The 50,752-nt window shown below is 45.0% G+C and carries 35 protein-coding genes, 1 tRNA gene, 2 pseudogenes and 1 riboswitch; of the genes and pseudogenes, 7 read left to right on the top strand and 31 right to left on the bottom strand.

The features are described 5' to 3' along the window. Positions 1 to 538 precede the first annotated feature (538 nt). The 14 genes and pseudogenes from ACERC5_RS05465 to ACERC5_RS05400 form a co-directional block, all read right to left on the bottom strand. Entirely contained in the window at positions 539 to 919 is a 381-nt protein-coding gene (locus tag ACERC5_RS05465; protein WP_373660348.1) for a pneumococcal-type histidine triad protein, read from the bottom strand. A 42-nt stretch (positions 920 to 961) separates the two neighbouring features. Beyond that, a pseudogene (locus tag ACERC5_RS05460) lies at positions 962 to 1,890 on the bottom strand (metal ABC transporter solute-binding protein, Zn/Mn family). A 328-nt stretch (positions 1,891 to 2,218) separates the two neighbouring features. After that, a complete protein-coding gene (locus ACERC5_RS05455) occupies positions 2,219 to 3,286 on the bottom strand; it encodes a PotD/PotF family extracellular solute-binding protein (RefSeq protein ID WP_373659578.1) in 1,068 nt (355 codons plus the stop codon). Further along, a complete protein-coding gene (locus ACERC5_RS05450) occupies positions 3,279 to 4,055 on the bottom strand; it encodes an ABC transporter permease (protein ID WP_373660347.1) in 777 nt (258 codons plus the stop codon). Before ACERC5_RS05450 ends, ACERC5_RS05455 begins: the two co-directional genes overlap by 8 nt. Beyond that, positions 4,052 to 4,846, bottom strand: coding sequence for an ABC transporter permease (locus tag ACERC5_RS05445; protein WP_373660346.1), 795 nt, complete (start codon positions 4,844 to 4,846; stop codon positions 4,052 to 4,054). Before ACERC5_RS05445 ends, ACERC5_RS05450 begins: the two co-directional genes overlap by 4 nt. Continuing rightward, complete coding sequence (locus tag ACERC5_RS05440; RefSeq protein WP_373660345.1) at positions 4,830 to 5,984, bottom strand: ABC transporter ATP-binding protein; 1,155 nt, start codon at positions 5,982 to 5,984, stop codon at positions 4,830 to 4,832. Before ACERC5_RS05440 ends, ACERC5_RS05445 begins: the two co-directional genes overlap by 17 nt. 54 nt (positions 5,985 to 6,038) lie before the next feature. Then, positions 6,039 to 6,938 (bottom strand): UDP-N-acetylmuramate dehydrogenase, encoded by a 900-nt coding sequence (murB, locus tag ACERC5_RS05435; protein WP_373659572.1) that lies wholly within the window; start codon positions 6,936 to 6,938, stop codon positions 6,039 to 6,041. Positions 6,939 to 7,010: 72 nt separating this feature from the next. Continuing rightward, positions 7,011 to 8,279: a folylpolyglutamate synthase/dihydrofolate synthase family protein gene (locus ACERC5_RS05430; protein WP_373660351.1), complete on the bottom strand. Its 1,269-nt coding sequence runs from the start codon at positions 8,277 to 8,279 to the stop codon at positions 7,011 to 7,013. A gap of 118 nt (positions 8,280 to 8,397) precedes the next feature. Next, a complete protein-coding gene (gene rpsU / locus ACERC5_RS05425) occupies positions 8,398 to 8,574 on the bottom strand; it encodes a 30S ribosomal protein S21 (RefSeq protein ID WP_018367869.1) in 177 nt (58 codons plus the stop codon). A gap of 401 nt (positions 8,575 to 8,975) precedes the next feature. After that, positions 8,976 to 11,312, bottom strand: coding sequence for an SHIRT domain-containing protein (locus tag ACERC5_RS05420; protein WP_373660350.1), 2,337 nt, complete (start codon positions 11,310 to 11,312; stop codon positions 8,976 to 8,978). A 21-nt stretch (positions 11,313 to 11,333) separates the two neighbouring features. Next, positions 11,334 to 11,405 (bottom strand): annotated as a pseudogene (locus ACERC5_RS05415) (YSIRK-type signal peptide-containing protein); the annotation flags it as partial. Between the two features lie 99 nt (positions 11,406 to 11,504). Beyond that, positions 11,505 to 18,692, bottom strand: a complete 7,188-nt coding sequence (locus ACERC5_RS05410; protein ID WP_373660344.1) for a putative Ig domain-containing protein — start codon at positions 18,690 to 18,692, stop codon at positions 11,505 to 11,507. Between the two features lie 161 nt (positions 18,693 to 18,853). Further along, entirely contained in the window at positions 18,854 to 19,279 is a 426-nt protein-coding gene (locus tag ACERC5_RS05405) for a hypothetical protein (RefSeq protein WP_373660343.1), read from the bottom strand. A 12-nt stretch (positions 19,280 to 19,291) separates the two neighbouring features. Continuing rightward, positions 19,292 to 20,038 carry a DivIVA domain-containing protein gene (locus tag ACERC5_RS05400; protein ID WP_373660342.1) on the bottom strand — a complete coding sequence of 249 codons (747 nt, stop codon included), beginning with the start codon at positions 20,036 to 20,038 and terminating at the stop codon, positions 19,292 to 19,294. A gap of 319 nt (positions 20,039 to 20,357) precedes the next feature. Here ACERC5_RS05400 and ACERC5_RS05395 point away from each other — a divergent pair, with 319 nt between their 5' ends. After that, on the top strand, positions 20,358 to 20,516 hold the full coding sequence (locus tag ACERC5_RS05395) for a hypothetical protein (RefSeq protein WP_373660341.1): 159 nt from the start codon (positions 20,358 to 20,360) through the stop codon (positions 20,514 to 20,516). A 466-nt stretch (positions 20,517 to 20,982) separates the two neighbouring features. On the opposite strand, the gene ACERC5_RS05390 is transcribed toward ACERC5_RS05395, so the two are convergent. Together ACERC5_RS05390 and ACERC5_RS05385 are read right to left on the bottom strand one after the other, a co-directional pair. Beyond that, positions 20,983 to 21,564, bottom strand: a complete 582-nt coding sequence (locus tag ACERC5_RS05390; protein ID WP_373660340.1) for a xanthine phosphoribosyltransferase — start codon at positions 21,562 to 21,564, stop codon at positions 20,983 to 20,985. A gap of 32 nt (positions 21,565 to 21,596) precedes the next feature. After that, positions 21,597 to 21,974 carry a RidA family protein gene (locus ACERC5_RS05385; RefSeq protein WP_373660339.1) on the bottom strand — a complete coding sequence of 126 codons (378 nt, stop codon included), beginning with the start codon at positions 21,972 to 21,974 and terminating at the stop codon, positions 21,597 to 21,599. Positions 21,975 to 22,085: 111 nt separating this feature from the next. On the opposite strand from ACERC5_RS05385, the gene ACERC5_RS05380 reads away from it, so the two are divergent. Continuing rightward, entirely contained in the window at positions 22,086 to 22,718 is a 633-nt protein-coding gene (locus ACERC5_RS05380; protein WP_373660338.1) for a copper homeostasis protein CutC, read from the top strand. Positions 22,719 to 22,755: 37 nt separating this feature from the next. On the opposite strand, the gene udk is transcribed toward ACERC5_RS05380, so the two are convergent. After that, complete coding sequence (udk, locus tag ACERC5_RS05375; RefSeq protein WP_373659077.1) at positions 22,756 to 23,379, bottom strand: uridine kinase; 624 nt, start codon at positions 23,377 to 23,379, stop codon at positions 22,756 to 22,758. 123 nt (positions 23,380 to 23,502) lie between these two features. Here udk and ACERC5_RS05370 point away from each other — a divergent pair, with 123 nt between their 5' ends. After that, complete coding sequence (locus ACERC5_RS05370) at positions 23,503 to 24,585, top strand: DEAD/DEAH box helicase (RefSeq protein ID WP_373660337.1); 1,083 nt, start codon at positions 23,503 to 23,505, stop codon at positions 24,583 to 24,585. 59 nt (positions 24,586 to 24,644) lie between these two features. Here ACERC5_RS05370 and ACERC5_RS05365 read toward each other — a convergent pair whose 3' ends face one another. From ACERC5_RS05365 to ACERC5_RS05355, 3 genes are all read right to left on the bottom strand, one after another. Then, on the bottom strand, positions 24,645 to 25,364 hold the full coding sequence (locus ACERC5_RS05365; RefSeq protein WP_373660336.1) for a hypothetical protein: 720 nt from the start codon (positions 25,362 to 25,364) through the stop codon (positions 24,645 to 24,647). A 153-nt stretch (positions 25,365 to 25,517) separates the two neighbouring features. Then, the gene (locus tag ACERC5_RS05360) at positions 25,518 to 26,174 is read right to left on the bottom strand and encodes a phosphatase PAP2 family protein (RefSeq protein ID WP_373659082.1); all 657 of its coding nucleotides are present in this window, start codon (positions 26,172 to 26,174) and stop codon (positions 25,518 to 25,520) included. Further along, entirely contained in the window at positions 26,161 to 26,733 is a 573-nt protein-coding gene (locus ACERC5_RS05355) for an ECF transporter S component (RefSeq protein ID WP_373659083.1), read from the bottom strand. The genes ACERC5_RS05360 and ACERC5_RS05355 overlap by 14 nt, the downstream gene beginning before the upstream one ends. A gap of 163 nt (positions 26,734 to 26,896) precedes the next feature. Next, positions 26,897 to 27,109, bottom strand: a riboswitch (FMN riboswitch). A gap of 108 nt (positions 27,110 to 27,217) precedes the next feature. On the opposite strand from ACERC5_RS05355, the gene murT reads away from it, so the two are divergent. Both murT and gatD read left to right on the top strand, forming a co-directional pair. Next, positions 27,218 to 28,561 carry a lipid II isoglutaminyl synthase subunit MurT gene (murT, locus tag ACERC5_RS05350; RefSeq protein WP_373659084.1) on the top strand — a complete coding sequence of 448 codons (1,344 nt, stop codon included), beginning with the start codon at positions 27,218 to 27,220 and terminating at the stop codon, positions 28,559 to 28,561. Next, positions 28,561 to 29,346, top strand: coding sequence for a lipid II isoglutaminyl synthase subunit GatD (gatD, locus tag ACERC5_RS05345; protein WP_373660335.1), 786 nt, complete (start codon positions 28,561 to 28,563; stop codon positions 29,344 to 29,346). The genes murT and gatD overlap by 1 nt, the downstream gene beginning before the upstream one ends. A 105-nt stretch (positions 29,347 to 29,451) precedes the next feature. Here the strand turns inward: gatD and ACERC5_RS05340 are convergent. The 4 genes from ACERC5_RS05340 to ACERC5_RS05325 form a co-directional block, all read right to left on the bottom strand. Then, a tRNA-Ala gene (locus tag ACERC5_RS05340) sits at positions 29,452 to 29,524 on the bottom strand. 107 nt (positions 29,525 to 29,631) lie between these two features. Beyond that, a complete protein-coding gene (locus ACERC5_RS05335) occupies positions 29,632 to 30,390 on the bottom strand; it encodes an ABC transporter ATP-binding protein (protein WP_373660334.1) in 759 nt (252 codons plus the stop codon). Continuing rightward, on the bottom strand, positions 30,387 to 31,253 hold the full coding sequence (locus ACERC5_RS05330) for an ABC transporter permease (protein ID WP_373659097.1): 867 nt from the start codon (positions 31,251 to 31,253) through the stop codon (positions 30,387 to 30,389). Before ACERC5_RS05330 ends, ACERC5_RS05335 begins: the two co-directional genes overlap by 4 nt. Positions 31,254 to 31,621: 368 nt before the next feature. Continuing rightward, the gene (locus tag ACERC5_RS05325) at positions 31,622 to 37,363 is read right to left on the bottom strand and encodes a KxYKxGKxW signal peptide domain-containing protein (RefSeq protein WP_373660333.1); all 5,742 of its coding nucleotides are present in this window, start codon (positions 37,361 to 37,363) and stop codon (positions 31,622 to 31,624) included. A gap of 391 nt (positions 37,364 to 37,754) precedes the next feature. On the opposite strand from ACERC5_RS05325, the gene ACERC5_RS05320 reads away from it, so the two are divergent. Together ACERC5_RS05320 and ACERC5_RS05315 are read left to right on the top strand one after the other, a co-directional pair. Next, positions 37,755 to 37,970, top strand: coding sequence for a helix-turn-helix domain-containing protein (locus tag ACERC5_RS05320; RefSeq protein WP_373660332.1), 216 nt, complete (start codon positions 37,755 to 37,757; stop codon positions 37,968 to 37,970). After that, a complete protein-coding gene (locus ACERC5_RS05315) occupies positions 37,930 to 38,673 on the top strand; it encodes a hypothetical protein (protein ID WP_373660331.1) in 744 nt (247 codons plus the stop codon). The genes ACERC5_RS05320 and ACERC5_RS05315 overlap by 41 nt, the downstream gene beginning before the upstream one ends. A gap of 215 nt (positions 38,674 to 38,888) precedes the next feature. Here the strand turns inward: ACERC5_RS05315 and ACERC5_RS05310 are convergent, their stop codons facing one another. From ACERC5_RS05310 to ACERC5_RS05280, 7 genes are all read right to left on the bottom strand, one after another. Next, positions 38,889 to 39,887 carry an MmcQ/YjbR family DNA-binding protein gene (locus ACERC5_RS05310; RefSeq protein ID WP_373660330.1) on the bottom strand — a complete coding sequence of 333 codons (999 nt, stop codon included), beginning with the start codon at positions 39,885 to 39,887 and terminating at the stop codon, positions 38,889 to 38,891. A gap of 45 nt (positions 39,888 to 39,932) precedes the next feature. After that, positions 39,933 to 40,925: an aspartate--ammonia ligase gene (gene asnA / locus ACERC5_RS05305; protein WP_373660329.1), complete on the bottom strand. Its 993-nt coding sequence runs from the start codon at positions 40,923 to 40,925 to the stop codon at positions 39,933 to 39,935. 241 nt (positions 40,926 to 41,166) lie between these two features. Then, a complete protein-coding gene (gene addA / locus ACERC5_RS05300; RefSeq protein ID WP_373660349.1) occupies positions 41,167 to 44,790 on the bottom strand; it encodes a helicase-exonuclease AddAB subunit AddA in 3,624 nt (1,207 codons plus the stop codon). Next, positions 44,780 to 48,037 carry an ATP-dependent nuclease subunit B gene (gene rexB / locus ACERC5_RS05295; protein WP_373660328.1) on the bottom strand — a complete coding sequence of 1,086 codons (3,258 nt, stop codon included), beginning with the start codon at positions 48,035 to 48,037 and terminating at the stop codon, positions 44,780 to 44,782. Before rexB ends, addA begins: the two co-directional genes overlap by 11 nt. 216 nt (positions 48,038 to 48,253) lie before the next feature. Continuing rightward, positions 48,254 to 48,862, bottom strand: a complete 609-nt coding sequence (gene sodA / locus ACERC5_RS05290; RefSeq protein WP_373659095.1) for a superoxide dismutase SodA — start codon at positions 48,860 to 48,862, stop codon at positions 48,254 to 48,256. A 96-nt stretch (positions 48,863 to 48,958) separates the two neighbouring features. Beyond that, positions 48,959 to 50,005 carry a DNA polymerase III subunit delta gene (gene holA / locus ACERC5_RS05285; RefSeq protein ID WP_373660327.1) on the bottom strand — a complete coding sequence of 349 codons (1,047 nt, stop codon included), beginning with the start codon at positions 50,003 to 50,005 and terminating at the stop codon, positions 48,959 to 48,961. Between the two features lie 98 nt (positions 50,006 to 50,103). Then, a partial coding sequence (locus tag ACERC5_RS05280; protein ID WP_373660326.1) for an LPXTG cell wall anchor domain-containing protein occupies positions 50,104 to 50,752 on the bottom strand: 649 nt, incomplete at its 5' end.

Here is a 50,752-nt window from a genome sequence, read left to right as displayed (position 1 = left end):
GTCCACTGGTGGAACCATCATCGCATTCACGGTAGTCTCGATTACCAAACACCTATGGTTAAGCGAGTTATCGCTTAACAAAAACACTTTATAAAAATTGTACAGAAAAGGGGTGCCTTTTCACCCTATATGACAAAAAGCCTTGCAATTAGGGCTTTTCATTATCCCTTTCGTTCAAAGATTTCTAAACTTTTACGAGCAATGCTACACACTCGACGTGGTCTGTCTTTGGTAACATACAATTTAACGATTCACGAATCAAAGGTGTCTAAACAAAACGCATCATCTTTAATAGCATTGAAACTATATCTACGGACAGCTAAAAAGCCTTGGAAACAGCTAGTTCCTAGGCTTTTTCTGTATTCTATTGTATCAATTTCCTTACTCCGATTTCTGTCGCAATTACCTTAATCATACTCTATCCTTCTTTTCAATTCATACAACTAACATAGCTATTTAGTTAACTAACATTATACCACACAAGTGAAAAAAGCGTGCCAGTTGGCACACCATAAATACTAATATTTATCTGCTTGGCTCATCGCACATGTGTTGGTGTTTCCTGAGTTAGGTAAAGGTAATACTGATCACCAACCTTGATGATATGCCCATCAGCTACGTCACTAACGATATCCTCTTGCTTTAAGACATAGGCAGGATCATTTAGTACTAAATCTTTACTAATCAGCGCTTCAAAGCCTACCTTACCATTGTAAAAGTGGTAGTGGTCACCGTGACTTGTGACATACCCCTCATCTGTCACCTGCACCACAATCTGCTCTGCGTGATTCCCTTCAGCTTCTGCCACGTCTTCTGGACTTAACTGACTGTCCTTCTCCTGGGAAATAGCTGAGCTGGTTGCTGTTGATTCAACATAGGAGACACGATGATTAGCTGACTCTTGAGAACAAGCTGCCAACACCAGCAAGCAAACCAGGTAAAAACTTAAACAAATTATATTTCATTCTTCCTCCGTCGCTAAAACATCTGCTAAAATCGTCAAATTAGCCTCTAAATTCTCTAAAAATGTCAAATCATTCTTAGGATCTGCTTCCAAGGTGTTCAACTCCTTAAATTGAACTGCTGTTGAAGTTGCCAGAGATTTCGCCAATTTGTCCGAAACTCTTTTTTCAACAAAAATCGTCTTAACCCCGTAGGTTGTGATGAATTCTTTAATCTCTGCCAACTGACGAGGACTAGGCTCTTGAGCAAACACGCCCGTGATACCAAGTTGTTTTAAACCAAAGCGTCTGGCAGTATAGGAGAACGCCGTATGCTGGGTAACAAAGTTTTTTTGTCGGCTACTCTCAAACCGTTGCTGGAATGTCTCGGCCAGAACATCAGCCTTATCTTTGAGAGCCTGAGCATTTTCTTCATAAACGAGACGATTGCTGGGATCAACCTGACTGAGTTGCTCTGCTATGACCAGGGCTTCCTGACCAACCAAGACAGGGTCTAACCAAGTATGTGGATCATAGAGGCTACTATCATCCAGCCCTTCCTTAACAACAAACTTTTCTAAACCCTCAACCCGCTCCAGTGGCAAGGTTTTGGATGCCTCTAACACACGAACCGAGGAACCTTTCAAATTGGAGTCCAATCGACCAGCCCAACTCTCTAAAATGTGGGAGTGGTAAATAAAAACATCGGTATCATAAATGGCTCGGACATCACTCACAGAAGGCTCAAAGTCGTGGATACCTGATGCTGAGTTAATCATGCGAACATCGTTAATGTCCCCAGATACTTCACTGACCAAGGCGTACATGGGTAAAAACTAGTGACAATCTTTAACCCTTTTTTCTCAATATTCTGATCTGACTGAGCACTACAACCAACTAAAGCAATTGAACTAACCAAATAAAAAAACCAGCGCACGAGGGATGCCATCATCTTCTCCTTAATCAGTAAACTACCAGTTAAGAATAGTGTACCAGCTCCCTCCTTAAATGTCAAACAGAAAAACAGCCCGGCAAGATGATGGTCAGCCATCACCATCATCTTGCCCGGTTGCTGTTTAGTAATCCTATTCTTTTTTGATTAGGGAAAGGGCTACAGGTTAAACTGGTGACGACAAGGCTAGCTAGCAATGTCATCACAAATCTCGTTCTAAACAGATCACCCTTAATAAACTTAATCAAGTGTTCGATTCGATCTTAACCTTAGGCTGTTAAAAAATTTCAGCAGCTAGATAAAATTGGTTTTGCTGCTGATAGTCCTATTTCCGATACATCTTAAATTGTAGGAACAAATCGTTATAAATGCCCAGCCATTTCTGACCAAGGTTGTCGTAAACTTCTAGCTTTTCAACGGTTTCCTGACTAGGGTAAAAGGCCTCGTCCTCAGTAATCTCAGCAGGTAAGAGCGCCTTTGCCTTGGTATTTGGCGTGGCGTAACCGATATACTCCGCATTCTGGGCGGCCACTTCTGGGCGCAACATGAAATTGATAAAGGCATAGGCTTCTGCTTCGTGTTTAACCGTTTTAGGGATAACAAGATTATCAAACCAGAGGTTTGAGCCCTCGCTTGGGACCACATAAACCAAGTCCTCATTGGCATCCAGCATCTCGCTGGCCTCTCCTGAAAAGGTCACGCCAATAGCCGCATCCCCCTGAATCATATACCTCTTGAGCTCGTCAGCCACGATGGCCTTGATGTTTGGCGTCAGCTGGTTGAGCCGCTCAGCAACCGCTGTCAGCTCAGCCATGTTCTTTGAATTAAGGCTATGGCCCATGCTGTTCAGCCCGAAGCCCATGACCTCACGCGCCCCGTCCACCAGCATAATGCTGTTTTCAAAGTCAGGATTCCAGAGATCCTCCCAGTGAGCGATTTCCTCATCAATCAGGCTAGTATTGTAAATAATCCCTACCGTTCCCCAAAAATAAGGAATGGAGTAGTCATTACTTTCATCGAAACTCTTGCCCAAAAACTCCTGACCGATGTGCTCTAGCCCCTCCAGTTTAGACTTATCCAGCTTGACCAAAAGGTCCTCGCGCCGCATCTTGTCAATCATGTAGTCACTCGGCACCGCGATGTCATAGGTTGTCCCACCCTGCTTGATTTTGGTGTACATGGCTTCATTACTGTCAAAGGTCTCATACTGCACCTGGATGCCCGTCTCTTCAGTAAACTGCTCCAACAACTCAGAGTCGATGTAGTCCCCCCAGTTATAGACCACCAGCTTATTGCCACCTGTATCATTGGTCTTTTTCATCACGAGACTTATGGAAAATAGCAGAGCGACGATGGCGATAACACCCCCTAAAAAGGCATATAATCTACGCATGCTTGTCCTCCTTCTCTTGAGAGATAAAGTAGTAGCCAATCACCAGCAAGATGCTAAAGAGAAAGACGATGGTTGACAGGGCATTGATTTCAAGTGAAATCCCCTTACGCGCCCGAGAGTAAATCTCCACAGCCAAGGTCGAAAACCCATTTCCTGTCAAAAAGAAGGTCACCGCAAAATCATCCAGCGAGTAAGTAAAGGCCATAAAGTAGCCGGCGATAATCCCTGGGGTCAAATAAGGCAACATGACTTCTTTCATCATCTGAAAACGGCTTGCCCCAAGGTCATAGGCAGCGTTAATCATGTCATCATTCATTTCTTTTAGACGCGGCAGAACCATGAGCACCACGATAGGAATCGAAAAGGCCACATGGCTCAGCAAGACAGAGACCATGCCCAGCTGAAACCCTAAAAAGGTAAAGAGCAAGAGAAAACTAGCACCAATCATGACATCAGGCGCAACCATGAGCACGTTATTAGCTGCCAGAAGGGCATTTTGCGACGACTGTCGCAGCTGATAGATGGTGATAGCCCCAAAGGTGCCAATCACCGTCGCTAGGAGGGCACTCAGAAAAGCCAGGAAAAAGGTCTCCACCAAAATCAACATGAGCCGACTGTCGCCAAACATGGTACCGTAGTGCTCCAAGGTAAAACCAGAAAAGGCATTCATATCCCCCCCAGCATTGAAAGAATAAACAATCAAGTAAACAATAGGAGCATAGAGAATGACAAAGACTAAACCCAGATAAAGATTTGCTAATTTTTTCATTTCCGTCTCTCCTTTGTCACCCACATGGTCAAAATCATAGCCACAATCAGAACGACTCCGATGGTTGAACCCATACCCTTGTTCTGCGTGGTCAAGAAGTGTTGTTCAATAGCCGTTCCCAGCGTAATCACTCGGTTACCACCAATCAGGCGGGTCAGCATGAACAAGCTTAGACTGGGGATAAAAACTGATTGAACCCCTGATCGGACGCCATTAAGCGATAAGGGAAAGATGATCTTGCTAAAGGTCTGCACCTCGTTAGCGCCAAGATCTCGACTGGCATTGACCAAGTTCTGGTCAAGGTCGTCTAGGGCGTTAAAAATCGGCAAAATCATAAAGGGCAACTCGATATAGCTAGCCACAAAAATGAAGGAAAAATCCGTAAACAAAATCTGCTGGGGACCAATCCCAATAAAGCTCAAAAAGCTGTTAATCCCTCCTTGCTGACCGAAAATCCCCATAAAGGCGTAAGCTTTTAACAAGAGATTAACCCAAGTCGGCAAGATAACCAGCATGAGCCAGAGTTGCTTGTGCTTGATCTTGGTCAAGAGATAAGCTAAAGGATAGGCGACGACTAGGGTAATCAGGGTGATGACACCAGCGTAGAAGACCGAATTAAAACTCATCCGCAGATAGGTGTTACTGCTGAAAAAGGTCTGATAGTTGGCAAGTCCAAAGTTCCCTTGCACATCAAAGAGCGACTGCCAAAAAATCAAGGCGACAGGCGCAACGACAAAGAGAACCAGCCAAAGGTAGTAAGGGACAGCCAGGAAACTAGAGGTTTTCTTCATAACGTTCCTCCTCAATAGCATTGATGAGACCGTCCTCAACCTCCTCAACCTCGACATACTCCTCGATACGAGCGTCAAACTCCTCTTCAGTCTCGTTGAGACGCATGATATGGATGTCTTCTGGCTCAAAGTCTAGCCCAATGACCTCTCCGACAATGGCCTTTCTGGTCGAATGAATCATCCATTCGTTACCGAGGTCATCGTAGGCGATAATTTCATAGTGAACCCCTCGAAAGAGCTGGGTATCAACCTTAACCTGCAACTTGCCCTCTTCTGGCAGGGTAATCTGCAAATCCTCTGGACGGATGACCACCTCAACAGGTTCATTAGGGCGCATCCCTCCGTCCACAGCTTCAAATTGCTTGCCGTTAAATTCCACCAAATAATCCTTAATCATGGTAGCAGGCAAGATATTGGATTCGCCGATGAAAGTTGCCACAAAGTTGTTAATGGGCTCGTCGTAGATGTCAACTGGCGTCCCTGATTGGACAATCTCGCCTTCGTTCATGATAAAAATCCAGTCACTCATGGCAAGCGCCTCTTCCTGATCATGGGTGACAAACACAAAGGTGATGCCTAAACGCTGCTGGAGCTCACGGAGCTCATACTGCATCTCCGTCCGCAATTTCAAATCAAGAGCTGATAGGGGCTCATCCAGAAGCACCACCCGCGGTTGATTGATAATGGCACGGGCGATGGCTACCCGCTGGCGCTGACCGCCAGACAATTTCTGAATAGGCCGCTTATCATAACCCTCCAGACGTACCATTTTCAAGGCTTCTACCACACGACGGTCTATCTCAGCCTTGTCCACCTTTTTCAGTTTGAGTGGGAAAGCCACATTCTCATAGACGTTCATGTGGGGGAAGAGGGCATAGTTTTGGAAAACGGTGTGGACATCCCGCTTGTTGATTGGGACATCGTTAATCCGTTTGCCATCCAGATAGACATCACCGCTAGTCGCATCAAGAAGTCCTGCAATGATGTTCAGTATGGTTGATTTTCCTGAACCAGAAGCCCCCAAAAGGGTATAGAACTTCCCTTCTTCTAGTTCAAAATTAATATTTTTCAGCACCTGCGTGCCACTATCCTCGAATGTCTTTGTGACATTCTTAAAGGCGATAATCGGTTGTGTCACTGCCTGTTTTCCTCACTTTGTCTTATTTCTATCGGACTAATCCACTCAAGAGGATTATCCCTTTTCTCCAATCACTCGTACTTCTGTCTCAAGCGCAATGCCTGTTCGTTCTTTCACGACAGCCTGCACATGGGCAATTAACTGTTCATAATCTTGGGCAGTGCCATCAGCCACATTAACCATAAATCCTGCATGTTTGGTTGAGACTTCAACACCACCGATACGGTGACCTTTGAGATTAGCTTCCATGATGAGCTGACCTGCAAAATGTCCGACTGGTCGCTTAAAGACAGACCCACAGGACGGAAACTCCAGTGGTTGCTTGAGCTCGCGTAAATGGGTTAATCGCGCCATCTCTTGACTAATCAATGTGTAATCACCTGGTTTTAGAGCGAACTTAGCAGAGATAACAATATCCCCTGTCTCCTGAATAATGGAATGGCGGTAACCGAAACGCATGTCCTTGGCTTCAATGGTTTTTATCTCGCCTGATGAGGTCATCACCTTGACAGATAGTAGGATATGAGCAATCTCACCACCGTAAGCACCAGCGTTCATAAATACTGCCCCACCGATGCTGCCAGGAATGCCACAGGCAAACTCGAAACCAGTCAAACTGTGAAACTGAGCAACTTTGGTCGTTTCAATCAAGTTGGCCCCTGCTTCTGCTTCAATAACATAGCCATTAACCGTCACTGTATTGAATTTATCAAACATGATGACAAAGCCACGAATACCCCCATCGCGAACGATGATATTGCTTGAATTTCCCAAAACCATCCAAGGAATGTTTTCCTGATTGGCAAAGCGAACGAGGCGTTCCAACTCAAATTTGTTTCTAGGAAATGCAAGGTAGTCAACCGGACCACCAACTTTTGTGTAGGTATAGGGTTTCAGTGGCTCGTCAAACCGAATATCGATACCTGCTAAGGTGTCTATGATGTGTTGTTTCATGTGTCGTTATTATTCTTTTCCGTGTCAAACTAATTGCACAAATAGAGCAATCTTACCTATTATACCAAAAGCTCAAGCATTTGACGAGCCTTGAGGTGATAAAAGATGTCGTCTCACTTGACCAATAAAATAAAGTGAGCCTGTAATGACAAAAAGATCTTCTTCTCTTGCTTCCTCCAACCGCGCTAGCCATTTTTCAAAAGACGCTACACGGGGATAAGCTTCAGGGTAAGCCTCTAGGGCATAGGCCTTGGGATAATCAAATGTCGTGACGGTCAGGTCAGCAAAGCCTTGTAGCTGCTGCAACATAGAGTGAGCAGGCTTGGTATCTATGGCCGCAAATAGAATATGAATCGTCTTGTCAGCATAATCTTGCTGTAAGACATCGACTAGAGCCTTGATGCTTTCATCATTATGGGCACCATCAATCATGAGGTTGGGGAAGATAAACTCTGTCCGCCCCAACCAAAAGCTCTTGGCTAGAGCATTTTTGATGTGCTCATCAGTAAGATTTGGGTAAGTCTTTGCTAACAGGCGACTGGTCATCAGCGCTAGACTAGAGTTTGATACCTGGTGTTGACCTGGCATGGCCAATACGAGATTTGTTAATTGCCCCTCTTCGTCAGAAAAGGTGAGACCTGTGTCAGTCTCTGTCAGGTCAAAATGTTTGCCCTTTTCATAGATAGGGCTGGCTAGACGTTCAGCTGTTTGGTAAAACAGTTGGCGGACCTCCAAACGATGTTCAGCAAAAATTAAAGGAACCCCTCTCTTTAGCACACCGATTTTCTCACCAGCAATCGCCAGATGAGTATCTCCTAGAAAATTCTGATGGTCAAGACCAATCGAGGTACAAATAACTGCCAGCGGGGTAAACACATTGGTCGAGTCATACCGACCGCCCAAGCCCGACTCAATCACCACTAAATCGACTGGATGTAACCGAGCAAAGTAAATAAACATGATTAGGGTTATTAGCTCAAACTCCGTCACAGGACCAAAGTCCGTCTCGCTTTCCAAACGAGACACTACTGGCTGAAGGAGCTCAACCGCTTTGACAAAATCCTCACGACTGATCATATGACCATTAATCGCTATTCTCTCTCTAAAATCCATGATAGACGGCGAGGTGAAGGTGCCGACAGTATACCCTGCCTCCTGAAAGATATGTCTTAGATAGTTAACCGTTGAACCCTTGCCATTTGTCCCAACCACATGGATGGCAGCTAGCTGATGTTGAGGGTTGCCGAGTTGCTCTAATAGCCACTGAACACGCTCTAAACCTGGCGTTATCCCAAAACTTAAGCTCGTTTTCAACCATTCAAAAGCCTCTTGAAAATTGATCATTCCTTTTCCTCTTTAAGTCTCTATAGACCCAAATCATCCAGCGCTAAAAAACAAGATAGAGGCGAGGACTTAAGTCCCAGCCTCTATCACAGTCATTGTTTGCGCTCGCTAAACATTAGAATTTCTTACGTTTACGAGCAGCTTCTGATTTGCGTTTGCGTTTCACAGACGGTTTCTCATAGTGCTCACGTTTACGCACCTCTTGAAGAGTACCAGCTTTCACAACCGCACGTTTGAAACGACGGAGTGCGTCGTCAAGTGACTCATTCTTACGGACAACTGTTTTTGACATATTTTTCACCTCCTCAAGATAATGTAACATTTTCACGTTCTTAGCCATTCTACCGAAAAATAGCAGATTTGTCAAGAGATTTGCAAAGTTTTTTGACGTTTCTCTATTAGAAATTTGTAGATCCGAATCTTAAAACATCAAGAAAAACCAACAATTTTAGCCCAAAGTAAAGTTGATACGGAGCCTGCTTGCCTGGGGAGCAAACGATGTACCCTGATATGAAAACTGCAAGCTAGGGTTGACCTAAAACAGGTCTTATAGCTAGCTAATCTCCTATACTAAAACAGTGACTCACGGCAATTGTGAATCTCTGTTTTTTGAGCTGAAAATTCTCTTTGTCTGAACTCAGTTATTAGTGACTATCCAATAATCAACTGTAGTTAATAAGAGCCATCAACACTTTAATCATCATGCTTCTTACGCTTAATAATAACGACTGCTAGTCCTGATATTAAGAATATAGTTCCACCTAAAGCAATAATTAGCGGTAAGGTATTTGAGTCAATCTGCTGTACCGTTTCATTTGATGGTTGAACAGAAGGTTTCGATGATAGAATATCCTCTGAGCTATCTGCTGACTTCAATGATTCCGGTTCAGTCTGAGTAACCGTCAAAGAAGGGATTGAAGACGTCGAGGGTTGACTAGTAGATGAGAGTCGTGACTCTATGTCTAGGTTACTCCTATATACACTTTGCTGAATAGAAGGGAATACAGTTTTATCCACTCCCATCGAAACATTATCTGTCTTTTCTGCTGGAGTGACGAGCTGATCAGAGGTCGCATCAGCCAATTTAGCTTGGGCGGCTTGGGCTGTGCTTTCTGCGGCTTCTACCTTACTTGTTGCCTCGGCGATAGCCTTGGCTTCCGCTCCTTCCTCACTGTCCAAGCGACCGTTGCTATTGCTGTCGGTGATTGCTGGGCTAGCCGGAAGAGATACGGCACCTAGGCGACCTTCCAAGGCTGTCTTAGCGCTACCTGATGGCAAGCTGTCGACAGCACGTCTAGCTTCTGATAGGGCTGTACGCGCTTCAGCGATGGCCTCATCAACTGCGGATTTCTCCGTTGGAGTGACGAGCTGATCAGAGGTCGCATCAGCCAATTTAGCTTGGGCGGCTTGGGCTGTGCTTTCTGCGGCTTCTACCTTACTTGTGGCAATACGTTGATCACCATCAAGACTATTTTTGACGGTGGATAGGCTCGTCAGTGCTTCTCGGATAGCAGTCAAATCTGATTGACTATTTGCTAGAATAGCACGTGCCTTAGCCAGTGACTGATCATAAGCCAAACGATTGCTTGCTTGCTGATAGTTTTGAGTTGTCAAGATTCTGTTAGAAAGAATAACTTCTGTTTCCAGCTCTGCTATTGCCGCCAATAACTCATGATTTTTAACAAACTCCCAGGTACCAATGAAGCGTAATGGACTATCTTGAACTAGTTGACTAGTTTTATCCCAGCCTTCAAAGCGCCAAATACCACGAGCTTCTAACTGATCTTGGAACGTTTCTGGAGGAGTGACCTGTGTCCCCTGCACTACTCCTATTTGATCAATCGGTTTTAACTTTTGAACGACTTCTGGCAATTGACTGCCATCGGTTGAACGAAATTCATAAGTCACATCATAACGAGTGATTGGTATAAATTCCCAGATACCTACCACTTCATAGTTAGAACTAGGAACTCGGTTAACTGATTTATCCCAAGACAAACGATAAGTTCCTTCGGATCTAGTAATTACCTCACCATCTTGTGGGAAATCAATCACTTCACCTATCTTCTTGCTCACAGCTACTGGTGGTACTAGCCCCTCGGGTGCATGCTCATAACGATAGCTAATGGTATAACTAGGCTGAGCATTAGTATCTTGTCTTGCAAACAAACTAAGTGGAACTGTATCTTCTGAACCATCGGTTGTATAGAGAACAGTTAAAGTACCATCATGGTTAAACCTTATTTTGTAAACGCCCTCATAGTTAACAAAAACAGCAGTTTCCGTATCATCAAATGAAACGGTATAGTCGAACGTTAACGCCTCTAAAAGTGCTTTTTCATCATCTTCACTTAAGCGACCATTAAGGTTACTCACCAAAATTTTATGATTTTCTGCGAAGCCTTTAGATAACTCTTCATGCTCTCGACGAGCAGTTGTCGCTGTACTTTCGATATAATTCTCCAAGCTCGTCAAATCATTTAACATCTTATAGAGGGGATTTTGTTGCTCAAAACTTGGCATGAGGCGCTGATAAACCGAAGCGATTGGCGTAATATCGTTAGTAAGCGGTAGCATTTCCTCATAAGCAACTTTAAGATCCTGATAAGTTCTATCTATTGCCTGTTCGATAGTCTCGTGGTCCTCTCGAAAAATAATACCCCACTGATTTTTTCTGGCGAAAATAGCTTGTGCTTTCGCTAAATTTTCGCTAGATTTACTCGCCATACTCGGTAAAACATCATAAATAGACTGCGCCTGTTCAAGCAATGTAGTGGCCTCAATCACTTTTTGTTCATATCTTTCCCAATCAGCAGGCTTGTACCAGACAGACTGACGCTGAGAATAAGCATCAAGTTTCGCCTGCAACTTTTGAACATACTGATTAAATTGGTTAATTCTAACCTGACTACTAAAAAGGTCAGTATATGATTGTAGATTAATGACCTGCTGTTTTAAATCTGCAGCTGTATCGATAATATATTGATTTTTATTAAAATCTTGAGCTTCTGATGCATAAGCTTGTTGCAATGGTGTAACAGCTGGACCTAACCCAATTAAAACTGATGCCGCACCTATAGATAATTTTCTAATTGAATATTTTAAATATCTCTCCCATTTCATCCGTCAATTCTTTCATTTATTATAAACAAATAGTCACTTGCTTTAAAATAAGTGACTATTTGTGCTAGAGTTCGTCCGTCAAGACATTGTTCTAATCACTTATTTTTTCCGACGTGATTTATTAACAAACATCGCACCACCCAACAATGTCATATAGCCAGCAAGTTCAAGGAAGACTGCATTGTCAACTCCCGTATTTGGTAGTTGTGCTGTGCTTGTCTGACTTGTAACAGTAGCTTTCTGACTTGTATATGCTAATGGTTGCATGTCATGTGAGCTGACAGACCCATTAGTACCAGTTGAATGATTTGAATCGGTCTGACCATCGCGTCCGTCTTTACCTGGTGTTCCTGGTTGACCGTCGCGACCATCTTTACCTGGTTGTCCTGGTTGACCATCGCGTCCGTATTTACCATTTGTGCCGTCACGGCCATCGCGACCATCTTTACCTTTCGGTACGATGATTTCTTTGCCGTCTGAGAAGGTCACTTTGATGTCGCCACTTGGCAGAGTTTCGGTGTTGGTGATGGTTACGGATGTACCGTCTGCACCCTTCTCACCATCTTTAACCTTGACTGGGTCACCGATTGGCGCACCGGTGTCTGGGTCTTTGAAGGTGATTGTGGTCACACCATCAGCACCTTTGACTGCTTCAACAACTGGAGTCTTGCCGTCTTTACCGTCACGACCATCCTGACCTTTCGGTACAACGATTTCTTTACCGTCTGAGAAGGTCACTTTGATGTCGCCACTTGGCAGAGTTTCGGTGTTGGTGATGGTTACGGATGTACCGTCTGGACCCTTCTCACCATCTTTAACCTTGACTGGGTCACCGATTGGCGCACCGGTGTCTGGGTCTTTGAAGGTGATTGTGGTCACACCATCAGCACCTTTGACTGCTTCAACAACTGGAGTCTTGCCGTCTTTACCGTCACGACCATCCTGACCTTTCGGTACAACGATTTCTTTACCGTCTGAGAAGGTCACTTTGATGTCACCACTTGGCAGAGTTTCGGTGTTGCTGATGCCAACTGAGGTACCGTCTTGACCGGCTGCACCATCTTGACCGTTAGCACCTGCTGCACCAGTTTCACCTTTTTCACCTTGGTCACCTTGGTCACCTTTTTCACCACGTTCACCTTTGGCACCTGTCGCTGGAACGCCAGTGTCTACACCGTTAACGTGCCAGTTGCCGTTTGTACCAATGATGATGGTTGCTGTAGCCGCATCTTTACCGTTAAGACCGTTCGTACCATTTGCTGGGATACCAGTGTCTTTACCATTGATGACCCATGTGTTTGTTGCTGGGTTAATCGCTACTGAACCTGGTTGACCGTTTGTACCGTTTGCGCCATTTGAACCTGTCGCTGGGATACCAGTGTCTTTACCGTTGATGAACCAGTTGCCGTTGTCGCCGATAACGATCGTGTTAGCTGTTGTTGTGCCATCTTGACCATTCTTACCTGCTACACCGTCTTGACCTTTGGCTGGAATGCCTGTGTCTGAACCATTGATGAACCAGTTGCCGTTGTCGCTAACTGAAACGGTTGGTGTTGAACCATTAGCACCGTTTGCACCGTTCGTACCAGCTGCTGGGATGCCTGTATCAGCACCGTTCACATGCCAGTTGCCGTTTGTGCCGACAGTAACTGTTGGGGTTGCACCGTCAGTACCAGAGATACCAGCTTTACCGTCAACACCATTTGTGCCGGCTGAGCCAGTTTCACCTTTTTCACCTTGGTCACCTTTTTCACCTTGGTCACCTTTGGCACCTTTAGGAATGATGATTTCATTGCCATCTGTGAAGGTTACTTTGATGTCGCCGTTTGGTAGGGTTTCAGTGTTGCTAATGCCAACTGAGGTACCGTCTTGACCGGCTGCACCATCTTGACCGTTAGCACCTGCTGCACCAGTTTCACCTTTTTCACCTTGCTCACCTTTTTCACCACGTTCACCTTGCTCACCTTTTTCACCACGTTCACCTTGCTCACCTTTTTCACCACGTTCACCTTGCTCACCTTTGTCACCATCTGCGACAAAGGTAGTTGATACGACGGAATTATCATCAGTGTAGTAAACGATGATGTTGTGACCTGACTTGCCACCGACATTAGCAGGCTCACTCTTCACTGAAATCTGACGAGCGTCTTGACCTGCTGCGCCATCTTGACCGTTAGCAATAAAGGTTTTGGTGATTTCTTCGCCATCTAGGCTGAAGATCACCCAGACACCGGTCTTGCCGTCTTGTGTGTCTGGTCGAGTTGTCACGGTTGGGGTTTTACCGTCTTTATCGTCGTTGCCTTGGGTAATTTTCGGTACGGCAGTTGCTGTGATGTGGTCACTTGGAGCACCTGATTGGCGTGTTTGGCTGACGATGACATTCTCACCTTTGACGAATGGTGCGTTAGCATCAATGCTCCATACACCACCTTTAACCGTTGTTGATTTTTGAATGCCGTCTGGTAGGATGACATTAATCGTTGCCCCCTCGATACCTTTACCTGTCACCACGGATGACCCTTCAATCATTGGATTAATCACTGGGACGGTTGTTGTTGGCAGGGTATCGCTAGGTAGTACATTGATTGTCAAGTATTTCTCGTATTTGAGTCCACCATTATCAGTCGTGTGTTGGGCACGAAGTTTGAAACGAATCAAGCCGACGCTAAACGGTGAACCTGATAGCGTGTTGCTATCCTTGTCATACACCAGACCGTAACGCTCCAGGAGGTAATCAGCCATCTCATCTTCAGGAATAATTCCCCCACCAGGGGTGTAAATGGATAGGTTACTCAAATCAGTGTGACTAATTTTAATCGGGGTGATTGGCTTGTTGACTTGGACCGTTTGGTCGTTGTCCGCGATGGAAAGCTCAACCGGCAAGGCAGTCACCTCGATGGTTACCTCTTTGGAGGTTTTCGGGTTACCAGAGACAGGATAGTTAGCGTCAACCGTAAAGGTATAGGTACCAACCCTCGTTGGTGTTCCTGAGATGGTCTTGGTATCTGGGTTATAGGTCAGACCCGGGATACTCTGGATGTAGTCTCCAAGTTTCTCACCGTTAACAGTCAGTTCTGCCCCTGGTGAGGTCTCAATCTTAACCTCATCAATCGGGGTCAAGACCTGCTTGGTCTGACGCTCTGGCGTCACTGTCAGATTAACCGCTACTGGATTGACAGTTATAACGATTTCTTGCGTCGCAGTTGTCAGATTAGCGCCGACCAATTTCTGCTCAAGATTTGTGTTCACCGTGATTCGGTGGGTACCAACTGCAGTCGGTATTCCTGAGATGGTCTGAGTTCCTTCATCATAGCTAAGACCTGACGGCAAATTGATTGGACTAAGCGTCGAATACGCATCCTTTTGCAAGACAATCTGTGTAATAGCCTGAGTGGCATCGATGGTTTGCTCAGCAAGCGTGGCCTGAAGACTCGGTGCGATCGGGGTCAGCTTGAGGGTGACATACTTGGTCAGTTTACCGCTCCCTTTCTCCACAGAGTTGGTCGCCACCACCGCAATTTCATAGGTGTCTTTTAGAACCTCTCTGTATATACCATCGTCATCTAAAACAAATTGCTTAGTTATCCCATCTGTTGGGCGACCGATGATGGTCTGAGTGCGATGATCATAGTAGACCCCTACTGGGAGATTTTGTACTTCGATGGTCACCCCTGGATCAGCCGTGATCTTAACCGGTTGCATGTTTTCAACCGTTGAGAAGGTCTGCTCTTCATTGGTCAGGCTGAACTTAGGATTAACGGGAACAACGGTGACGTCGATTCTCTCCCAGGTATATTGATTATTTTTACTTAGGTTGGGAGGTAACAATCGTGGTTCTAATTCTCCGCTTTCAACCAAGTTTTCTGGAAGTCCTGCTAAAACATAAAACGTGTATTTGCCCACTGTTGTCGGTGTCCCGGTGATGGTTTTATCCGCAGGGTTATAGGTCAGACCTGGTGGCAGAGCAACTTCAGGATCAACTTTCTTGTTATCCGCATAAAAGGTTAGCGTGGAGTGAAGGTCTTTGGTCAGAGTGATGGGTTTAAAAGCATCGCTATCGACCTCAAGACGTTGCTCTTTATTATCAGCAGTTAGGCTGACTGTTCGTCCTGTGATGGTGATGTACAGCCACGCCCAGTCCGACCGCACTAGACCATTGCTGCCTTTGACAGTGATATTCGCTCTAAGGCTGATGCCCCCAGTTCTTGTTGGTGTCCCGGTGATGACATTTCCAGTCAGGCTCAAACCATAGTTAGAGAGTATTGTTGCGACGTTATCATCATAGGTCACCCTAGCATCTTGAGGGATGTTTTCAAACTTGATGCCATCAACCTTGTCCAAGACCTTAATGGTGACGTTCTCATCTGCTACCTCAAACCGATCCGGTGTGACCACCAGCTTGATGAGGGTCAATTTGACCAGACCGTCTTTTTCGACAACAACTGGCACATCGTAGGTGCCCTCATAGAGACCGCGACCGGTGATGGTCTTGTCGCTCGGGTTAAAGCGGGTACCCTTAGGCAGTGTCGTGGTGTCGATCCGCAGACTAGCCCCCTCGGTATGGGTGATGGTCATGGTCTCCCAACTATCGCCCTCTTTAACGGTCTGATTCGCATTGCTCACTTCAAGGGTCAGGTCGTTGACTTGACCTGGCTTGACCTCATAGGTAAAGTCCGTATAAGTTTCAGATGTACTGCCATCGCCATTGATATAGGTCACATAGAGGCGTGCCGTCTGGTTAGCATCGGTTTTTTTGGTAGCAAACACCTCAAGTCTCTTGTTATCGCCATCTGTAGTAATGACGGCATGATTAGGTGCATAGTCAATCCGCATGCTAGAGATGGTCGTGCCGCTCTCCATGGCAACTGGAATCGGAGCGTCAGTCTTGCCCTCCTCCCAGACTTGGTGAGGGATCTTAACGATAGCATCGGTGACTTCAAAGACAAACTCACGCACAGGAGCGTTGTCCCCGAAGTGACCATCGACAGCCTTGACTTCGAAACTATAGCGACCTGGGTTTAGTTTGTTCCCTTCTTTCTTAACCACCTTGGCTTCATGGATGTCACCCTTGTCAGTGCGGCTGATCGGCTCCAGAGCGATGCCTGGTGGCAGGGTTTTCTCGATGATCCAGGCGTTGTCTTTGTTGAGGACGACCTTACCGAGCTCTTGTCTAGCCGTCTCAGCTGGGACACTAACCAGACCAGAAGTGCCAGATATCCGGTCAGGATTGCCTTCAAACTGCACGTCCGCATTGGTCAAGGCGCCACCCAGAGAACGCTCGATTGTTTTTAGGTTGAGGTTAAAAGTCTTGACAACACCAAAGTTATCGGTAATTTGCACTGTAGCTTTATAGTTCCCTGCTGTTTTGGGTAACTTTGTGAAATGGAGGTAGTAGATAGGCTTGTCCTCGGAATAAATGTATGGCTTGTCTACAGTTGTGGAATTATATATCGAGTGATTCACGGACACTGTAGAAGCCCTACCTGAATAATAAGATTGAGGAAGATTTTCTGTGGACCGTATGTCTAGCAACTTAACTGTTACACCCTCGCTAGCTGATAGCACCTTGAAGTCAGTAATTTGTAAAGCTAGGCTGTCATCATTGAATGTCTTGTAGTGATCCAGACCTGCAAAAACGGGAACCGTTGTCAAATATTTTTGGGTATCTTTAGTGGCATCACTAACCTTCTGATTGGGGCGTACATAATAACCAAACGGCGTCGTGGTTAGTTGGATATTGTAATCAAAGGTGGTCTTATTTGTAGGTAAAAAGTCACTCTCCCGTACTGAACTTTCGATTTCCATCGTAACTTTTACTGGGTTATCATCTTTCTCATAGGAACTGGTAGAATCATTTCTAAATCTCTCCCAACGATCTCCACCAGTATAGAAATACTCCGTACTATAAGGAGAATCAGCGTCGTCATAGAGGAAGAAACCATAAACAGGTATCTTTTCAATAGTTACTGGAATGCTCACCTCCACTCCTGAGTCAAGTTTGGACTTAAAGCCGACATTGTAGGTCTTGGGTTGTATACTAGACAGGTTGATATCGCCTCGGATATAGCCTGATGTGACATCCAGGCTCAGACCTAGTTCTTTAGCATCATCGGTCAACTCTAACTGATCAGCTTCGATACGGCTAAAGCCGATTTTGAAGACCAGCGGCACCACCTGGTTGCTGCCGTTGTCTTTATAGATCGGGTTGTCATTTCCCAAACTTATTTTTCCATCAGAACTTGGGTAATCAGTAAAGTTCTCGATGGTCAAGTAGGGCTTGTCCTCGCTGACTGAGCTTTCCACCTTGCGGGTGCGGCGGCTTTTAGCGGTGTCGTTTGACTCCACGACAAAGACCAGGACGTTTTCCTGTTGGGTTTTAATGGTTTGGGTCAGGAGTTTTGCAGCGTTGACTGGCAGGCGGTAGTTGTCGAGCTTGGTCACAGTGGTAAGAGCAGTTGCTTCCTCAGTGATGACAGCCTCAGCCTGATCGCTCTCGGCGAGGACGGTATGGGTCTTGTTTTCGCTGTAGAGGACTTCCTTGGTCGTCGCATCGACATAGTCCACTCGGTAGCTGATTGCTACCTCACGCGCCGTGGCATCACCAAAGCCCTCCACCTCATAGGTGATGACATTGGCAGCCCCCTCGGTGATCTCAGCCGTCCGTGCTGTCGGCAGACCATCTGGGACGTAGTAGTTTTCCAGTTGACTGTCATTGACCAACTCAGCGCCGTTTTCGTTGACGGTTGCTGTTGCAACAGCCTCGGTCGTTTCAACAACCTTGGTCTTGACCACACTGTGGACGACCTTGCCAATCGCCTTGCTGACGTACTGGACCGTATAGCTGATGATGGCAGAGCGTTTGACTGGGGTCTCAGCTGCAGGTTTTTCCTGCTCTGTTGTCTCAGTAGCTGTTTTAGCGACCGCTCCTTCAGACACTGCAGGCGCCGCTGATGGTGCCGTGGTCGCTTCAGTCGCTGTTGTGGTTGCCTCAGCAACTGTTGACGCCGCTGGATCTACCTCTGCTTCAGCAGAGACTGAGCTTGCCTCAGGCGTTTCAGGTGTTTCTGAGATGATCAGGCTGTCGGTTTCGACCGTGCCTGATGAGCTAGAGGTTTCTGTCGCAGACGCCCCATCACTGTCTGATGGTGAGGACTGATTAGCTACCTCCTCAGCCTGAGCCCCCGTCGCAAAGAACAGGGTCACTAGCAAGGCTGACGACGCCCCGTAAGCCTTGAACTTACGAATCGAAAAAATCTGTTTCGTGTCACGTTTAAAGCGTTTAAACATAGTGTTTTCTTTGTGTTTTCTTTCTATATATCTATATAATACAAAATAAGTCAGTATTACTGTTAAAAGCCACGCCCCCTGCCTCTCAGCACGACAGCTAGAGAACAAGAAGTTGTCGCTAAAACAGTCAACCAGCGGTCATGGACGACTGACTGCCCCAATCATTGGATAAGGGTATCAATCAGTAACTCCCTGACTTGTTTGATGAGATGACTACCGGTCTGAGCTAGTTCCATGATGACCTCTGTCCGATCAGGGTCAACTGGTAGCATGTATCGCGCAAAGACCGTTCCATCCTCTCGCAAAGCAAAGTAAAAGTATATCCCAAAGGTCACATTGATGTGGTTAAGCATGTCCAAAAACACACTCCTCTGAGCCTGATCAGGACAGGTCAAGAGATTGTCAAAGACCAACTGGATCACCTCTCTGGTGTCAGAAACCGGCACCTGCACTGCAAAATCAACTAGAACACCATCATCAAGCGCTAGCCTGCTTTTGTAGGTGAGCTGTTGTTCAGCAGAGGTCACCTTCATCTGAAACCCTCGTTGGTGAAGAACTTCCTGAAAGGACTGGTTTAGTTTATCCATACTGCTCCTTTCTCACTTAAAAGAAAAGACAGGAATCTCGTCACTTGAGACAAAACCTGACGGACTACTCTGGGCTGCCACCAGCCTGTCGCCAGTGCCAGTATGACCAGAATAATCAGTTAGAGGTGCTTTTGCTTTAGGTGGTTGTTCCGGCGCAATATACTGATCATAATCTGGACTAGTCGCGCTCAGTTTAGACACATCAAGACCGACCTTGACCTCTTCTTTTTTCTGAATCGCTTTAGGTAAAAAGATGACCTGTTTAGAGCTGGTCGTCTTTTCAGCCACCTGCTCAAGCCCTGTCGTCATGTTTTGCTGGAGACGATCAAACCGCTCAGCCCCCTGATCGACTGTTCCTACCATCTCCTTGTAACGATCGATGGTGGTTTCGAGTTCTTGTTTAAGGGCTTGTTTTTGAGAGACGATGTTGGCATGCATGTGTTTTAGAACCGACATGTTTTCCTCAAACTGGACGAACTGTTTATTGATGTCACGCTCAGCTTCAAACAACATCTCGGTCGCTTGTTCTTTTGCCTCACGTACCAAGCGTTTAGATAAATGTTTCGCATCGATAATGGCATCTCTGATTAGTTCTTCTTCGGCCTTGGCTTTTCTCAACTCATCAGTAAGATGCTTTATTTGACGGAGGTACTCATCGTTTTGTTGCTTTAGCTGTCGCAACTCTACCTTTAAAAACTTCACTGCTTTGTCAACATCTCGAACCTTGTACCCAAACAGTGAACGTCTAAATTTTGTCATAGACCCTTTCTCCTTATCTAATAAAAGCGTCTTTTATGATGCTCATCTCAGCATAAGATGGGGCAATCAGGTGCAAAGACTATTTTTATTTATAGTATTCAAATCTACTGTATCACAATTTATAAGAACTGTCCACAAAAAAAACTGAAAATCAGGACAAACGCATGAAGAACAGTGATGTCTGTTTTGAACAGTTTAGTTTTTTTATGGAAAAAATAAGTTTGTCGCATGTTTGGACAGTCTGCCACACAAAGATAGGTTCAAGTGATAGGATACAGTGACCAGTATCCAACATGTCGGATGACCTATCACTCAACGCATGGAGTGGGGCAAACAGCTGGACAAGGAAAATTTTGAGAGACGTTCAAAAGCATCCAGTAATATCCAGCGTGCGGTGTACATCCATGTGGTAGATGACCACCCTATCATCACGCACGTTTCATTTGGAAATTTTGGAAACATTATTTCCCACATTTGATTCATTCAGAGCTGTTCTGCTGATGACACCAGCGTATTGGGGAGTGGAGTTGCCTTGCAACTCGCAATTTCCCACCTTCAAGGGTCAGGTCCCTTGAAGCACTCCACAACGGCATCTAGCGTCGTTACCAATCACGACCACCCGTCAAACGGGTGGTTTGAACAAGGGCTATAGGCCCACGAGACCAGCCAGTGCCTAAAGACGCTGGCTTTCACGTTGTTCAAGCCTCACTGCTCTTAACTCGTCACAAGAGCCTGAGGTAAAAGTTCCCCTCTACACCAAAAAGAGGTTGGGACAAAAGTCCTAACCTCTCAAGTGATTTTTAATTTTCAAGCAAGGCACAGTGGTTGAGCGGACTATAATTCGATAATCTGATCAGCTTTTACAGCCCTACTCAACTGTGCGGAGGTGGGCTAACGACTCATCGCCCCCTTCGGGTTACCGATTTTTGTCCCAGTCTCAACTTCTAAGCATCTGCTGGTCCAAAGACCACCTGACCGTCCTCAAACCGCTCAATCCGAGCCAGAGACGTCACCTGAACACCTAAATCTTCCAGCACTTGGCGGCCTGTTTGAAAGGATTTCTCGATAACGATGCCGACACCAGCTATGCTGGCTTGAACCTGACTGATGATGTCGATAAGCCCCTTGGCAGCTTGGCCATTTGCCAAAAAATCATCGATAATCAAGACCTTGTCCTCGGCGGATAGGAGTCGACCTGCAATCGAGACAGTGCTGGTCACCTGCTTGGTGAAGGAATAAACGTCAGCCGTTAAGATGCCCTCAGTCATGGTGATGTTCTTATGCTTTTTAGCAAAAATCATGGGAACTCCAAGCGCCTCAGCAGTGTAGAGGGCAGGGCAAATACCTGAGGCTTCGATGGTCACCACCTTTGTAATCCCACACTCAGCATAGGCAGTCGCAAAGACCTGACCGATGGCCTTCATCAGCTGGTAGTCCACTTGGTGGGTTAAAAAACGATCAACTTTTAAAATGTTTTCGCCTAAAACACGACCATCCGCTAAAATACGTTCTTCTAATAATCTCATCATCCCCTCCTCTGCTCTTAGGCTTTTAGAGTTTACCCAATCTCTGCAATCACTTCAATCTCAATCTTGACATCACGCGGTAAACGAGCGACCTCAAAGGCAGAGCGAGCTGGTACTTCTGCTGCAAAAGCCGTCTCATAAACACTGTTAAACACCGAAAAATCAGCCATATCTGCCAAGAAACAAGTGGTCTTAACAACCTTGTTAAAGCTTGTCCCCGCCTCAGTCAAAATGGCTTCCAGGTTCTTTAGAACCTGCTGGGTCTGTTCTTCGATGGTTGTGCCGACAACCTCTCCTGTCTCTGCTGACAAGGGAAGCTGACCGCTGGTAAAGAGCAGGTTGCCGACAACCTTAGCCTGGGCATAAGGACCGATAGCTGCTGGTGCATGGGGGGTGTTAATCGTTCTCATCGTTATCTCACTTTCCTGTTTTCTGTCTTCATTCTACAAAAAATAGCCGAAAATTGCAACCGTTAACGCCTTATGTTATAATGAATTATTAACAAAAATAAGGAGACTAAGATGATTACAAAAGAATTTTGCGCCGAAAACCTAACTGACCTCCACCGCCTGGTTGGGACGGACATCACCCGTGTTGAGCTCTGTGATAACCTAGCTGTTGGGGGAACAACTCCCAGCTACGGTGTCATCAAGGAAGCTGCTCGTTTCCTCCACGACAACCAGATCAGTGTCGCAACCATGATTCGCCCTCGCGGCGGTGACTTTGTCTATAACGACATCGAGCTCCGTATCATGGAGGAGGACATCCTCCACGCGGTTGAGCTGGAAAGCGACGCTCTAGTCTTTGGCTGTCTGACGCCGGATAACCGCATCGACATAGAGGCTATCGAGCAACTCTTGCCCGCTTGCCAAGGGGTAGACATGGTCTTTCATATGGCTTTTGATTTGGTACCAATAGCAGAGCAGACAACAGCCCTCGACCAGCTGATTGAGCTCGGTTTCAAGCGCCTTCTCCTTCATGGTTCAGAAAAACGTCATAACATTTTTGACAACATCGACCATATCAAGACCCTAATTAGCCACGCTGACGGTCGCATCGAGATTCTCCTCGGTGGCGGTGTCAACAAGACCAACTATGCTGATTTGCTCGCACAGACAGGCACCAACCAAGTCCACGGCACTGGTTTGTTGTAATGAACGAAAGAGAGAAGTTATCATAACTTCTCTCTTTTTACTCTGCTAAAATCGTTGCGATTTTTGTGTTAATCAAGTCGATTGCCACCAGGTTGCTCACGCCTTCTGGGATGACGATGTCGGCGTAGCGCTTGGTCGGCTCGATAAACTGATGATACATGGGCTTAACCACTGTCGTGTACTGCTCGATGATACTGTCAAGGCTGCGCCCACGCTCCTCCATATCGCGCTTAATCCGACGGATAATCCGAATGTCGTCATCTGTATCCACAAACAGTTTAATGTCCATGACATCGCGCAGTCGCTTGTCTTCTAACACCAAGATCCCTTCAACAATAAAAACATCTTGTGGCTCTTGACGATAGGATTTATCGCTCCTTGTATGCATGGTGTAGTCGTAAATCGGGATGTCGACCGGACGACCAGCGATTAACTCTTTTAAGTGCTCAATCATCAAGTCCGTATCAAAGGCTAAGGGGTGGTCATAGTTGGTTTTCACCCGCTCTTCAAAGGTTAAGTGGGCTTGGTCTTTATAGTAGGAATCATGTTCAATCATAGCGATTTTGGCATCCGGAAAATTAGCTAAAATCGCACGAGAAACGCTTGTTTTTCCACCACCAGATCCACCTGTCACACCGATAATAATAGGTTTTTGTCGCATCTTGTCTCCTTCGTTCTTCTAGTCGTCTCATCCTATTTTACCTTATTTTAAAAAAAGTCGCTAGCCCCTAGCTAGGTTTTTTATGGTATAATGAGGGCAACTGACAAAAGAAAGTAGAGCATCATGTTATCGAATTTCCCAAAGGTTTGGCAAGACCAGTTGACTGAACTTCAGTTTCACCAACTGACTCCCATCCAAGAAGCTGTCTTTACCCCCATTAAAGACGGTCAACATTTACTAGCCGTGAGTCCGACAGGAACAGGCAAGACCCTAGCCTATCTCTTGCCAAGTTTACTGAGACTAAGCCCTAAAAAAAGTCAGCAGTTGCTGATTTTGGCCCCCAACTCTGAACTAGCTGGGCAGATTTTTGAAGTCACCAAAACCTGGGCAGAACCATTAGGATTGACCGCTCAGCTATTTTTATCTGGTTCCAGCCAAAAACGACAAATTGAGCGATTAAAAAAAGGACCGGAGATTCTCATCGGTACGGCAGGTCGAATCTTTGAGTTGATTAAGCTGAAAAAGATAAAAATGATGTCAATCAACACCATTATCCTAGATGAGTTTGATGACCTCTTGCAAGACAGCCAGTATCAGTTTGTCAAAAAAATCATCACCTACGCCCCGCGCGACCATCAGATGATTTATGTCTCTGCCACGCAAGCTATCGATAAGACGACATTAGCTGAGGATACCGTGATTATTGATTTATCTCATCAGCAGCTGGACACCATCAGCCACCACTACATGATGGTTGATAAGCGCGACCGGCTTGATATTTTACGCAAATTTGCTAATATTCCAGACTGCCGTGGTTTGGTGTTCTTTAACAGCTTATCCGATTTAGGGGCTTGCGAGGAGCGACTAACCTATCTCGGTAGCTCTGCTGTTTCCCTTGCCAGTGACGTTAATGTCAAGTTCAGAAAGGTCATCTTAGACAAGTTTAAACAGCATGACATCGCTCTCCTGTTGGCGACTGACTTGGTTGCCAGAGGAATTGATATTGAAGGGCTTGAGCTGGTCATCAACTACGAGGTGCCTCGGGATAAGGAGGCCTATACTCACCGTGCTGGGCGTACCGGTCGCATGGGTAAGGAAGGTCTAGTCATCACCCTGATTAGCCATCAAGAAGAACTGAAGCAACTGAAAAAATTTGCCTCAGTTAGCGAGCTTATCCTCAAAGACCAAAAATTGTATAAGGCTTAAAAAAGACAGACTGCCTTGATGGCTTTACAATCAGGATAGTCTGCCTTTTTTTTTATCGTTTATTGCCTGCTTTGTAAGGTCTGATAATCAAGTAAGTCATTCCCCTTGAGATAAGATGGGTCAATGACATCGTGAAATGTCGACAAGGGAAGGCTAACACCGATATCAAATACCATATAGCCGTTTCTGATGGTATAGCCATCTGTTTGAACCCCGCTTTTCTCATACTTTTCCAGAGGAGACCAGTCAAACTGCTTGGTTAATAACTCGTCTTTTCTGGGATGGTTTTCTAATGCTTTAGCTACAGCGTCAGTCACATAAGTCTGATAGCCATTGAATAAATCAGTCAAGGTAAAAAGACCCTGATTTTTTTCAATATGGTGCTGTTTGCTAATCGGACGGCTGGCCATAAGACGTGGCGTTGAACCACCGATGTCATAAACACTCTCATTGAAAACGAGATAGCGGATACCAGCCAGCTCGGTCTCCTGATAGTCCCCACGAATTACCTTAATCTGATTCGACGGCAGCTCCTCTTGTGTAGAGATTGCACTCAGTATCACCTGTAAGTTATTTGTTGGTGAATGCTCTCCAAACGGACTAATTAGATAAAACTGATGACCATTGCGCTCTACCCAATCGGCATAGGCTACGGGATAAAACTGTTCCGCACGGTCTCGCTCCAAGCGCAAAGCTATGTCAGTAGCCTTTGGTAAACTAAACCACCACAAGATACCTACGATAAGAGCAAGTCCGATTGCCCATACATATTTTTTCATGCGACACCTCCTAATATCGTTTTCTTTTATTATACCATTATCTTGAAAAAGAATAAAAAGAAAAGAGATTTGGATAAGTCTGTCCAAATCTCTTCGTTTAACACAGTGATTAAAATATCAGTCTCTATCTTTTCAATCGTTTAGGCTATCGGCTTAGCGTGATTGACCGGTAAAACGCCACTTGAAGCGCCATGTCATATAGGTCGGATAGAGCAGATGAAGCATTCCAAAGCCAAGCACAAAACCAGCTAGCACATCACTAGGGTAGTGCACACCTAGGTAAATTCTTGATAGACCAACAAGAACAATCAAGAACATCAGACCTGTTTGCACCAACATCTTGAACCATCCCTTGGGCATACGTTGCGAGATGATAACAAGCAGACTGCCAAAGATCAGCATTGCCCCTGTTGCATGACCACTCGGAAAGGAATAGCCACTTGCCTCTACCAAATGCGACAAGCTAGGACGTGGACGTGCATAGATAAGTTTCAATATCGGAATTAAAATGCCTGCCGATAGACCACTAGTTAAGACCCAAATCGCCTCAGCGCGCCAGTTTTTCCAAAAATAAAGTATGGCTGTCAGCACGCTAACCAAAATAACCTGAGTTAGGGTATTACCAAGAACGGTCACATGAGAGAAAAAGTTGGTTAAAATCTGAGGCAGATTGCCACGCACAGCACCTTGTATCGCACTATCCGCCTCAACCAGCTGATTGGGGTAGAATTTAACCACATAGCCCAGAAATACCACAATTAACAGGGCAAACGAGGCTTTCGCATAATACGTCGTTTTATTGAGCATCATCCATTATCCTTCTAAATAAGCGTTTGTGGGGCAGTAATATGATGACCGTCGCTAAGGTGAACAAGGCACCTTGAACCAGATTAAAGGGCAAGACCATTCCAACTAAATAAGTGCTTGTTCCGATATGCTTGGCGATATCAAAATTTGCAAAGGTTGCATAAAGAGGTATGGCGTACACATAGTTTAAAAAGAGCATAGCAACTGTCAGACTAAGCGTCCCAATACCCCCTGCTAATAGCAGGGATTTGGTCGACTGACGACGATGGGTGAAGACGGCAAAGCAAGTCACAAATAGCCCAAGAGCGACGATGTTCATCGGTAGACCGATAACATCATTAACACCATGATTATTGAGTAAGAGCTTTAGCACGGTGCGCAGAATCAGTATCTGGTAAGCCGCTTTCACATCCATTAGAAATAAGCCTAGCAAGACCGGTAACACGCTCAGTTCAACTTTCAAAAAATCCGCCCCTGGGATAATCGGAAAGCTGAAAAACATGAGTACAAAAGACAGTGCCCCTAAAATCGCAATGAACGTCAGACGTCGTGTGTTTAACATATAAAAAATTCCTCCAATTTTTGACAATTGAAAGAAGTCACAAAGAGGTCGGTGTCGATACAGAACAACATCTGCTCTCCTAATTGATGTATCAAATATCAAAAAAATTGACATAGACCCACCAAAAAGATAAAGCTTATACAGCCCTGCTTCAAACAAAACTCCTTGTCTTCTCCCATCCAGACTATACTGTCGGTTGTGGAATCACACCACATCAGCTTGCGCTCACGGACTTCTGATGATTGACTGTTCCCTAAACGTTTAACACCTCTGTGTACACCAATCGCACAACCAGAAAGGTCAAAATACGGTTTAGAAGGCAGTCTACTCACCAGTCACCGCCGGTCGGGAATTACACCCTGCCCTGAAGACTATTTAAGCATAACAGAAAAAAAAGAACTTGGCAAGCATTTAGAACTAATTAGCAGTTTAATCCTATCTTCTCCGCATGACAGCTCTGGTGCTTTATGGTACAATAAAACACATGAACATGAAAACTGTATTTGCAAAGACTGCTGGACAAGCAGCTCACTTTATGCTGAGTAAGCTAGGTCGTGGCTCTACCCTGCCTGGTAAAATTGCTCTACAATTAGACCCAACCATTCTTAAACATCTCGCCAAAGACTATGAGATTATCGTCATTACAGGCACCAACGGCAAAACCCTGACCACTGCCCTGACGGTTGGTATCCTTAGGGAAGCATTTGGACAAGTGGTGACCAATCCAAGCGGTGCCAATATGATTACCGGCATCACGTCAACTTTTTTAACGGCTAGACCGAATGCTTCTGGTCGAAAAATTGCGGTACTGGAAATTGACGAAGCAAGTTTATCAAAAATCACCGACCACATCACCCCAAGCCTGATTGTCATGACCAATATCTTTCGTGATCAGATGGATCGGTATGGCGAGATTTACACCACTTATCAGATGATTTTGGATGGCATCGCTAAAGCTCCTCAAGTAACAGTTCTGGCTAATGGTGATAGTCCGCTCTTCAACTCTCATCCTATCAACAATTCTATCAAATACTATGGTTTTGACACGACAAAAACAGAGCCAAAGCGGGCACATTTTAACACGGAAGGCATTCTCTGTCCGCACTGTGACAGCATCATCAACTATCGTCTCAACACCTACGCTAACTTGGGCGACTATACCTGTCCTAACTGCGATTTTGAGCGACCAGCACTGGATTATACCCTGACCGAGCTAACCAATCTGACTCATGTCTCCTCTAGCTTTGTCATCGATGGGCAAAACTACACCATCAATGTCGGCGGGCTCTACAACATCTACAACGCCCTAGCGGCCGTCGCCATAGCAGAGCATCTGGGCATATCCCCTGAGGTTATCAAGACTGGCTTTGATAAATCACGAGCTGTTTTCGGTCGCCAAGAAACCTTTAAAATAGGTGATAAAGACTGTACCCTTGTTTTGATTAAAAACCCTGTTGGGGCTAGTCAGGCGCTGGAGATGATTAAGCTGGCTCCTTATGCATTTAGCTTGTCTGTCCTGCTCAATGCCAACTACGCCGACGGGATTGATACCAGCTGGATCTGGGATGCGGATTTTGAACAGATTAACCAGATGGCTATCACTGAAATCAATGCTGGTGGCGTTCGGTACCCAGAAATCGCTAGACGTTTGCGGGTGACTGGCTACCCAGCCGAAAAAATCACCGCTAGAAAAACGCTGGAAGACCTGCTCAGCGCCATTGAAAGGCAGGATAGTCAGCACGCCTATATTCTTGCGACCTATACCGCCATGCTGGAGCTGCGCGAACTATTAGCCCAAAAACAAGCGGTCAGAAAGGAGAAAGACTAATGGTTTACACCTCAACAAGCTCTCCCGACACTCGTGACTACACCTACGAGATCAACATCGCCCATCTCTACGGGGATCTGATGAATACCTACGGGGACTATGGCAATATCCTCATGCTCAAATACATCGGTGAAAAGCTGGGGGCTAAGGTGACGGCGGACATCGTGTCGCTGGGAGATTCTTTTGACAAGAACCACTATGACATCGCCCTCTTTGGTGGTGGTCAAGACTACGAACAGTCCATCGTGTCTAAGGATTTACCCCTGAAAAAAGAAGCGCTTGACGCCTTTATCCAAGAAAACAAGGTGGTCGTGGCTATCTGCGGTGGTTTCCAGCTTCTAGGGCAATACTATATCCAAGCTAATGGTGTCAAGATTGACGGCGTTGGGGTCATGGGGCACTACACCCTCAACCAGACCGACAACCGCTACATCGGCGATATTAAGATTTATAACGAAGATTTTGATGAGATTTACTATGGCTTTGAAAATCATCAGGGGCGAACCTTTTTAGCCGATGATCAAAAACCACTGGGCAAGGTCCTCTACGGTATCGGAAACAATGATGAACATGATGGGGAAGGTGTTCAGTACAAGAATGTCTACGGCTCCTACTTCCACGGTCCCATCCTCTCTCGCAACACCAATCTGGCCTATCGTCTTGTCGTCACTGCTCTTAAAAACCGTTACGGTCAAGATATTCAACTAGCCAGTTATGAGGATATTCTCAGTCTCGAACGACCAGAAGAATACGAAGACATGAAACGTAAGGTTGATAAAAACTAGCAAAAACGCCTAACATCATTGGTTGTAATAACCTGATGTTAGGCGTTTTTATGAGCCAAGCAACCTAATGAAACCATAAAAAAACTGGGTAACTCCAGTCTATCATGGAACCTAGGGGGATCGAACCCCTGACCTTTTGGCTGCCAGCCAAACGCTCTCCCAGCTGAGCTAAGGCCCCATCGAATAAATGTTTTCACATATCTAACACATTTATTCTATCAAATATAATGGTAACTGTCAATAGTTTCAGTCATTTTTTAGTTAATTGCCATCATCAAGTCTGTTCTAATCAAACAACTGATAATAATCTGCCATTGTCATAAGGTTCTTTTCTTCTGCACGCAAGTCTTTGATAATTTTCCCATCCTTCATGACCAAAAGACGATTACCATAGGTCAAGGCATCAGCCATCTGATGGGTAATCATGAGTGCGGTCAAGTTGCCCTCATCGATAAAGCGTTGCGTCAATCTCATCAAGGACTGACTAGTTTTTGGATCAAGGGCTGCCGTATGTTCATCCAAGAGCAAGAGGTCGGGTCTTTTGAGGGTCGCCATCAAAAGGCTGAGTGCCTGTCGTTGACCACCTGATAGGAGCCCTGTTGCCGTGTCCAGATGGTTCTCCAAGCCATTGCCAACCTGAGCGAGTAGCGATTGGAAATTTTCGCGTTGCTGGTCAAGTTGCCTCGGGACAAGCTGCCTTTTCTCACCACGATTTAGGGCAATCAGCAAATTCTCAGCAACTGTCATCCGAGGGGCAGTCCCTAGCTTTGGATCTTGAAAGACCCGAGACAAGTAACGCGCCCGCTCATGAGCAGGAAGTCGCGTCACGTCTTCTCCTCTGACCAACATCTGACCGCTGGTCAAGGGCAAGGTCCCAGACAACACGTTAAACAAGGTCGACTTTCCAGCGCCATTGCCTCCCAAAATGGTGATAAAATCCTGCTCGTCAATATCCAAATCGACCTGATTGAGAATAATTTTTTTCTGGTCAAGTCCATTATCCACAGCCACGGTGGCTTGTTTCAGGGATACAATTGTTGTCATTTGACACGTCCTCCTTTCAGCACCAGATTGCGCCATTCAGGTATCATCAGGCTGATAGCCAGAACCAGCGCCGAGAAGAATTTCAGGTAACTGGTATTAAAGCCAAGGGTAATAATTAGGGCAATCAACAACTGATAAAAGATTGACCCTACAACAATCGTTAAAAGTCGCTCAAGCAGGGTCAGATGACCAGCCAAGAGCACTTCACCGATAATAATGGAAGCTAGCCCAATAACAATAACACCAGTTCCCTTACCCACGTCAGCATAGCCATCCTGTTGACTAATTAGCGCTCCAGCCAACGCAATCACGCCATTTGATAGCACCAAGCCTAGTACTTCCATACGGTCAGTGTTTATCCCAAAACTCCGCGCCATCTCTTTATTATCTCCCGTCGCCACATAGGCTTGGCCCAGCTGAGTATGGAGGAAAAAGATGAGAGCAGCAATAACCAAGCTCACGACGATAAGCCCCATGATGAGGAGATTGATGCTTTGGGAAAATGGCAGAGCTGACTGAAGCGTGTCCACGTCTAACAAACCCAGATTAGCCCTACCCATGATAAAGAGCATCACGGAATGAATAGCTGTCATGGTTAAAATCCCAGCCAAGATGGTGGGGATTTTGCCTTTGGTATAGAGCAACCCCGTCACCAGACCAGCTAAGCAGCCCGCTAGCACTGCCACAAACGTGGCTAATAATGGGTGAACACCTTGCACCAAGAGCGTTACAGCAACTGCACCTCCCAGCGGAAAGGAGCCCTCCGTCGTCATATCAGGAAAGTTCAAAATACGGTAGGTCATAAAAATACCCAACCCTAAGACAGCCCATAAAAGCCCTTGAGAAACTGCTGAAATAATCATCATTTACCTTTCTTGTTTAACGAATAAATTCTACCATCAGTGTATCACAATCTGACCAGAAAAGCAAAATAACAATAATAATTGATTAGACGATACCTCAAAAACCGCATAAGACCACTGGTAAATCGATTAGAGACTCCGAAACAAACTCACAAAACCTCTGATTAAAACGCTCTAGCTAGCTCATTAAAAAATATCTTATGCAGCTGATACGTTGATAACACGTTAACAGATATTATATCAGCCAAAGACTGTGATTATAATAGCTAAATTAACCCCAGACTCCTCAAAACTTTGAGTATAGCAAAAGAGAAGACGGTATTTCGTCTCCTCTCATACTCAGCTAAAGTCATCTCTTTAGCAATTCTTTACTTCTCTCGCTTTTGACGAGAAACTCCAACCAAGCCAAGTGTTATTAAAGTAACACCAGCAATTAGCTGAGAAATTGCAGAGTCATTGTCTCCCGTGCTTGGCAACGTCAATGCTACACCAGTGCTATCGGCAACAGTTATTGCTGTTGGACGATCTAAAGCTGGCACAATAATCTGTTCTGTTGGTTCTTGGATGCTACGAGCTTCATCATCTTCTTGATTAGTTAATACTATTTGAGAATGATAAATGACAGCATATTGACTAAAGCTTTTCGCTATAATCTCCACAAATCGACCTGACTCAACAAGTGTAAAATCAAGGGCTCTTACAGGAGATGTTTCCGGTAGATAAAGAACTTGTTTAACCATTTTATCAGGGTCTACCGGCAAGAGAACTCTAACAGAATAGGCCATTTTGACAACTTTACCCTCTCTATTCACTAGATCGATATCGTACAAATCATAATCCTGTTCTACTAGACTCTCTGGTGTTTCCTGAGGAGATAGAATCTTGGGAACAACACGTAGGGAAACAATATCAGAAGATTCACGTCTGTCAAGGATAACAGTAACACCTGTTCGTGTATCGACAAGTCGACGTTCAAATGGCTCTGCTAGAGGTTTTTGCCCATCTTTATCAATATCCTCAATTCTCAATGCTGGAATGGTCGTCGTGGCCGTATCTTCAATCTTCATCGCTGGGATTGCGGTTGTTGCCGTATCCTCAATTTTCATTGCTGGGATTGTGGTCTTAGCTGTATCCTCAATTTTCATTGCTGGGATTGTAGTCTTAGCTGTATCCTCAATTTTCATCGCTGGGATTGTGGTTTTTGCCGTATCCTCAATTTTCATTGCTGGGATTGTGGTTTTTGCCGTATCCTCAATCTTCATGGCTGGGATTGTGGTTGTTGCCGTATCTTCAATCTTCATTGCTGGGATTGTGGTCTTAGCTGTATCCTCAATTTTCATCGCTGGGATTGTGGTTGTTGCCGTATCTTCAATCTTCAACGCTAGGATTGTGGTTTTTGCCGTATCCTCAATCTTCATGGCTGGAATTGTGGTCATTGCCGTATCCTCAATCTTCATGGCTGGGATTGTGGTTGTTGCCGTATCTTCAATCTTCAACGCGGGAATCGTCGTCGTGGCCGTGTCCTCAATTTTCATCGCTGGGATCGTCGTCGTGGCCGTGTCCTCGATTCTCATTGCTGGGATTGTGGTTGTTGCCGTATCCTCAATTTTCATTGCTGGGATTGTGGTTGTTGCCGTATCCTCAATTTTCATTGCTGGGATTGTGGTTTTTGCCGTATCCTCAATCTTCATCGCTGGAATTGTGGTTTTTGCTGTATCCCCAATCTTCATCGCTGGAATTGTGGTTGTTGCTGTATCCTCAATCTTCATCGCTGGAATTGTGGCTTTTGCAATATCCTCAATCATCAACGCGGGAATTGTCGTCGTTGCGGTATCTTGAATAATCAAGGCTGGGATTGTGGTCTTAGCTGTATTCTCAATCTTCATCGCTGGGATTGTGGTTGTTGCCGTATCCTCAATCATCAACGCGGGAATTGTCGTCGTTGCGGTATCTTGAATAATCAAGGCTGGGATTGTGGTCTTAGCTGTATCCTCAATTTTCATTGCTGGGATTGTCGTCGTGGCTATATCCTCAATCTTCATCGCTGGGATTGTGGTCTTAGCTGTATTCTCAATCTTCATCGCTGGGATTGTCGTCGTTGCGATATCTTGAATAATCAAGGCTGGGATAGGTTTTTCCTCATAAACGACTCTAAAGACTTTCTCCTCTTCACCAAAGACACCCGCCGGATCAGCCAACGCCTCTGTCAAATTAGCTTTGCCATTAACTGTATAAGTGTAACCTTCTCGCTTCAAGACATCATCAGTCACTGCAAATGCAATCGCATCGCCCTCTAAGCCTTTTACCATATACTCACTATTAGCTGCAGCTTCATTTAGAGGCAATTTTTTCTCAGGGTCATTTTCAGAAATAATTCTAGCTACGCTTTCCTTAGCATAGGTCACTGTGACCGTTGCCGTCGCTTGACCAAGTTGAACAGACCCAATATTCACTTTTTCTTTATCACCTGCTTCAGTTGGACTAACAGATTGAACATGGTGATTTTCTACCTTCGGATGATGAACTTCCGCTACGTTATCCCACGCTTGAGAGAGCCATTTTTGTTTATCAGTTGTGTAGGTAGTCTGGTCTTTAAAGCCTTTTGGTGCTTGTTCCACAAAAGCAACAGGTGTCATCAGTTTCCATTTGATTTGGTCGGTATCAACTGGATTGCCATCGTCACCGATTTGAACCTGATTTAATTCAATATTTGCCTTAATGGCACGTCCTGAAGCATCTGTTGCTACATAGATACGTTTGACAGTTGGCGTTTCTTGGGAAACCTTGTTGACAATGTTTTCCTTATGTCCCAAATCAGTTGTGGTCACTGGAATCTGAGATTTTTCAAAGCCAAATTTCAACTCCGGTGCTGTTTCCTCAACGGTCAAATAAGTTACTGCCTGCCTCTTTTCAGACGCTACAGTTTCACCTTTTCGATTAACATAAGTAATCACGCGCTCAGCATCTTTCAACTCCACAGCTTTTGCAGGTGCTGGGATAAAGAGTACCGTTGCAGACAGCGGATCTACCGTCAATTTTTTCTCACCAACCGTTTGACCAATTTTGTCATAAAGTTTCTTAGCATTTGTCGTAACGATAAAGGCTTTACTGAAATCGTTGGTTGAATTGATGACACCACGGTTACCTTCAAGGTTCTTGTGGTTCTCCATATCCTGCTTACCGCCATAGTACCATTCATCACCACCGAGAGTTAGTGAAGACTCACCATCACCCTTATTATTATTAAAGATAACAAGGTACTTGCCATTAACATTCTCATTTTTACCATCAGGACGAAGCTCATAAGTGATGACACCTGAACCATTTTGAGCGTTCGTTACAACCATTTTTTCGTCAATATCCTTATATTCAGATAACTGGAACAATGGCTCTGCTAAACGTAGCTGGGTAATAGCCTTAGAAAAGTTTACTGCATCTGAGTGTTTTGTCACTAAAGTCCAGTCAATCTTGTTGTACTCATCACCAGAGTTATAAGTGTTTACGGAGTTCATTTTTGTTCGTAAGAACTCTTGACCGTGTTGTGAAAAATGAATCCCTTGTGCCAAAGCACTCATAGCTGTCGCTAACTCTACACGATTTAAATGGCGCTGTGGGTCACGCGTGTCAATAACGTTATAACGTTTCAAAATGTCACTCAAAGTCATCCCGTCATGGCACTCAACATAATTAAGTTGCTGAGAGGCATTGGCATATTTTCCACGGTCTCCACCCAGTAGGCTATTCGCCAGACTGGTCGTTTTGTCTATATTTGGATTATTGACCCTTTTTCTCTCTCCGTCATCTACCGCCTGGTTCACAAATCCGGGCGCATCCAGATGACTATCGTGAGCATGCCCAACAATGGCGTTTCGGCTGGTTGCATCAAAGAAGCCGTATGTCGGGATTTTCTTACCATGGGCATCACTACCTGCCTGACCCTCAGGCAAGTATTTACCCATACTGTCCCAACCTTCTCCGTAAGTGACAATATTCTCACCAACCTTATTCAAAGCGTCACGGACATCGTTCAGGGTCTTGACATCAAGGTCACTCATGGCATCAAATCGGAAGCCATCCATGCCATACTCAGCTGCCCAGAAAGCTGTTGAATTGACAATGTAACGTCTCATCATCTCAGAGTTAGAACGCACCGCATTGCCTACAAAAATATCGTTGTTCATCACGTTGGCAGGCTGGTTGATGGCGTAGAAATAGCCAGGAACAGTTTGTTCAAAGACATTTTTTTGCCCATGGTAGAGGTGATTGTAAACCACGTCCAATATGACGTTAAGACCGGCATCGTGGAGTTTTTGCATCATCTGCTTGAGTTCTTTGATGCGATTTTCAGGGTCTTTTGGATCAGTGGCGTAAGAACCTTCTGGCACGTTATAGTTCTTTGGATCATAGCCCCAGTTTTGCTGATTTTCGTGAACACCGTCTTTCTCAAATCTTGAAATTTGCGTGTTCCTTGGATCGTCTTTATCCAACTCTGGAACCGTCTCAAAATCGTTAAGCGGCATCATTTGCAAGTAATTGGTACCACGATATTTGAGGTAATCAAGACCAGTCATCGTGCCATCTGGCGTTTTTGTCCCTTCTTGAACAAATCCGAGATAGTTCCCTCGGTCTTCTTTCTTAACACCTGATGACTCATCAATTGAAAAATCACGGATATTTACTTCCAGAACACTCACTTCTGAATTTGTTTTGGCACGTTTGTTCTTAGTGATTGTTACCTTATCACCAACCTTACTTGGGTCAAGAATGACTGACCGTGTCCCCCCTTGGATAACAGCTACCGAGTATGGGTCTTGAGTGGTGACTTGACGGTGCGTATGTTCGGTAACTTCAATTTCACTGCTATTGTTTTTACGCTTAATGACATCGCCTGCGTAAAAGGCTGCAATTTCTTCACGAGTGGCTTCACGGTTTTGACCTAGAACAGTCTGCTTCTCATCTTTATGATGATAATTGAGAACTTTCTCAGTTGCAGAGTTACGGTAGACTTTTAATACTTTCTTTCGCCCGTTTAGCTCAACATGCTGTTCTTCCACTTGGATAAAGTGGGCGTTAGGTAGGCTAAGGGTGTAGTCATAAGCCAGATTTTTCGCTGTTTCAATCTTTAGTTCTTTCAACAATTGTTGGTCAATCGTATAAGTCCAAACGCCAACGGTATTTTTAGTATGGTCATCTGGATTAGCGACATCTCCTCTAACCATATTAACAGTTCTATCAATCGCTGATTTTTCTGTTAATCCCTTATAAAGATTAAGCTTTACTTCTTTAGCTGTCGGTGCCCAAAGGTTGATTGTAGCAGTCCCATCATCATGTAATGTCGCTCCTAGGCGGCCTAAACTACCGACAGTTTCAAACTTATCTGGGGCTGTTTCGCTAACGCGTTTGTCCTCATAACCAAACTTTTTATCAAAAGCTTCTGTTTGTAGGTTAGAAATCTGAGAGTAAAAATCATCGCCAACATAAATGCTTGTCTCGGTGTAAGGGTTGACCGTGGCAGTCATATCGCCTGTTTTTTTACTATTCCAATCTGTACCTTTCTTAATGATATAGTTAAAGAAAGTCGCATCTTTTTTGGGAGTAACAGTTAGTTTATACTGTCCCCCCTCTTTTGTCATTTGTACGTCTTTGCCCTGTTGTTCTTGTTCAAGTCCATCACCCCAGACATAGGCATAGTAATCCCCCTCATCTTGTGTAGGCTTATAATAGATCGTCACGGGCTTTGCTGTTGTGACATCAACGGAACTTGGGACAGCTGTCACTGGACTAGCACTGCGTAAAAATTCACTGGGAATTTGGCTATCATCTCCGATAATATGATCAACCTCATCATCTTCTTCTGCCAAATGAGCATCCAAAACCTCACCATGTTTTGATGAATCGGTCTCTGGCTCAATCACAAGATTGCTGACAGTATCCGTCGCAGTGATGTGTTGTGGCAATTGGTCCGTCTGCTGGTTGAGTTCGTCAGGGCCTTGAGCAACCGCTTGCACTCCTGTGCCTAAAAAAATAGCCGTTGAAGCCCCTATCGCAAATAACCAGCGCTTGCCAGATTTCCACATTCTGAATCCTTTAGTTCTTGTCTCTTGTGCCATAAAAGAAACTCCTTTAATTTATAGTTCACTTCTCATTATGCAACCGTTTGCTCAAAAAGTCAAGCATTTTGATAGGATTTTAACAATAAAAATGTTTCCAGTTTTTTTCTGAAATTTTTCTAAAATATCGAAAACAACAAACACTGATTAGCTCGATAGGCTTACGGCTTGCACAACAGCTCGGCTATGTCACAAAGTCTCTAAAAACTCCCCTATATGTTTCTTTTAGCACCAAAACTAAAGGTCATGCTATTATTTTTATAAATTTTGTACTATTTTTCACCAATAATGCTTAAGATGGTCTATAATAGATAGCGGATAACTACTAGAAGCCATCTGTGCTGGTTTCTGCAAAGGGTTATTCAAATTTATTTGTTGGAGGATTTTTTGAATGTCACAGTCAATAACAAGTTATGGCGCTGCTTTTAGAAAGTTGCGCCAACAACGGGGTTATAAACTCAAGGAAGCTTCGGGTGACATTGTTAGCCCACAATTCCTTAGCCGATTCGAAAGGGATTTAGTTGGTATTTCTGTCGATCAATTCGGGCGTCTCTTGCTCCGTATCGGTGCCAGTTGGCGATTTTCTGAGGTGTTATCATGGCGATAGCATTACGCAGCTGATTGCACCTCTTGAAGATTTCAACGAGCTTTATGACACGCGAGATTTTTATCAGTTAGCACAACTTGCTAGACATTCTGTTGAAGACCGCTACGCTGACCATCCCTTACTCAAGCAACTGATTAACGATATGATTGATGCGCATCTCTCGATATTAAATCATCGTACCACGGAATTCCAAAAAGAATTGGATTTCCTAAAAAATTATCTGTCGTCTATTGAAACATGGGGTGATTTAGAATGGTTCTTATACTCATTTATTCTAGACGAATGCTCTCCTGCGATGGTACGCTTTAGAAGTCAACAAGCTATTTCATTTCTAAGCTCAGGGAAACCAACTGGGCTTACTCCAAAGAGTATTATGATGGTGATTTTTCACGGGATTCGCTTTCTATACCAGCGGCATTTACTTGATGATGCCGAAGCCATCATTCAATCATTTAGGCAAGAAATAAAATGTGCCAAATTCGCTACCTACGTTAATGAGCACCTTGCTCTCAAGTGCTATACTGCCATTATTATGGTATTGCGTAACCAACCTGAAGGGCTGACATTAGCGAAAGCCTGCATGAACATTTTTGAACTGCTTGAGACCGAACTAGAAATCAAGCATCTCAACCTTTCCAAAAATCGCTTTTATGCCTTTATTGAAAAACACCGCGACAAGAGCATTCCTTTTACATGGTCATAGGCTAGATAAGTCCGAAAGCTTAACTAATTCTATATCATACTAAGCTCACTACTAAACCTTCTAATATCGGTACATTTTGTGAACTTATCAAAACCTCACACATGAGAAAGCCCCCTGCTACTCCAATCGGTAGCAGGGGGTTGTTCATGCTCATCAGGCTGCCCAATATTTGCCTATAGCATTAAACACGACATTAACAATAGTGTCAGCAACCATTACTTTCCTGCCAAGGCCTTTACCAGTTCTTTTGTCATTCGCCTGGTGCTTCGGATGTTGGTGACACCATGCTCTTGTAAGAAACTCATCGGGTAGGTGTGATCGGAAAAAGTTGCCAAACATTCCAACAGCATTTCCTGCCTATCAGGAAATACTTCAACCACTCGGCAAGCATATCTTAGGCAACGATCGGGCGCTGTCAGATAAATATAAACAGTATGACCAATTGCCATCCCTTTTTTCTGTGGCCAAGAAACAAAGCGGCTGCTTGCAAAATCGTTATCAATATCGTAGTGTTTTGGATTAGCAGGAATGATCCAATAATCTGTTGACAAATCCGATTGTGCTTTCAACTGGCTGACGAGCTCCCTACTCTCTGTGACAAGCTCAACTAGTTGCTCATCCGTTAGTCCGCCATCAAGCACTATGGTCACCCAGTGCTGTTTATTCATATGGTAGCTAGGATAGATGCCGGGTTTGCTAATCAGAGTTGCTTGAGCTGCTGGATCGATTTTGATATTGATGACTTCAACCTCTTCTTCCAACCTTTCAGCCGAATAGCCTTCATCTCCTAAGTCTAACTTTCCAAAAGGCAGGCGCAATGCAAGACCGTACCATTTTTGATTAGCAGGATGTTTAAAAGAGTAGATGCCTTTGAATCGTCCAAATTCCTCTGCAACATCACCAAATGTCGTTGAGAGATACCGCTCCAAAGCCTGACCCTGTCGCGAGACAAGCGATTGTTCCGAGCAACAAGAATGGGCAATCTGTTCCAAACATGCTTGATAAGCCTCCCTGACTTGACCGACAAAAGCGCCTGTTTGCTTGGTTCGAAAAGCGGTGTACTCCTCAGCCAAATCTGTGTCAATCAAACAACCAGACACCTGACCTTGCTCAGAAATCATCAGATGGGCTTCAAATTGACCATCAAGAAGGGGTGTTTTATAGCGATAAACCTCGCCATCTTTTTTGAACCCATAAGCTAGTAACTTATCCACCTGAAATTGTCTGTGTTGAAAAATATGATCTTCTATCAGCATGGGTTACAAAATGTGTTCAAATTCTTGGCGAACAGACGCTGGCCAAACACTGGACTGAACTTCTCCAATGTGTTTTTTCCGCAAGAGAAACATTGCCAGACGAGACTGACCGATACCGCCTCCGATGGACAGAGGAAATTCACCGTTTAACAAGGATTGGTGCCAGTCAAAGGTCAAACGCTCGGTGTCCCCTGTCAATTCGCACTGATGGCGAAGAGCAGCCTCATCTACTCGAATACCCATAGAGGATAACTCGAATGCTGCCTGCAGTTGATCATTCCAGACCAGAATATCTCCGTTTAAGCCTTTGTAGCCTTGCTCTGACGGCGTTGTCCAATCATCATAGTCAGGTGCCCGACCATCATGAGGTTTACCATCAGCCAAAACACCTCCGATACCGATGAGAAAGACGGCTCCGTATTCTTTTGCAATAGCATTTTCCCGCTCCTTGCTGGTTAACTCTGGATAGCGAGCAACTAAATCTTCGGTGTGAACAAAAGTAATCTGCTTGGGTAAAATAGACTCAATATCATAGCGAGCTTCCACTGCTAGCTCTGTCAGACGGATAGCCTTATAGATCTGCTCCACCGTTTCTTTAAGATAGGCCAAATTGCGTTGCCCCGAAGGAATGACCTTTTCCCAGTCCCACTGATCCACATATACCGAATGGGTCGGATCGAGACTATCCTCATCCGGTCGCAAGGCTTTCATATGGACAAAGAGCCCTTCTCCCTCATTGAAACCAAAACGTGCTAAGGTATGTCGCTTCCATTTTGCTAAGGAATGCACCACCTCATAAACAGCGTCTGAAATCAATTTCACATTGACCGTCACCGCATTCTCCACCCCAGATAGGTTATCTTGCATCCCATCACCGACACGGCTCAAAATCGGTCCCTGCACTTCGACAATCTCTAATTTGTCAATCAAATACTGGGTAAAGGTATTTTTGACAAAAGAAATCTCACCCTGCTGATCAATAAAACTTTTCTTCATATCCAGTCCTTTCAAAAAATCGTTAGACCTATTGTACCACTTTTCTATAAAAATAAAAGGGGCAAAAGAAAAATTCTTCCCCCTTTTTCATGTCATGACTGTCAGGTAGCGCCAAGCAAAGATGTTACCTATCAATAAAGAGTGAGACACTGTCATAAAATGCCCCACTCTCTCATCAATTAGTCCATTATAATCTCACTGAAAAGGGTTGCCTTTTCACTTTATCTTATCACGATAGTCTTTAGAGACTAACCACCTCAACCTTATCGCCCCCCAGTAAGACTAGATACTGTTCAATGTGTTGGTTGCCATAAACTTGTTGCAAGGCTTGAGCGTAAAGGCTCATCTGTGGGCGGTAACGTGCCACTAGTTGACTAGGGTCACTGTATTTATCTGTTTTATAATCAAACAGGATAATCCTGTCTTCCAACCGAACAAAACCATCAATAATCCCCCGTACAACAAATTCCTCTTTGCTGTCCTCATCTACGGTCAATAGGGCAAAAGGCGCTTCACGGATAAGCTGAGCCGCATGTGTCACTAACAGCTGTCCTAGCGATGTGTCAAAAAAGCCAAATAATTTTTCCAAATCAATCTTGGCTTTGACCTGTGCGCTAGCAGGAACCTCATCTAGTGCCTGTTTCAAGTCTTCAAGAGCCACGGATGGCTTCATCTCGACGCGCTGCATCAGGTCATGCACAGCCGAACCGATAAGCTGAGCTGTGGCAACTGTCTCTCCCCCAACTATCGGCAAGTCAAAACGAGCAGGCTTACTCACCTGTTCCATCACCGACAGGGCTTGACTGTCAAGGATGGGCTGGTAACGCTCCTTGATTTGGCTTGGTGTTCGGACGGTCGGCAGGTTAATCGCTGAGCGGTAACGCTGATTAAGGATCTCAACATCCTCTAAGCGTTCCAAAGCCAGCTTGATGTCATCAGTCTGTCGCACAGCTTGCTGTCGACTAGACCAGTCAGCCACAGAAGAAGATAAATGACCAATTTTCTCTGGCGTCAAATCCTCATCTCGAACATAGGACACCTCTATCGGTAAGTCTTTATCTGCCTTAGCCACTGCCAACACCCAATCTTGAAAAGATGATAGTTTTTCACGATGAGCTACGGGCAGCCGTCCATCAATCAATTGACCTTCGTATCGTTCAGCTAACTTTTCTGGACTTCCCTTGCCAACTAAATACAATTTCTTTTCTGCCCGCGTCATGCCAACATAGAGCAAGCGCATCTGCTCAGATAAACTAGCACGTCTTAACTCACGCTGATTGGCTTGATAAGCCATGGTGTCCAGTGACACCAACACCTGCTTGAGAGGTGCTGTCTCTGTTGCTAAATCAGCAGAGACATCTGCAATATACTTGATACCCACGCCATGTTGACGACTGATGACTAAATGAGCACGTTCATCACGTTGGTCAAAGACCTTGTCCATATTCAAGATAAACACATAAGCAAACTGCAACCCTTTGCTCTTATGAATGGTCATCAGGTTAACCGCATCCTTAGGCGGTGCTAGCTCAACACTAGCTAAGTCATTATCTGTCGCTAAAATACGGTCAATCATTCGAATAAAGCGTGGTAAGCCCTTGAACCCTGTTTTTTCAAACTGATTGGCACGAAGCGCCAAGGCATAGAGATTAGCCTGACGTTTTTCCCCATTTGGCAAAAGTCCGACATGGTCATAATAGAGTCGATCTTGATAAATCAGCCAAATCAAGTCATAAAGACGATGTCCCTTAGCATACTGCCGCCATTTTGTCAGGTACTTTTGGAAATGGCTGAGCTTGTCACGACATGCCGGTAAGATTAAATGAGGATGTTGCCCATCACCTTGCTGAGCCAGACAAAGTTTCTCGTAAAAACTGAGACGCTCGGTCTCGTCAGCTTGCAAACTGATTCGCGCCAGCTCATCTTCAGTAAAGGAAAACATGGGTGATTTCAACAAGGCGACCAGAGCATAATCGTGGAGCGGATTGTTGATGGTGCGCAAGGTATCGAGCATGACGAGCACATCGACCGACTGAAGATAGGACATATCGCCACCATCAGCCACCAAAGGAATACCGTGGCGGTCAAAGGTCCTCAAAATGCCATCGTTGCGTGAGCGCGAGGACACCAAAAGCGTGATGTCACTAAATGGTACCCCTGATTGGTGCAGGGCAATGATTTCCTTAACAACGAGGTCTACCTCGCCCTGAGTTACCGTATTGGTGTCATCGTCATCAAGCTCTTGGTCCGTATCGTAAATAAGGTATTGGCAACGATTAGCCGTGTTTGCAATGGTCTGACCAGGAGAACCGGCTACTAAGTTGTGGCTCTCATCGTAAACCAAATCACCAATTTCTTCGTCCATCAAGCGAGTAAAGATTGCATTTGTCGCTTCTAAAACTTCTGTTTGACTACGGAAATTTTCTTTCAACAAAATCAAGCGACCAGCTGACGAATCAATCTGATACTGCTTAAATTTTTGATTGAAAATCTGAGGGTCTGCCTGACGAAAACGATAGATGGACTGCTTGATGTCACCCACCATGAACCGATTATTGCCTTGCGATAAAAGTTCCAATAAGCATTCCTGCGTATGGTTGGTGTCCTGATACTCATCGACCATCACTTCTTGATAACGCTGACGATAAGCCTCACGCACCTCATCAAACTCACTCAAGAGCCGAATCGCAAAGTGGCTAATATCCGAAAATTCAAAAGCCCGTTCCTGCTGCTTGACTTGCAAATATTGCTGACAAAAATCACTAGCAAAGTCTTGAAGCACCTCAAGTAGTGGCAATGCCCCATCTTGATAATTTAGTACAACTCGCGTTTGATAGAGCTGAGCCAACCAAGCCTTCACCTGCTCAATCAAGTCCTTACGATTGGCATTATAGACCTCTTTGATGATCTTGGTATCCTCTTTTCGTGTCGCATTGGTCAGGCCTCGACCGTTGGACGTCGCAGCCATATCAACCACGTATTGCAACTGCTCTTCAAGCTCCTCAAGGCTTACTGTCAGCTCAACTAGCGTCAACCGATCTACGATTACTTGCACATTTTCCAGATATTTGGCTTTGGGAAATAGCTGAGCTTCATGCCGGAGGTGAGCTTGGAAAAACTGCTCTAGGTCATCTAATAAGCCTAACCCTGACTGTCTAAGGGCACTTAAAACCTCTTCAGATGACCTCTCCTCAGGTAAAAAGCTCTCCCTGAGCCAGACTTGAGGATTTGGCGTCGACTGGACAAAGGTCACAATCTGATCAACGACTTGACGAAAGGCCTTGACATCCTTACGATTAACTGAAAAATTGCGCACCAACTGCTTAAAGACTGACGCTGATGTCCCCCTCATGTAATCGTCAAACAGGTCATCAAACACTTCTTTTTTCAGCAAATCTTGCTCTGACTTATCTGTCAATATCCGAAATTTCGGCGATAAACCCAAAAGGTAGCCGTATTCGCCAACCAGCTTTTGGGTAAAGGCGTCCATGGTACCAATATCTGCCAGCTGCACATCCGCCAACTGACGTGACAAATGCGCTAGCTGCTCAGGGTTACTGGTTTTGGCAATCAAGCCTGTCAGTTTATCTTCCAAGCGTTCTTTTAATTCACCTGCTGCCTTGACGGTAAAGGTTGAGATAAACAGTTCCTTGATACTAACCCCACGTTTTAGCATATCAATGATACGCTCCACCATGACAAAGGTCTTGCCCGAACCAGCTGAAGCAGACACCAGAATATTCTGACCGTGGCTATAAATGGCTTCAATCTGCTCTTTAGTCCGCTTTTGTTTCTTATCACTCGTCTGCTCTGCCTCAGCCAATCGCGCAATCTCAGCCTCTGTTAAAAATGGTTCACGCATGATGGTCCTCCTTCTCCTTAGCCAATTCTTCTTTCATTGCTCCAAAAATCAGTGCACGCTGTTCCGCACGTGGGAACTGCTGCAACCGTCTAGCTTGGCCTAGATGCAGATCAGCCTCAAAGCGTGTGATGCTTTTGAGCTGATCACCTGCAACTGAGCGACCATCTCTCGTGTAAGGATTGATTGCAAAATGACCGGCTAAGATGCGTTCAGCTGCCTGTTTGTAGAGGGAGGCATTATACTCAAGTAGCACAGCTAACTCTTCTGTTGAGTAGGTATTATTTTTGCTGCTATAACGCTGATCGAGGAAACTTGTCTGGTCGGTGATGAACAGCCCTTTATAGGTGACATCTTGGTGAGCAACTGCTATTAAGTCAGCTGCGGAGCTTGTTTTAGATAGTGTAACAAGAGGGTGATGAACTTGGAGATACATGGCACCAAAGATGTCCTCGACTTGCGAAAAGTCGCTCGATTGTTTCAGAGCTGCCACATAGGTCAACAACTGAGGGCTTAATCGGTTGTAAAAATCATTAAGCTTAAAGCGCTGGTCACTCGACTTGTAATCGACAACGCCATAACTTTGGCAATCAGACAGTCTGTCGAGACGATCCATCTTACCAGTGATGACGAGCTCGCGCCCCCCAGATAAAGTGGCTTTCTTCTGATTGGTAAAGCTAAAATTAAGCTCTTCACCGACAATATCGACAGGCGATTGTTCTTTTAACACTTGGGCAGTCTGACGAATCATACTGGTCATCAAGTCATGGGCAAACCGTGTCTGAGCTGATTGCTGGTAAAGCATCGCAATCTCTGGCTCTTGGCTCGCCTGCTCTAGAGCCCTATCCAACTTGACATCAAAATCTGTCTTAGACTTATCTGCTGTCACCAATTCAAACACCCGATGAAAGAAAATACCGTGTTGTCTAGCATCTGGTAAAATACTGTCTTCCTCTTGCAGGCGCAGGACATGGGTCAGGAAAAATTTATATTCATTGTTATAAAAATCGCTGAGCGACGACGCTGATAGGCGTAAGGAAGAGTCTTTCGGGTACCGCACAGCAAGGGTTTCAGGACTAAGTGACCTGCTTACCACATCTGCAATCACCTCAGGTAACACCAAACCCTGCTCTGCCATTTTCCGACGTAAGCGACGAATCAAGACCGACCAATAATCGGCCGATGTTTTATCCAGCTGGTCAAGATCAAGGTCTGTCTGATAGGCCTCAACCAAACGAGACAGGAGGCTACGATAGGTTGCCACATCAACAGGAGAGTAATATGAGCGCTTGTGGTGAACGACAGGCAAGCCCAACTCCGCTAGCTGATTCAGGTAGGTTGATGCTGTGTCTTCGGTCTCACCAAGCATGGTCGGACTGGACAAGACCAATTCCTGTGTCGCTGCATTTAGCAAGGACACCATAGTGTAATTATTTCGCTTCAGGTTATCTCCGCCAGGAAGGTCTAGCTCCCCTATTGTCAGATGGGCGTTAATGGACAGACGCTCCTCATCTGACAGCAGGCTGACATTTTTGACAATTTCTGGGAAGTTTGACTGGCTGAGCCCAATGGCAAAGATAAACGGCTTGGTATGGGGCTCGATTAAGTTGTAAGACTTAATGTTAACCACATCAAGGGTTGCAGGGACTATCCGATAGGTCGCAGCCAGCATACCCGCCCTGAGTAGTCCCAATAACTCAATCAAAGGTAAGGTCTTTTTAGCAAAAATCAGCTGAAGCTGTTCCAGAAGCGCACAAAAGGTTTTCCAAACCTGCTCGTGTTTTTCTGCTTCCTGCTGACTGCCTGTTGAAGCGAGAGCTGCTAAATGGTGACGTAAATCAACAGACTCAAAAAAGCCTAACAAGTGCTCAAGCACGTTCTCGACAGGCAAGCCATCTGCTTGCATAAATGCCAGCAAAGGATTCATGATGGCTTGGCGCGTCTGATTGAGTTGGTCGAGGTCAAATCGCCCGTTTGTTTTAACAAAGGGTTCTGAAAATCCTTTTTTCCCTCTAATTAAGGCATAACTCACATAGCGGTCAAATTGGTCAATCGCCATCTGGTCAAGCTGTCCCACAAGCCCTGACTGAATGAGGTTTAGAACATCTTCTGCACGAAACTGATAGCTATAGAGCCGCTCAAGGCTATCGACAACATGAACCAAGGGATGATCTGCCATCGATTCTGCTTGACCGAGATAGTAGGGGATGGCATAGGTCGAAAAAACCTGCCCCAGCTGTAACTGGTAGGCCTCAACATCGCCAAGCAAAACCAGCATATCCTTATAGCGATACCCTTCATCTAACTTCTGGCGAATGCGCTGTGCGACAAGTTCCAACTCTTCTTTGATACCGCTGGCTTGCCAGATCTGAATCCTAGATTTGTCATCATCGGTGAGAAAGCTATCAACGTCGCGGTAAGCATAACGGTTCTCTAATTGAGCAGTCACTCGACTAAAGAAAGTTTCAGGGCTTCCTAAGGTCATATAAGTAGGCTTAGTGGCAAATTCTTCTGCTAATTGCCTTATAAATTCAACACTGGCTTGGTAGAGCTGGCCTGCTTGATAAGGTGATTTGTAGGCAGATTGGCTGGCGTAAGTCCCTATCATTACCTCATGACAAGTCTGATCTAGCTGATGGATGAGTGCTTTTTCCGCTGCAGTAAATCGTGTGAAACCATCGATAAGAACAACCACCTGAGCAAGGTCTTCTGTCAGCAAACCTGCTTCTATATCATCTCGCAACTGGCTGATGGTCGACTGTGTTGAAAAATCTAAGTCAACCAAGGCTTCATTAACTTTCTCCATGATAAGACAGACATCTGATAGCTTATCACTCTCAAAAGCAGCTAGTTCGGTTAAATCTAAGTCGCTGCTCTGCCATTCTTTATAAAAATCAACTAGTTGAGCGATAAAGGCTGGATCAGTGCCGAGCAACTGATAGCGACGGAGTCCCCCATCAGTCAAACCAGCTAAAACCCGATATATCACCAGTGTCAACCCTAGCTCATCAATCGTTTTCTGACCTTTCTGACGAGACAAGGTCAAATAGCGCGCCATCTGACCAAAACGCGTCACCGTGATGGCAAAGGAAGCCCGACTCGGCAGATATTCCAAGACACGACGCTCTTTTTCAAACGATAAGGAGTTGGGGGCAATGTAAAACACCCTCTTACCAGCATCAGCATAGCTTTGTGCCTGCTGGGCTAAGAGTTGTGTTAAATCATTTGCCAAATCGGTATAGACTAATTTCATGGCTATTCCTTTCTGCTCTGTTTCCCTCAAGCGATGACCATCAGGTCAGTGATTAACTAAGCTGTCATTGACAGAGATAGATTCTTGGGTCTATTATACCAAATTTTCAAACAGCTGGCTAACATGAATAAGGTTAGGCAACTTAACTACATCTCATGAAATGCTTAAAAAGACTGGGATTAGTCCCAGCCTCTGTCAATAAAATAGTCTGCCTGATTAAGCTTTGGCTGCCGTGTAGAGCTCAGCCACCTTAGTCCAGTTAATGATGTCAAAGAAAGCTTTGATGTAGTTCGGACGGACGTTGCGGTAGTTAAGGTAGTAGGCGTGCTCCCAAACATCCAAACCAAGGATTGGGGTCAATCCTGCCATGATCGGTGTGTCCTGATTACCAGTCGAAGTAACCTCGAGCTTGCCATCTTTGTTAACCACTAGCCAAGCCCAACCTGAACCGAACCGTGTCGTTGCTGCTGCGGTGAAAGCCTCTTTGAAGCTGTCAAATGACCCAAAAGTTGCCTCGATATCAGCCAAAAGCTCAGATGGTACCTCTGTTTTCTCTGGAGACAAGAGTTCCCAGAAAAGCGCGTGGTTCAAATGACCACCACCATTGTTAATGACAGCTTGGCGGATATCAGCCGGAATGCTGTCCACATCAGCCAGCAAAGCCTCCAGATCTTCACCGATTTCTGGGTGCTTTTCAAGCGCAGCGTTAACATTAGCCACGTAGGTCGCATGGTGCTTGTCATGATGGAGTGTCATGGTTTCCGCATCAATCACAGGTTCTAATGCATTGTAAGCATAAGGCAAGTCTGGTAAAATAATCGCCATTTGGTCAATACCTCTTTTCTTTTGATACTCTTATTATACGGTAAAATGGCAGAGCTTTCAAGATTTTTGCCTGCTATCCTTCTCACGACACATTTGTTAGCTTTTATGGGACTGATTAGCCAGTTTTAACAGGGCAATCTCAAACAAATAAGCTTTCTCATGAAGTCCTGATTTAATCTCAAAATCCGTCTTAATCAAAGTCTTAATGGCTGTTTTTAACCGTTCCACAGGCAACTGCTGACCATCTCTCAGAGCAACTTTCACCTGATAAGGATGAACCGACCGCCCAAGATAATCAGACAACTCTGTGACTAGCTGAGGCTCACTAAAACCACGTCGCGACAACAACTTAACCTGCAAGAGCAACCGCAACTGCCCCAATATAATGGCAATTAACTTGACCTCATCCTCACCTTGCAAGCGCAAATCAGCCACCAATCCCAGACCTTCAGTCACTTTCCCTGACAAGATTAACTTAGTCAAATCAAAAATATTATCCTGCAAACTCTTTGGAATAGCCTCGTCAATGTCTTTCAAAGAAATAGCTGAGCCTGAGCCTTTGTAGTTGGTCAAAAAACTCATATTTTTTAACAACTGTCCGAAATCATACTGGGACTTTCTCATCAAAGCATCAAAACTTCCCGCCTCAAAAGATAGACCTGATGTCCGAGCCAGATTGATAAAATACTTCTGCAATTCATCTTCTGATAGGGGACTAGCTTCTAAAAGAAGGGCATCACGCTTCAGTAACTTGACCAGCCGTCGCTTTCCATCCAGTTTTCCAGCCGCACAGATAATCAATCGTGTTGTCTCTAGTGGATGTTCCAGATAGACCTCTAACTGCTTTAGTTCCTGTTCAGTCAGGTAAGACTTTCTTGTTGTCGTGATGTCTAGGACGTTGTCCAAAATAACTACTTTTTCTTCTGAAAAAAAAGGCAGACTCTCCAAATCCATAGCAACATCACTATAACGTGTTGCCGACAAATCAAAATAAGAGTAGGTCAGGTCACTTGGATGATAGCCAATTTGTTTCAGCAAGGTCTCTTTCATATGGGCAAACAAGCCAACATCCTCTCCGAAAAGAACCGTCACTGAGGATAACGTTTCTTTTTTCAACCTTGTCAATGCATCTAAATTTGTCATAGGATTATTATACCATAGTTTAGATTTAGATGAGGTATCCTAAGAAATAAAAGCGTAAAAAACTAGACTGGCTCATGGCCAATCTAGTTTTTATTAACTTACCTAACTCGTCTTCTCCGTCCGGCTAAGCCTAGGGCTGATAAGAGGGCTGTTGCGCCGACAGCGGCTAGAGCTGTGTGGGCATCGCCTGTTGCAGGGAGTACATTCTTACCTGCTATCGCTGAGGCTGGTGCTGAAGCTGCAGGAGCTGTAGCTGAACGGCTTGTCGATTTAACAAGCTTAGCAACTTCTGCCTTGATGGCTTCGAGTTCAGCTTCAGTTTCTGCGAAGGCCACCTTGACAGCCAAANGTGCTGAAGCTGCAGGAGCTGTAGCTGAACGGCTTGTCGATTTAACAAGCTTAGCAACTTCTGCCTTGATGGCTTCGAGTTCAGCTTCAGTTTCTGCGAAGGCCACCTTGACAGCCAAATCGCCTTTTTGCTCGTCAGTCAAGTTGGATGCATCAATTGATTTAAGCAAATCAGTCGCCAACTTAGCCTTGTCCACAGGTTTATCTGGTGTATTGCCAGTATTTGGTGTGTTACCTTGGTTAATGCCTGGGTTACCAGGATTTGAGGTGTCCCCACCTTGACCAGGGGTTCCTGGGGTCGGAACAGGATTTGGTGTTGAATCTGACGTTGGCGGAACCGGTGTTGATTGTGGCTCATAAACAATACCATACTCACTGAAGTGCTCTGCAGTGAACTTG

The organism is Streptococcus sp. E24BD, from assembly GCF_041807825.1.
Taxonomy (GTDB): domain Bacteria; phylum Bacillota; class Bacilli; order Lactobacillales; family Streptococcaceae; genus Streptococcus; species Streptococcus entericus.
The sequence above is the reverse complement of the archived record's forward strand: the minus strand, read 5'-3'. Positions and strand labels throughout refer to the sequence as shown.

What these genes read in the sequence shown, in the direction of transcription:
- ACERC5_RS05455 (WP_373659578.1), bottom strand. Translation starts at nt 3,286, where the DNA reads ATGCGTAGATTATATGCCTTTTTAGGGGGTGTTATCGCCATCGTCGCT.
- ACERC5_RS05450 (WP_373660347.1), bottom strand. Translation starts at nt 4,055, where the DNA reads ATGAAAAAATTAGCAAATCTTTATCTGGGTTTAGTCTTTGTCATTCTC.
- ACERC5_RS05445 (WP_373660346.1), bottom strand. Translation starts at nt 4,846, where the DNA reads ATGAAGAAAACCTCTAGTTTCCTGGCTGTCCCTTACTACCTTTGGCTG.
- murB (WP_373659572.1), bottom strand. Translation starts at nt 6,938, where the DNA reads ATGAAACAACACATCATAGACACCTTAGCAGGTATCGATATTCGGTTT.
- rpsU (WP_018367869.1), bottom strand. Translation starts at nt 8,574, where the DNA reads ATGTCAAAAACAGTTGTCCGTAAGAATGAGTCACTTGACGACGCACTC.
- ACERC5_RS05410 (WP_373660344.1), bottom strand. Translation starts at nt 18,692, where the DNA reads ATGTTTAAACGCTTTAAACGTGACACGAAACAGATTTTTTCGATTCGT.
- ACERC5_RS05405 (WP_373660343.1), bottom strand. Translation starts at nt 19,279, where the DNA reads ATGGATAAACTAAACCAGTCCTTTCAGGAAGTTCTTCACCAACGAGGG.
- ACERC5_RS05400 (WP_373660342.1), bottom strand. Translation starts at nt 20,038, where the DNA reads ATGACAAAATTTAGACGTTCACTGTTTGGGTACAAGGTTCGAGATGTT.
- ACERC5_RS05395 (WP_373660341.1), top strand. Translation starts at nt 20,358, where the DNA reads ATGGAGTGGGGCAAACAGCTGGACAAGGAAAATTTTGAGAGACGTTCA.
- ACERC5_RS05390 (WP_373660340.1), bottom strand. Translation starts at nt 21,564, where the DNA reads ATGAGATTATTAGAAGAACGTATTTTAGCGGATGGTCGTGTTTTAGGC.
- ACERC5_RS05385 (WP_373660339.1), bottom strand. Translation starts at nt 21,974, where the DNA reads ATGAGAACGATTAACACCCCCCATGCACCAGCAGCTATCGGTCCTTAT.
- ACERC5_RS05380 (WP_373660338.1), top strand. Translation starts at nt 22,086, where the DNA reads ATGATTACAAAAGAATTTTGCGCCGAAAACCTAACTGACCTCCACCGC.
- udk (WP_373659077.1), bottom strand. Translation starts at nt 23,379, where the DNA reads ATGCGACAAAAACCTATTATTATCGGTGTGACAGGTGGATCTGGTGGT.
- ACERC5_RS05370 (WP_373660337.1), top strand. Translation starts at nt 23,503, where the DNA reads ATGTTATCGAATTTCCCAAAGGTTTGGCAAGACCAGTTGACTGAACTT.
- ACERC5_RS05365 (WP_373660336.1), bottom strand. Translation starts at nt 25,364, where the DNA reads ATGAAAAAATATGTATGGGCAATCGGACTTGCTCTTATCGTAGGTATC.
- ACERC5_RS05360 (WP_373659082.1), bottom strand. Translation starts at nt 26,174, where the DNA reads ATGATGCTCAATAAAACGACGTATTATGCGAAAGCCTCGTTTGCCCTG.
- ACERC5_RS05355 (WP_373659083.1), bottom strand. Translation starts at nt 26,733, where the DNA reads ATGTTAAACACACGACGTCTGACGTTCATTGCGATTTTAGGGGCACTG.
- murT (WP_373659084.1), top strand. Translation starts at nt 27,218, where the DNA reads ATGAACATGAAAACTGTATTTGCAAAGACTGCTGGACAAGCAGCTCAC.
- gatD (WP_373660335.1), top strand. Translation starts at nt 28,561, where the DNA reads ATGGTTTACACCTCAACAAGCTCTCCCGACACTCGTGACTACACCTAC.
- ACERC5_RS05335 (WP_373660334.1), bottom strand. Translation starts at nt 30,390, where the DNA reads ATGACAACAATTGTATCCCTGAAACAAGCCACCGTGGCTGTGGATAAT.
- ACERC5_RS05330 (WP_373659097.1), bottom strand. Translation starts at nt 31,253, where the DNA reads ATGATTATTTCAGCAGTTTCTCAAGGGCTTTTATGGGCTGTCTTAGGG.
- ACERC5_RS05325 (WP_373660333.1), bottom strand. Translation starts at nt 37,363, where the DNA reads ATGGCACAAGAGACAAGAACTAAAGGATTCAGAATGTGGAAATCTGGC.
- ACERC5_RS05320 (WP_373660332.1), top strand. Translation starts at nt 37,755, where the DNA reads ATGTCACAGTCAATAACAAGTTATGGCGCTGCTTTTAGAAAGTTGCGC.
- asnA (WP_373660329.1), bottom strand. Translation starts at nt 40,925, where the DNA reads ATGAAGAAAAGTTTTATTGATCAGCAGGGTGAGATTTCTTTTGTCAAA.
- rexB (WP_373660328.1), bottom strand. Translation starts at nt 48,037, where the DNA reads ATGAAATTAGTCTATACCGATTTGGCAAATGATTTAACACAACTCTTA.
- sodA (WP_373659095.1), bottom strand. Translation starts at nt 48,862, where the DNA reads ATGGCGATTATTTTACCAGACTTGCCTTATGCTTACAATGCATTAGAA.
- holA (WP_373660327.1), bottom strand. Translation starts at nt 50,005, where the DNA reads ATGACAAATTTAGATGCATTGACAAGGTTGAAAAAAGAAACGTTATCC.